This is a genomic window from Bifidobacterium saguini DSM 23967 (assembly GCF_000741715.1).
GTDB classification, from domain to species: domain Bacteria; phylum Actinomycetota; class Actinomycetes; order Actinomycetales; family Bifidobacteriaceae; genus Bifidobacterium; species Bifidobacterium saguini.
Map to the genome: position 1 here is coordinate 1 of NZ_JGZN01000013.1, position 57,671 is coordinate 57,671.

The following is a 57,671-nucleotide window of genomic DNA, read 5'->3' on the forward strand; positions in this document are numbered from 1 at the left end:
TGAAGAGTTCGCCCGCCAGATACGCCGCCACTGGCGGACATCCTCGCCTACTTCGACCACCCCTACACCAACGCGATCCTCGAAGGACTCAACAGCGTCATCCAGAACGTCAAGACCCGAGCCCGCGGATTCAAGAACATGGGCTACTTCAGCACCATGATCTACCTGACCTGCGGCAAACTCGACCTCAGCACCGTCACCACCTGACAGACCCACCCACACCAAACAGCGAAAGGCCGAAAAAGTATATAGCAAACGTTGTCATAATTACACTCGGCATGTCTATAGTTCGGGAGAAAAATCACAATAGCCCCCATCAGTCATACGAATAAATTCATGCAATTGCAGTATTTTGTAGATAATCGCCACATATATGCCCCACTTCATTTCTGCGCATTTGTCTTGCATACGTATGCGGAGCCATTTATTGAAGATCAATAATCACATAAGGAAGAGCACAATGAAAAGAATTGCACATCGCAATTCATCATCACAAAGTTGCAAGCGTTGTCAATCACGTTCTTAGTATCTGCCGCCACGGTTTATACATCATCGTCAGCCTCTCTGCAGCCGTCTGACGCACTTATGAACCATGCATGATATCGTTGTCACAGCAATGATGGCATAGTGCAAACATGACAAACTCGCACAGGCGAGCAAAATGGCGAAGGCGGTTCCAATGACCAAGGCAAGCATTCAGGCGGTGGCTCGCGAAGCTGGCGTCTCCGTATCCACCGTGTCCCGCACTTTTGCCAAACCGGATCTGGTGCTTCCTGAAACCCGCGACAAGGTGATGGCCGCTGCCGAAAAGTTGGATTATTCGGTCTCCCGCTCGGCAGCCGCTCTGAAATCCGGGCAGTCATTCCGCATCGCGCTGCTGGCAAGCGAAACCATCACCACATGGTTCAATGCCAATATTTTCGCCGGCCTTGACTCGGTGCTTCGCCCGGCCGGTTACGACACCGTGCCCTACCCGATGCGCAATGCGGGCGAGCGCCAAGCGTTCTTCGAGGATTTGCCAGTGCGCCGCAATGCCGACGCCGTGGTGGTCAGCTCCTTCAACATCGAGCCTGCCGAGGTCGAACGGCTCAAGCACATGCACGTGCCGATCATCGGCATCAACATTCCTTCCAATGAAGGATTCGATGCCGGCGTCAGCATCGACGACCGCGCAGCCACCCGCTCCGCCATCGAACATCTCATCGCCCTCGGTCATCGTCATATCGCCTTTGCGGGCGGCGAAACCATCGTGACCAGCATGAAATACAGCGCTGAGGCGCGCCTGCAAGGTCTGCTGGATGCCGCTGCAGCGCATCCGGACGTCACGGTGACGCATCTACAGGTACCGCGCAACGAGATGGAAGCCAGCGCTGTATTGAACGCAGTACTTACCGCTCCGGCCGACGTGACCGCATTCTGCTTTGAGGACGATCAGATGGCGCTGCCAGCGCTGTTCCGTTTGCGCCAGTACGGCCGCCGCATACCTCAGGATGTTTCCATCATCGGCTTTGACGATTTGGATATGGCACAGGACGTGGGACTGACCACATTGCATCAGAACCCATTCGCAATGGGTGCCACCGCAGCCCAGATGGCGCTGGATGCGATTGCCGGCAAGTCTATCGAGCCGGCGTTCCAGAAGCCGGATGCTCCGTTGATGCTGCGTGAGACCACTGCTCCGCCGCGCGCGTAATCATATAAACAATCATTGCTTTGACTACGTTGCCATGCAACGCGCTGCAATCATTAATTTCTTTTTTGTACATATTCATGATATCGTTGTCATGGCATAGCAATGAAGCGCACACGCACTCACCCATACATCCGCAGCAATGTGCAAAAGGAGCCCATTATGACCGCCAACAACCTTAATGACGACTGGTGGAAGCAGGCAGTCGTCTACCAGATCTACCCGCGCAGCTTTAAGGACGTCAACGGCGACGGCCTCGGCGACATCGCCGGCGTCACCGAAAAGATGGACTACCTCCAGCACCTCGGCGTAGACGCCATCTGGCTTTCCCCGTTCTACCCATCCGATCTGGCCGACGGCGGCTACGACGTGATCGACTACCGCAACGTCGACCCACGCCTTGGCACTATGGCTGATTTCGACGAAATGGCCAAAACCGCGCACGCAGCCGGCATCAAGGTCATTGTTGACATCGTGCCGAACCACACTTCAGACAAGCACGTCTTCTTCCAGGAAGCATTGGCCAGCAAGCCTGGTTCCCCTGCACGAGACCGCTATATCTTCCGCGAAGGCCGCGGGACGCACGGCGAATTGCCGCCGAACGATTGGCAATCCTTCTTTGGCGGGCCGGCCTGGGCTCGCGTGGCGGACGGCCAGTGGTACCTGCACCTGTTCGACAAGGCCCAGCCTGACGTGAACTGGAAGAATCCGGACATCCACGAGGAATTCAAGAAAACGCTGCGCTTCTGGTCCGACCACGGCACGGATGGTTTCCGCATCGATGTGGCTCACGGCCTGGCCAAGGACCTTGAGTCCAAACCGCTCGAGGAGCTCGGTCGCGAATACAACGTAGTCGGCGTGCTTTGCCACGACTTCTCCCACCCGCTGTTCGACCGCCGCGAAGTGCATGACATCTACCGCGAGTGGCGCCAGGTCTTCAACGAATACAATCCGCCGCGTTTCGCCGTGGCCGAGGCCTGGGTGGTGCCCGAGCATCAGCACCTGTATGCCTCGATGGACGAGCTGGGCCAGTCCTTCAACTTCGATTTCGCCGAGGCCAACTGGTTCGCCGACGAGTTCCGCGAGGCCATCGCCTCCGGCCTCAAGGCCGCCGCCGAAACCAATGGCTCCACCACCACGTGGGTGATGAACAACCACGATGTGCCGCGTAGCCCCTCCCGCTATGGTCTGCCGCAAGTCAAGGGCGCGCCATATCACCAGCTGCCGCACGACTGGCTGCTGCGCAACGGTGCAACGTACCCGGAGAACCGCGAACTGGGTACCCGCCGTGCACGCGCCGCCGCACTAATGGAGCTCGGACTGCCCGGTGCCGCTTACGTGTACCAGGGCGAGGAGCTCGGCCTGTTCGAAGTGGCCGATATTCCGTGGGATCACTTGGAGGACCCAACTGCTTTCCACACCAATCAGGCCACGATGGATAAGGGGCGTGATGGCTGCCGCGTGCCGTTGCCGTGGACCGCATCCGACGAGCCGAAGCTCGCTGATTTCAGTCTGCCTAAGCCGGCCGATGACGGTACCGGAGAGAATCATGTGCCGCTGTGTGCAGCAGGCCAGTTCGGCACAGGGGCATCGTTCGGCTTCTCCCCTGCCGTCTATGCCGATGGTAGAACACCGGCAGCCGATCCACATCTGCCGCAACCGCTGTGGTTTAAGGATTATTGCGCTGACGTAGAGCAAGCCGATCCCGATTCGATGTACACCTTGTACCGCACCGCTCTGGAGATTCGCCAGCAGCAGCTGACCGCCACGCGCGATACGACTGCGACCCAAGTTGACATGGGCGATGACGCAGTGGCTTACACGCGCCGCGCAACCGAAGGCCGCACATTCACCTCGGTGACGAACTTCGGCGCGACTCCGCTGGCTCTGCCCGAGGGTGACGTAGTGCTCACCTCTGCCCCGCTCACCGCCGACGGCAAGCTCCCAACCGACACCTCCGCCTGGATTATTCGCTAGGCAAGTGGCGTGCCACGCCAGCGCAAAAATAGCTGAAATACGTTGACGTGGCACGGCCTCCGATGAGGGTCCAACGCACAACGGCTAAAACCGTTGCCACATCAGCGCAAATAATCGTTTGATGTGCTGATGTGGCAAAGCAGCGTGCCACGTCAGCGTGAGAATAGTCAAAATGCACTGTTGTGGCACGTGGCACACGCCACAACAAACTAAGGCCGCCAACCCGAATCATCGGGCGGCGGCCTTTGTTATTGGCGATGCTCAACCTCCTGCACGAAACGGTCGAAATCAGAGAGCTGCGCATCATTGAACTTATGGAACTCCGCACGAATCCTTTAATGATGTACTCGCGCAGCGTTTTTGTGGCCCATTGGCGGAAACGCGTGGCCTTCATACTGTTGACGCGATAACCGACTGCGATAATGGCGTCGAGGTTATAGAACACTACCTCTCTGCGGACCTTGCGACTGCCTTCCTGACGAACTATTTCCATTTTGGAAATAGTTGCGTCTTCATCTAACTCACCTTCTTCGTAAATATGAGATAGATGTTTTGAGATATTAGGCACATTGACATCAAACAGCTCTGCCATAGCCTTTTGCGTCAACCAGAATGTCTCGTCTTCGTACCGAACTTGAACCGGCACGTTGCGATCACCATCCTGATAGAGAACGACGTTGGCCTCTACTTCGGAGTTCAAACTCTCCGAATCATTCTTCTCGCTCATGATGCACATCCCCTTTCGAAAGAAAATCCGTTTCCTGTTCCAGTTCGCGAAGCACGTCAGCAGGGTCTTTGCCGAAGAATCGGCACAGCGAAGCGAATTCCAGCAATGTTGGGGTGCCATTTCTCTGCCGAAGAATGTCAATGACGCGACTATGCGTCATATTCGTACCGGCACCAATCCGGCGATACGACGGAGCATCGTCCGACTCCTCACGAAGTCGCGCGAAATACTCTGCCGTCAGTCGTTCCAGTTCGCTCCATTGCCTGCCCTTAACTGCCATGCATCTAGACTACAGTAAAGGTTGAATATTCTTCCATAGGCGAAATGAGCGAGGAGCATGCAAAATAAACCAGCATACGTAAAGGCCGCCAACCCGAATCATCGGGCGGCGGCCTTTGTTATGCGTTTTATGCAGACCTAACTCTCTTAGTCATCAGTCGCTTGTGGCGACGGATCGCTTCAATAAAGAGGTCTGAAAGAGCGGGCTCTAACCAGCGAAGCTCACTGAACCTGGGCGCGAGCGATCTTGCCGGTGAAGGAGTTGGCTTCGTCGGCATCCTTGACGCCATCCTTGTTCCAGGAGAACATGGCGCGCAGCTTCGGGCCAACGGTCTCGATGCGCTCGTTGGAGTACTTCTCCTGCAGCTCCTTGAAGTGCGGAGCGCCGGCATCCTGATCGTCGATGAACTCCTTGGCGAAGGAGCCGTCCTGGATGCGCTGCAGGTGGTATTCCATGCGCTTGCGGCAGTCCTCGTTGATCACGGTGTTGGTGTAGTCGCCGTACTGAGCGGTGTCGGAGCAGGACCAACGAGCCTTGTTCAGACCACCCTCGTTCATCAGGTCGACGAGCATCTTCAGCTCGTGGCAGACCTCGAAGTAAGCAATCTCCGGCTGGTAGCCAGCGTCGGTCAGGACCTCGAAGCCCATCTCGACGAGCTTGTTCACGCCACCCATGAGCACGTTCTGCTCGCCGAAGAGATCGGTCTCGGTCTCCTCCTTGAAGGTGGTCTTGATGGCGCCTGCGCGCAGAGCACCCAGAGCCTTGGCGTAAGCCAGGGTGATGTCCCAGCCGTCACCGCGCGGATCCTGCTCGACGGCCACCACGACCGGCACGCCACGGCCAGCAGCGTACTCACGACGCACAATGTGGCCCGGGCCCTTCGGAGCGACCATGAAGACCGGGTGATCCTCAGACGGCTTAATGTAGCCGTAGTGGATGTTGAAGCCGTGAGCGAAAGCGACGGCAGCGCCCGGCTTAATGTTCGGCTCGATGTCGTCCTTCCAGATGTTGCGCTGGTACTGGTCAGGAGCCAGAATCATGATGACGTCAGCCTCAGCAGCGGCCTCCGGCACGGACTTGACCTCGAGGCCCTGCTCCTTGGCAAACTCAACGGACTTGGAAGTCGGGCGCAGGCCGACGACCACGTCAACGCCGGAGTCACGCAGGTTCAGCGCGTGAGCGTGGCCCTGGGAACCGTAGCCGATGATGGCAACCTTCTTGCCTTCGAGCACAGAGAGATCACCGTCGTTTTCATACCAAATTTGTGCAGCCATTAAAGCACTCCTTGTAAAGCTTGCGTACCGGCATTCTTGCCGACACACGGTGTTGTTGGTTGCGCATGATGTGCGCGTTTGGGGCGTTCGGGGGTAACCGAACTATCTCAAGCGTGGCGGGTGTCGCCTTGTGAGCGCGACCCGGAAACTGAGCTCTATCCTATCGAGAAGCCGGCCTGCGCTTGGCTCCCGTCCACAACGTGAGCCAGTTCACTCTTCGACTTTTGCGCGCATTTGGACATTTTCTCAGTATTTGGCAGAAAATACACCGCAGCGAATCATTCTCAATAACCATCGCGCGCGGAAATGCACAAAAAATCCCCGCACACTTGAGCAAACAAGCAAAAGTGTGCGGGGATATAACTAATCAGCTAATCTCACTGAACCTGGGTACGAGCGATCTTGCCGTTGAAGGACTCAGTCTCGTCCTTGTCCTTGGCAGCGTCGTTGTTCCAGGAGAACATAGCGCGCAGCTTCGGACCAACGGTCTCGAGGTGCGGGTGAGAGTACTCTTCCTGCAGCTTCTTGAACTTCGGAGCGCCGGCAGCCTGGTCATCCATGAACTCCTTGGCGAAGGAGCCATCCTGAATGCGCTTGAGCTGGTATTCCATGCGCTTCTTGGTCTCCTCGGTGATAACCGTGGAGGTGTAGTCGCCGTACTGAGCGGTGTCAGAGCAGGACCAACGAGCCTTGTTCAGACCACCCTCGTTAGCGAGGTCGACCAGCATCTTCAGCTCGTGGAACACCTCGAAGTAAGCGATCTCCGGCTGGTAGCCAGCCTCGGTCAGCACGTCGAAGCCCATGTCGCACAGGTGGTTGATGCCGCCCATGAGGACGTCCTGCTCGCCGAACAGATCGGTCTCGGTCTCCTCGGTGAAGGTGGTCTTGATGGCACCTGCACGCAGAGCGCCCAGAGCCTTGGCGTAAGCCAGGCACAGCGGCCAGGTCTTGCCATCCGGATCCTGCTCGACAGCGACGACGACCGGGACGCCACGGCCAGCGGCGTACTCACGACGAACGATGTGGCCCGGGCCCTTCGGAGCGACCATGAAGACCGGGTGATCCTCAGACGGCTTGATGTAGCCGTAATGAATGTTGAAGCCGTGAGCGAAGGCCAGAGCAGCGCCCGGCTTCAGGTTCGGCTCAACGTCTTCCTTGTAAACCTTGGCCTGGTACTGATCAGGCAGAAGGATCATAACAACGTCAGCCTCAGCGACGGCTTCCGGGACGGACTTGACTTCCAGGCCCTGCTCCTTGGCGAACTCAACGGACTTGGAGGTAGGACGCAGGCCGACGACCACGTCGACACCGGAGTCACGCAGGTTCAGTGCATGTGCGTGGCCCTGAGAGCCGTAGCCCAGGATGGCGACCTTCTTGCCATCGAACACGGACAGATCGGCGTCCTTCTCGTACCAGATAGTTGCTGCCATTTTGGCGCTCCTTTATATCTATTGTTTATTTATGGGGTGAGTATTGATTACTGCTTCTGCTTGTGCAGAAAACTTCTGTGGTTTTCCTTGTGGGCTTTTCCGATATGCAGGTTTAGTCCTGTTCGTTCGGGAAAGTCCGCAAGGGGTTCACGTTGTGACCCTTAAATTTTTCACGTTGTGAACCGAAATTTTTAGTTATAAATTTGGGTGGATTTGGGTGGATTTCACTTGGTGAAATCAACGTCTGTGCGGAGCCGTTAAGCAAACAGTCCAGTGGACTGTTTGTAGGCGACGCCTGAGAGAGGCGATAGCCGAACGAAGGTCGATCGGCAGCCGTTGACTTTACTTTGTAAAGTCAACGTCCTTAGTTTCACGGCACGTCAGCACGGCAACCAGGCAGCACACGGCCATCACGCCGAGGTAGAGGCCCACGGAGTGCACGCCCCAGTTGTGGGACAGCCAGGTGGCGATGGTCGGCACGAAGGCGGCGCCAACGATGGCGGCCAGGTTGTAGCCGATGCCAGAGCCGGAGTAGCGCACATTGGCATCGAACAGCTCAGGCAGGAAGGCACCAATCGGACCGAAGGCAATGCCCATCAGCGCGAAGCCGATGCACAGGAAGGCCATGTTGGCGGCGAAGTTCTTCTGGCCCACGAGCTGGCCGTCCAGCAGGAACGGGAAGAGCAGGGCGAAGACCACGAGTGCGCAGGAGGAGAAGGTAAGCACGCGGCGGCGGCCGATCTTATCCGCGTAGAGGCAGGAAAGCACGATGAACAAGGCGAACACGCAGATGGAGATCATGAGCATGAGCAGGTATTCCTGGTTGGTGAAGCCCAGGTTGCCGCCGCCGTTCGCGGTATCCTTGGTGCCCCATGCGAGGGACCAGGTAGCAAGCGTGTAGAACAGCGTGTAGGTCACAGCCACAAGGAAGGTGGCCTGCAGCACCTGACGCCAAGACTTGCGGAAGACCTCGGCCAGCGGGGACTTCACAACCTTCTTCTGCTCCTGAGCCATACGGAAGATTGGGGTCTCCTCCATGTGAACACGAACCACAAGGCCAACGATCACCAGCACTGCGGAGAGCAGGAACGGCACGCGCCATCCCCAAGACAGCATTGCATCCTGGTCATTGAAGGATTCGAGTACGAAGTAGGTGCCGTTGGACAGGAAGAAGCCAATCGGCGCACCGAGCTCCGGGAAGGAACCGTAAAGCGCGCGCTTGTTTTCCGGCGCGTTCTCGGTGGCCACCAGGGCAGCACCGGACCATTCGCCGCCCAGGCCAATGCCCTGCACAAAACGCAGCAGGCACAGCACGGCAACCGCAAAGACGCCAGCCTGTTCATAGGTAGGCAGGCAGCCGATGAGGAAGGTGCCCACACCCATAGTCATCAGGGAGACGACCAGCGTGGTCTTGCGGCCCATGCGATCGCCAAAGTGACCGAAGACCAGCGAGCCGAGCGGGCGGGCGATGAACGCGATGGCGAAGGTCAGCAGACTCATCAGCAGGGCCACGGTCGGGTTGGCCTTGTCGGAGAAGAAGATGTGCGGGAAGTAGTTTGCCGCGGCAGTACCGTAGGCGTAGAAATCATAGAATTCGATGGCGGTGCCGACCATTGATGCCGCGATCACGGTTTTGACCGAATCGCGAACCATAGCGGCGGCTTTACCGGCTGCTGCGCTTGCCGCGCCGGCAGCCTGTTCCAGACCGTTCTCTTCGAGAGCTGCAGTCATTATTACTCCTGTTGGTTCTCGCCCTGCGCTGACCCAACTTGCGAGGGCGACTGTTCCGCAGTGTTTCACGAACTGTTTCACACTGCATTACGTATATGTTGTCTTGCTTGTTACTGCTTGCTATCCACCGCTGTTACCGTCTGCGGGGTTTGCCGTAAGCCTTGTGAGCGCAACAAAAAAGCCCCGCATCATGCAGGGCCTTACCGATTGTGTCAGCTTGATTGGCCCTGCCTTCGTTGACGGGGCTTCAAGCATCATGCCGAATTAGTCCGCCAGCGAAGACGGGCTAATAATTCGTGCGGATACAAACGCAGAAGCATTGAATCCAGTCATCGCGTGGCCTCCTTTCGGTATTGAGCGGGTCCGTTTGACCCGAACTGGAAAGCTAAGATAGGTTCGCTCCGCTCGCCAATCTAGCAAAGGTTCACATTGTGGACAGAGCGGATGGGCCTACCGCGTGGTTTCACCAGCGATGAACGATACCGGCACTATCTGCCCGAGCTGCACAGGGTCATCAGCGCCGCTCTGGCCAGCACTCTCGGATTGCGAGCCACGGCTCGGCTTATTCTCGGCTTCAATCTGCCGGTCCATCTGCTCAGCCAGCGCAGCAGCAATCGCGGGGAAATCCTGACGCACCATAGTCAGTCGCTTGCCTGCCAGTTCGGCAGCCATAGTGCCGTCATACGCGATAATCTGCAAATCAGTAGGCACTTGGATGCCTCGGCGTCCGGCTTCCTGCAAAGCCATTGCTGCAACCACATCTGAGCCGACGATGGCATCCACGTCAGGGTAGCGCTCGAAAATCGCGGTGGCGGTGGCTTCGTGAGCCACTACATCCGTAACAGCTCCGGCTTCCACATAATCGCAAGCAATGCCGGCATCAGCCAGCATATGTTCCACCGTCAGGTGATAGCGAACCGTGGGGAACGTGGTGCCTTCAGTAAACTGCGAGCGCGGGCCGCCGACGAGCACTACGTGGCGTGCGCCTGAGTCAATCAGCTGGCGTGCGATGGCGCGGCCTCCAGCTTCATGATCGGACCGCACGGAAGGTACTCCTTCTCCCAGAATGCGGTCGAATGCCACGATCGGGCGACGGATGGAGGTCCAATAGTCAGGCTGATGCTCAGTGTGAGCGGTCATGATGATGCCGTCCATCATGTGACGCTGCAGCATGTTCACGTATTCGCTCTCACCGGTGGCAGCATCGGCAGTAGAGCACAGCAGGGTTTTGAGTCCGCGGCCGGCAAATTCGCGCTGCAAATGAGCGGTGAGCGCAGCGAAGAATGGATGGAGAATGGTGGGCACGATAACGCCGATAGTGTTCGTGCGATTGCGATACAGGTTACGAGCCAGTTCGTTGGGAATGTAGTTGAGTGACTGCATTGCCGCTTCGACCTTGGCACGCATATCATCCGAAACGTAGCCGGTTTTATTGACCACCAACGAAACAGTGCTAACAGATACACCAGCTTCCTTAGCCACGTCGCGCATGCCAACCATACTTCGCCTCCATCGGTTCGGTCTTCTTCCCCATCACTACCAGCGTCACGCTGCAACCTAGTGTACTCGAACCGGTTTTATTCCGCGGCTAGCACAAAACAAAAAATGCGCCCCACGAAGGAGCGCATTCTGTAGAAAAACGTATTCGCGTTATTCCTTGGTTTCCTCGATTTGTTCGCCTCCAATCAGCGTCACGATGCCAGCAAGCAGCACCATGACGATACCGGCCGGGAACAGCAGGTAATAGCCGAAGGAATGAGCGAACGCGTTCACCAGCACCGCACCAATAATGGCGGCCAGTGCGAGACCTGCGGAGTTGGCGAGCGCATAGACACCAAGATCATGGCCAGCGTTGCGCGGATCGGGCAGTGCATCCATCACCAGTTCGAGGCCAAGTGCATCGTAAATGCCGAACGCGAATCCGGAGATGAGCGCGAATAGAATCATGCCGTTTTCGCGCGCGGCGCCGGTAGACCAAACGCCCAGACCCCAAGCGACGCCAAGCCCCACCGCGTATGTCAGGCAGGAGGCAGCCACCACAACGGACGTGCGGATGCCACGGGATTCAATAGTCTCCGAAATAGGTGCCGCAGACCATGATGCCAATGCGGCACCGATCAGTGTGGCGATGGCCATAGCGGAAATCAGGAATCCAGCCGGAATGGTCAGCGGCGCTGAAGTGAGCTGCACAGCCTTGCCATACACCCAGAAGCGCACAAGATACCACAGGAATACACTGGTCAGGCCAACGCCAGTCATCATGCATGCGCGGGCGGTGAATACGCGGGCGAACGCAGGCGCACCAGTAGGCGGGCGCAACTGATCAAGTACCTGACTGCTATCAAAACGTTGGCGCGGCAGCTCGGTGCTGGATGGCTCGCGAGGCAGGATCAGTGCGGCAGCAATACCGGAGAGCGCAAACATCACAGCGACGTATACGAATGGCGCATAGGAGTCGAACATCACACCGAACGCACCCATCAGCACGCCAAGCGCTTGAGCAAGCATCACACCGATGCCATGCCAACGTTCGACGCGCGGGCGGAACTTGTCTGGCACGCGTTCGCTGATGGCACTGGCCAGCGGCGAAGACAGCATCGCATACGCAAACTGCATCAGTATCCAGAAGAAGCACATGACTACGATGCTGGTATCTTGCCCCAGAATCAGAGTCAGCAAAGCGCACAGGATGCCGCCGCCGATCATCCACGGCGTACGGCGTCCAAACGGGGTGCGCGTGCGGTCAGACAGTGCGGAGACCAACGGAGTTAGCAGAGCGGCAGCCACTACGCCGACGATGACCAGCACAGCCAGCGGCATGGCAAGTTCAGTGGCCACCGGGAACGGGCGGCCGGTCACCGGATTAATGGTGACTTGCAGAGCAGTGGTGTCATAGTGGAAAAGTCGTGCCACAGCGTTGGGCAGGGCCACAGTGTTCAGCGCCACCCAAGGAGCGCCCACCAGAATAGACGCGGCGAAGAAGCCCCAGTTAAGGCGGCTGACCTTACGCGCATCCGGCTTTTCCCCATTGGCGGCCACCATTGGGTCGCGCATATCGAGGTAGGCGGAAGACATGTCTGGAGCGGGGGCGTCCACACTGGCGGCAGCAGCGACTGCAGTGGCAGTGCTGGCTGCGGCCAAGCGCACGGCTTGCGCTTCAGGTTGATCAGCGGAGGCTTCCGGTGGGCGGCGACGGTTTTTGACCGCCAATCGAGCCACGGCGGCTTTATCTTCAGGACTCAGCGCCTTATCCAAATCGGGGCGATCATCGATGCCCGGGCGCACATATGGTTCCAGCATGGTTCGCTCTTTTCTCTTCCCTGTACTCTCACGTTCTCCCGCACAATCATGCGCAGCCATACGCTATACACAGCCACGCAATCCAGCGCAATGCAAAACCGCCCGCACGCACTGGCTTCAGTGCACTGCGGGCGGATTACTTTCCATGTGTTTAGTGTACGCCGGACCTACCCCGCTCATACATCGCCATGATGATGCAGCGGGCTCGGTTGCAACGATGACAAAAAATCGGCCCGCTCACTCACCTTTTGGGTGAACTTGAGCGGGCCGATCGCTTAGGGAATTCTTCGAGAGAAGTTTCGCTTGTTGGGCAGCGGGTTACTTGATGCCCTTGATCTGCATGATGAGGAAGGCTGCGATGAGCACCACCACGATGCAGACCGGGAACACCAGGCCATAGTTGCCACCGGTGGCCATAACCACACCGGAGGTGAGCAGGGAGCCCAGCACGGTGGAGAGGGTGTTGGCCATGTTGAGCACGCCCAGATCCTTACCAGCTTCCTTCGGGTTCGGCAGGATGGAGACGTTCAGAGCCTGGTCGATGGCGTTGTAGACGCCGTAGCCGAAGCCGGCGATGGCGGCGAACAGGTACATGCCCCATGCGTTGTGGAAGATCCACGGCATTGCAGCACCGATGGCGAACAGCACGCTAGCGCCGGCAACCGGAATCTTACGCATGCCGAGCTTGTCGGAGATCGGGCCGGAGACGAGGGCTGCGATCAGGGAGACAACCATCGTGATCACGGACATGGTGGCGATGACGCCAGCCGCTGCGGTCTTGAGCTGGTCAGCGTTGTAGCCGGAGTCGGAGAAGGTGTAGTACTTGACCACGTAGAGCAGGTAGCCGTTGATCATCTGGTAGCCGGCGACCATCATCATGCGGCCGAACAGTGCGTAGTAGAAGTTGCGAGCACCCTTGCCGTGCGGCGGGATGAAGGCCTTGAGCACCATGCCCAGGCTGACCGGCTCGCGCTCTTCGTCCACGTTGGAGGGTTCGCGAGGCCAAATGCCAACCACGATGATGCCGACGAGGGCGAAGCCGAGGGCGCCAACAGTGAAGCCGAGGTCAATATTGCTGATGAGCAGGGAACCGACCAGGGAGCCAGCGGTCTGGCCGAGCACGCCGCCTGCACCCATGAAGGAGGAGACGGAGCCACGGAACTTATCCGGCACACGGTCGGACAGGGTGGCGACGAACGGAGCGTTCATCCAGTTGTAGAACAGCTGCATGCCGCACCACAGCAGGAGGATGAGCGGCAACGACTTGGTGACGAGCAGGCCGGCTACGCAGGCGCCGCACAGGATGCCGCCGCTGATAATCCACAGCGTGCGCTTGCCCCAGCGGGAGCGGGTGAGGTCGGAGAAGGTGCCGAAGATGATGTTGGCGAACAGGGCCACCACGGAGCCAACGGAGTTGATGGTGCCGATGAAGGCTTCACGCTGACCGGGGCGATCTGATCCACGAGCTGCGGCACGAGGATGGAGGACAGTGACACCCACACGATGCCGGTGATGATAAGGCTGATGGTGAAGCCTGCGCCGAGGCGGAACACGTCCAGGACGGACGGGCGACGACCGTAGCTGTCGAGCTCGTTACTGTTGACTGCTGGTGCGGCTTCAGCGTTTGGCGCCGCTGCAGTTTCGATGGTGTTTTCCATGATTCTCTTCCCTGTGCTGTTGGGTTACATGACTCTTCGATGACGTCTGTAGTTATGCGGATCGTGGAAGGCGGCAACCGTGGTGCGAACTGTGGTGTTTCCGACATTGAGACTTGCGATGTCCCTGACTGTCGATGTCTCTTGCGGCAACTCCTGCGTTGACTCGTGTGTCGTCTGCTTCGAACCGGTTCGATAATACCGCGAAGTCAATCGTTTGACCTAATTGATTCGGCGTGTCGAACCGGTTCGAGATATTTTCTTTCATTCTCCTGTGCTTTTTGCGCGAAAAACGCGCAAAACAGCCCATTTCCGCACCCTAAACGCACGTTCTGCGCGACAAGTGCGATTAGGAAAGCACTACTACCGGCGGATTGCCCAGCAGATCGTCAGTGCGATGCTCGCCAGCGGAATCAGTCCAGATCAAAGAGGCGACCGGCTCGGTGTTATCCACGCCGAGGCCGCGGCCGGGCTCGAAGGTGAGCGCAGCAGCAGAGGCACCATCGGCGGCAGTCCAACGGAAGGTAATGGACTTGTCTCCGTCAACCTCATAGCTGAACTCGCCATCGAACGCGGGCAGTTCGTTGCGGAACTTGGCCAATGCGTTGAGCGCCTTGACCACCGGACGGGCGAGGTTTTCGTCAACCTCAGCCTTGGAGTAGTAGTGGCGGTTGATATCGCGACCGTTGTTGGTCTTGCGTAGCAGCTCCATATCGTTCTTGCCTGCGAGCGCGCCCACGTAGTAGACCTGCGGTACGCCCGGCAGGAAGAACTGCACAGCACGAGCGGCAATGTAGTGCTGATCGTTGCAGCCGAGGGCGGAGTAATACGTGCTGTTGACCTGGTAAAGATCAAGGTTCGATGCGGCGGCACCGGTGGCGGCCTGGGATTCGCCGTGGGTGTTGGCGTGGATGGTGTTGACCAGGTTGTCCACATCCTCATCCGGCACGAGGCCCTTCAGGGAGCGGTCGAGCTGGTCGGAGCCGATGTCGATCACGCCGATGCCGTCGTGCGTATCGAGCACAGTGACGGCATTGTTCGGGCGGATCTCGGTCCAGTGCGCCACCGGCTCAACATGGCCTGTGAATAGGGAGTGCAGAAGCAGCGGCGGCAGCGCGAAGTCGTAGACGCGGTCCACCTTGGAGGCGATCTCGACCTGCTTCTTGTAGTAGGAGTGCACCTCGATGAGGATTTCGAGACCGCGCTTCATGCCCTCCTCGCGCAGACGGGAGATGAGCTTGAAGGTCTTCGGGGTCATGAAGCAGCTGGTGCCGGCTTCCTTGGCGCCGTAGCCGACCGCGTCGAGACGGATGTAGCTGACGTGGCTGGCGGCCATCTGATCGAAGATGGACATCAGGTATTCCCAACCCTTATCGGAGTCGGTATCAATATCCACCTGCTGCGGGGTGAAGCTGACCCACACCAGGCGGGTCTTGCCAGCGAACTTATAGTGGGTGAACGGCAGGCCCGGGCGCGGGCGGTAGATGCCGGCCAGGTCTTCCTCGGTGGCGCCGTTCGGGAACACGGAGCTCATGGTGAGGAACATCGGGTAGTACTCGGATTCCTCACCCTTGGCGAGCACGTCCTGGAACTGGGCGGATTCCCAGCTCATATGGTTCACAATGGCATCCACCATGATGTTGTGGGTCTTGGAGAGCTCGGCCACGTCATCCCATGAGCCGAGGCGAGAGTCCACCTTGGTGTGGTCAATCGGGTCGAAGCCGGCGTCCGCGCCATCGAACGGGGTGAAGAATGGCAGGATGTGCACGCCGTCGTAAATGCCATCGAAGCGCGTGCGCAGGATGTCGGTCATGCTGGCGATGGTGCCGTCGCCGAGACGATCTGCATAGGTGATGAGTTGAACTTTGTTCTTCACTGCAACTCCTGTGTTGTATCGGGGTGCGCTGCTTCGCATGAATGCGCACCTTCTGTATCGAACCGGTTCGATATTAGCGGCGCAGTAAATCGTTCACCAACACAGCCGGCGTGTCGAACCGGTTCGACATAAAGTTCAAGTCCCCTCCGATAAATTCCTGCAACACAAGAAAAACCAATGAAAAAGCCCGTCCGCTGTGCGGTTCACATAGCGAACAGGCTTCAGTCAGTCAACGCTTGTCTCAGTGCACAAGGCTGCCAACGAGCCAGCCAAGCGTCACACAGATAATCGGCACCACGATAGTCGCAATCAAATAGAACGTAGCCATGCCGAAGTGCCGGTTGCGGAACAGTGAAACCATCTCATTAATCGCCGTGGAGAACGTGGAAAAACCACCAAGGAAACCGGTCACGAACAGCAGATACGTGGATTCCGGCACCACTTGCTGAGCATAGGCGGCGGCAGCCAAACCAGCGCAGAACGTAGCAATCACATTGATAACAAAGGTTGAAAGCGGAAATAGTCGCTTCCACATTTCCTGAATCGACGTATTCAGCACAAAGCGGGCGGTAGCACCGAGACCACCGCAGAGGCATACCAGCACGAAAGTCATCAGTGAGCCTCCCCCGTGGTCAGATTTCCGGTAAGAGGAATCTCATCGGTAATGGGATCCGGTTCAAACGATGGCTCGGTGGGCGGCGCTACCGAAGTTGCCTGGGCTGCTGCCGGAGCATCCACCTCTCCGGGCACAACATTCACGGAAGCAGCAGTCGTAGATTCATCAGCCGAAGCATCCGAGCCGGTTGCACTAAGCAGTACAGTCTCGCCAACGGTCACATGGCGGCCGGAACCTCCACGCGCCTGCTGCCGCTGCAATGCTTCAGCAGCAATCCGCCCAGCTTTGCGCGTGGTCAGTACCAAACCGAGCTTGGCACCAGCAGCGGCCATGATAAGGCCACCGGCAAAGCTGAACAGCAGATAGAACACCGCGCCAAGCGTATGACTGACCTGCAGTGATGTCAGCTCCTCTATCGCCAAAGCAGACAACGTGGAGAAACCGCCGCACATGCCCATGCCAAAGCCCTTGGATGTGAGCTGACGAGTACGTTTGCGAATCCACGATGCCTGGGAAAGATACGAGCTGAGGCATGCGAAGATGAAGCATGCGAACATGTTCGCAATGAACGTGGGCAGATGGAACGAATGCCAGAAACCAAGCGGCTGCGCTGTGGCTGGCACAATAAAGCTCAGACCATAGCGCATTGCCGTGCCGAGTGTGCCGCCGAGGAACACCACAAGATAGACCATGCCATCTGCCAGTGGATTGAATCGTGCCTGCATTTTCTTCATTGGTGCCAGCGGAATCTGCGGCGGACGTGCGGCCGCGGCGGCACCTTGAGGCTTGGGCATGGATTGCTCGCGAATCTGAGCCGCGGAAATTTCCATTGTGCTGGGCTGTGGCTCAGCAGTGGGGGCTGCAGCGGTTGCAGGGATTACGGAAGCAACTGGGGTTGTGGAAGCAGCAGTAGAAGCCGCTCCCACAACCCCAGTGTTCACACCGTTATTGGTGGTATCAGACATAAGTCACGTATCCAACTGAAGCTAGAACTGGGCAGCCGGAATCAGTCGATCAGCGAGTGCACAGAGATGATGTGATCGCGCTGCGGGCCGGTACCGATGGCGGAAATGCGGCAGTTGCTGAGCTCTTCCAGACGCTTCACATAAGCCTGGCAGGTAGCGGGCAGCTCCTCGAACGTGTGGCAGTTGGAAATGTCCTCATCCCAACCCGGCATGGTCTCGTAAATCGGCTTGGCGGCGGCGAAAGCGGCCTGATCGGTCGGCATATCGTCGTGACGCTCGCCATCCACGTCATAGGCCACGCAAATCGGGATTTCCTTCAAACCGGTGAGCACGTCGAGCTTGGTTAGCACGATGTCGGTCAGGCCGTTGACCTGGGAAGCGTAACGGTTCACGACGGCATCGAACCAGCCGCAGCGACGCGGGCGGCCGGTGGTCACGCCGAATTCGTGGCCCTGCTGACGCAACCATTCGCCGGACTCATCGAACAGCTCAGTGGGGAATGGACCTTCGCCCACACGGGTCACATACGCCTTGGAGACGCCGATCACGCGAGTGATCTTGGTGGGACCAACGCCCGTGCCGGTGCAAGCGCCGCCGGCGGTCGGGTTGGAAGAAGTGACGAACGGGTAGGTGCCGTGGTCCACGTCAAGCATGGTGGCCTGAGCGCCTTCGAACAGCACGGTCTTGCCCTCATCGAGAGCCTTGTTAAGAATCAGGCCGGTGTTGGCAACGTATGGCTTCAGGCGTTCGCCGAGCTTCAACAGTTCTTCTGTGGTCTGGTCCACGTCAATCGGGCGACGGTTGTACAGCTTGACCAACATCTGGTTCTTCTGGTGCAGGCTGGCCTCCACCTTGTCGTGCAGATGGTCGGCATTGAACAGATCGTGCACACGGATGCCAACGCGGTTGATCTTATCCGCGTAGGCCGGGCCGATGCCACGGCCGGTAGTGCCGATCTTGTGCTTGCCAAGGAAGCGCTCGGTCACCTTGTCAAGCGTGCGGTGATACGGAGCAATAATGTGTGCGGCCTCGCTCACCTTGAGGTGAGAGCAGTCGATGCCACGAGCTTCAAGGCCATCAATCTCCTCAAACAGCACTTCCGGATCGACCACAACACCATTGCCAATCACCGGAGTCAGGTGCGGGTTGATGATACCGGAAGGCAGCAGGTGCAGTGCATAAGATTCATTGCCGACCACGACGCTATGGCCTGCATTGTTGCCACCATTGAAGCGAGCAACATAATCGACCTTGGTGCCGATCAAATCGGTTGCCTTGCCTTTACCTTCGTCGCCCCACTGGGCACCAATAAGAACAATTCCAGGCATGTTGGCCTCCCCGATTTGCACACTGTTGTACGTTGCTTGGTACGTGTTCGCACGCGTTTTTACACACGTTCGTACTCGTTCGTACGGCTCCACGTACGTTTCCGCCGGGGACTAGGTTACCTTACGGCCTCTACTCGTGGAAGGGGCAGTCTCACCCAGTAAGTTCCTAGTGATGTAACGCATCCTCCCTCCCCAGCGCAAAGAATTCGGGAAATCAGCCGCAACCACCCAAATTTCTTGTACTGAGTTGTGCTCAGTACAAGAAATTCCGGAATTTAGGCCTATTCTCCCGAATTATGTCCACTCACCACACCTCAGTACAAGAAATTCGGGCGATTAAGGCTATCTGCCCGAATTTCTTGCGCTAAGAAGCTAATGGAACGTTACTTCAGCGCCTTGCCGGCGGAACCGAGCTGTTGGCAGGCCTCGATAACACGCTGCGTCATACCCGCCTCGGCCTTGCGGCCCCAGGAGCGTGGGTCATAGAACTTCTTCTCGCCCACTTCGCCGTCGATCTTCAAAACCTTGTCGTAGTTTTCGAACACATGGTCGGCAATCGGGCGCGTGAACGCATACTGCGTATCAGTGTCGATGTTCATCTTGACCACGCCGTAGCTCACTGCCTCGGCGATCTCTTCCGGGCGAGAGCCGGAGCCGCCGTGGAACACCAGCTCAAACGGCTTGCCATTCGGGAACGTCACCTGGCCTGCGGCACTCGGCAGCTCGCCTTCCGCCACGGCACGAGCCACGCGCGCCTGAATCTCGCCCAACAGTGCCGGGCGCAGCTTCACCACACCAGGCTTGTATGCACCATGCACATTGCCGAACGTGAACGCAGCCATATAACGGCCGCGCTCTCCCAAACCCAGACGACGAGCCACTGCCAGACCATCTTCCGGCGTGGAATACAGCTTTTCATTGATTTCCGCGGAGTGGCCATCTTCCTCGCCACCGACCGCGCCGATTTCAATTTCCAGAATCGTGTGCGCAGCCTGAGACTTCTCCAGCAAATCCTCGGCAATATCCAGGTTCTCACCCAGCGGCACAGTGGAGCCATCCCACATATGCGACTGGAACGTCGGCTCCTTGCCGTGCGCCACTTCATCCGCCTCGTAAGCCAGCAGCGGACGCACCCAGTCGTCCAAGTACTGCTTGGCGCAGTGATCGGTGTGCAGAGCCACGGTGATGTTCGGATATTTAGCCGCCACCACATGCGCGAATGCGGCGAGCGCCAACGAACCAGTGACGCGATCGTTCACACCTTGACCGGACACGTATGCGGAACCGCCTACGGAAATCTGAATGATGCCATCCGATTCGGCATCGGCAAATCCCTTCAATGCGGCGTTCAGCGTCTGCGTGCTGGTCACATTGATGGCTGGGTAAGCGTAACCACCGCGGCGAGCGGCATCCAGCATTTCGGCATAACGTTCCGGTGTTGCAATTGTCATGGTTTCATTATGTCCCCCACCATGCCCGCTCGCCGCACACATGGTTACGTATGGCTGTGCAATTGGTCACATCTCGGTAAAATTTCGGCCTTGGTCGCCACAGCAGCTCAACATTTCGAAATCAATGCATATCTCGTGAAAATACGCCGCTGACTACTACAGCCTTACCGCACTAAGAACACCATAATCAGAATCATTGCGAATCCGGCCAAATCGGTTGGCGTAAACACAGCCCCGGCAAACAGCACACCGGTGATGGTGGCGGTCACCGGCTCGCTGGTGCCGAGCATTGTGGCACGCATCGCCCCACACCGCTGTGTGCCGGCCAAAAACAGCCAATACGCGCCAAACGTGCCGCCAATAATCGTGAATGCAATCAATCCCAGTCCAACAGCGTCCAACGAAGGCGCGGTGGCCCACGGCCGCACAATCGGCAGCAGAATCAGCCCGGAAATCACAAACATGATGCCGTTGACGGTGAAATTACCCCATCGCGCCATCATCGCAATCGGCGCAATCGACATGATGGATGTGCACAGTGCATCCAATAATCCCCAGAACAGACCCGCGAGCGGCAGACTCAGCTGACTCAAATCGCCTCCAGTGGCGATGAGCACCGTGCCGGCAAACGCCAGCGCAATGCCAATGCTTTCCTTGACTCGCGGCAATCGCTGCCCGCGAACGCATACGATGGCCAGCACAAACAGCAAGTTCAGCGTCTGTAGCACGGTTGCAGTGCCGGAATTCGTCCAATCGATAGCCTTGAGATACGCGACTTGCACGAACAGCACGCAAATCAGCGAGCATGCCAGCAGTTTCCAATACGATTTGCGATCTTTCAGCGCACCAATCAGCAACTTTGGCGTGAACGATGCGGAGCATGCGATGAAGATTGCACCAGCAGCCAGTTCGCGTACGCATGCGATCCACAGTGGATCGGCATGGTAGTTTCCCATCAGCAGCTTGGATACGGTGGCATTGACGCCCCACAAGGTACCACCTGCGAGCACCAGCAATGCACCAATCACAATATCGTGCGGAGTGCGTTCGAAGGTGGGTGTTCGCTTGGATTGCCCTATGCGGTGCGACTGCATACGCGACGACTGCGGCTCGGCTGGATTGGTTGCGGGAGATGTCACAGCGGCTCACTGTACGCTCGTCAGGCGAGCGACACGACTGGGGATCGGCTGCGCGTGCAGTCACTTCAGCGTTATTTCAACCGCAGTCGTGACTTTATGGTGTCCACGCAAAAGAATTCTTTAATCCTAAGAGAGTTGGAAACGTTGGAATTTCAACGATTTGCAATGGAGCGGACGACGGGAGTCGAACCCGCCTCTAAAGCTTGGGAAGCTTTCATTCTACCGATGAACTACGTCCGCATGCGACTCGCACAACCGAAAACCACCAGTTGCGATGACGCACAAATAGCTACTGTAGCACAGTTGAAGCGGCATCGGCTGAGCCAATGCTGTTTTTGGGCTTTGCTCCTACTACCCCTCAGTCCCGCTTCGCGGTCCAGCTCCCCTAACAAGGGGAGCCAAAATTCGCGTTAGCGCAAAGCGTGTACGGGATATGGGGCAGCTAGAGGCTGGCCGCCGTTCATTTCCTGAGCCATTTGCATGAGACGGGCGATGCGCTGATCGGTCGGCGGATGGGTGGAGAACAGCTTAGAGAAACCAACTGAAGAGAACGGGTTTGCAATCATCATGGCGCTTACCGATTGCGTGCCCGCGGTTTTGCGCATCGGCGTGGTTTGCGCACCATATGAAATCTTATTGAGAGCGGAAGCCAGCGCCTCTGGATCTCCTGTTAACAGGCTGCCATCTTCATCGGCATCGTATTCGCGTGTACGGGAGATGGCCATCTGAATCAGCGAGGCTGCAATCGGAGCCAAGATTGCGCTGAACAGCACACCAATCAGCCCTAATCCACCGGAATTATTGTCTCGACTGTCGCGCGAGCCACCGCCGAAGTACATCAGCGAATAACCCAAATATGTAATCACAGTAGCCATAGCGGAGGCAATTGCAGACGTCAAAATATCGTGATTATAGACATGCATCAACTCATGTCCCAACACACCGCGCAGCTCACGGGCATTCAGAATCTGCAAAATACCCCGGGTGCAACAGACAGCGGCATGGCGCTCATTGCGGCCGGTAGCGAAAGCGTTGGGGCTCATCGTGGGAGCGATGTAAATGCGCGGCATTGGTTTGCCGGCTCTTGCGCTCAACTCACGCACAATCTGATAGATTTCGGGAGCTTCCTGCTCGCTGACTTCGCGCGCTCCCATAGATGCGATGGCGAGTTTATCTGAGAACCAGTAGGAGAAGAAGGTAGTGGCTAGGCCAATAACAATGTAGATACCAAGTGTGCCGCGACTTCCACCAGTCGCCCACCAAATCAGCATGATGATGGCCCACATCAAGCCAAACAACAGCGTAGTCTTCAGGCCATTGAAATGACCATGCACCCTTACCTTGCCATTCATGAGGCCCAGCCTAAGGAGGCTAGCTGGATGATTGCTGGATACGCGCGGGGAGAAATTCGGGCGAGAATACCAAACTGCCCGTTCCTCTGCATAAGAGAAGCGGACAGTTTCACAGCAATACCAATCAGCCGGCTAATCCGACCAATAGGCTCAGGCCAGGGCGAGTTCGCGCATCTGATCGGGCTCGATGACCTTCTTGTGCTCGCGGCCTTCCTTCGCACCCTCGGCACGCTCGAAGGCATCGACCTTCTTCCAGCCGGCGAAGTCGATCGGCTTGACGCCACGCTCGGCGAGCAGGCGGTCGATGGATTCGGGGTCGCGGTCCTCAGCCACGCGGCCACCTTCGGCGGCCTTGGCCAGATCTTCGAGCATGTTGGTCACGATGGCCAGAGCGTCAGACTTGGTGGAGCCAATCAGGCCCACCGGGCCGCGCTTGGCCCAACCGGTGGCGTACAGGCGATCGCGCACTTCGCCGCCCTCGGCTTCGGTGGTGATGCGGCCGTCACCGTTGGCATTGGCCAGGTGAGCGCCGTGCTCGTCGTAAGCGATGCCCGGAGCCTCAGCCGGCTTGTAGCCGATGGCGTGGTACACGGCCTCAACCGGGTAGTCGGTGAATTCGCCGGTGCGGTGCATCTTGCCGTCTGCGCCGGTTTCGGTGCGCTCCACGCGGATGGCCTTTACCTTGCCATCCTCACCGAGCACCTCAGTGGGAGCGGAGTTGAAGTGGATATAGTACTTGCGGTCGGCCGGGTTGCCCTCGAAGTCCACATCGCCGTCGTCTTCCATGTCTTCGGCCATCTCACGCACGGCGAACAGCTCCTCGACCATCTGGCGGGTGAGCTTGTCCTTGCCGGCCACCTCGATGGTCTCGTCGTCCAGGTCGAAGTCGTCTTCGTTGATGATCAGCTGCACGCCGGGCAGCTTCTCCATCTCGCGCAGCTCCTGCACGCTGAACTTGGCCTGAGCCACGCCACGGCGGATGAACAGGTGCAGTACCTTGGCCTTGTTCTGGCCGATGCCTTCGTACACATTGTCCGGAATGTCGGTCTTGGCCTTGAGATCATCAGCGTTACGCATCAGCTCGCGGGCCACGTCCATAGCCACGTTGCCACCGCCAATCACGGCCACGTTTTCGGCAGTCAGCGGCCATTCACGGGCGCCGGTGGGGTAGCCGTCGTACCATTCCACAAACTTGGCGGCGCCGTACACACCGTCGAGGTCGGCACCGGGCAGGTTCAGCGGCTTGTCCTTCACAGCGCCGGTGGCGAACAGCACGGCGTCGTAGCGGGCGAGCAGGTCTTCGAGGGTTACATCCTTACCGAATTCCACATCGCAGTAGAGGTGGATGTCCGGGTTGTCGAGCGTCTTCTCGAGCGCGGAGGCGATAAATTTGATGGACGGGTGGTCGGGGGCCACGCCGTAACGCACCAGGCCGAACGGCACCGGCAGCTTCTCGAACAGGTCGATGCGAGCCTTGGTGCCGAGGCCGAGCTCCTCGCCCAGCTTCTTGAGCTGGCGCAGGAAGATGTCGGACGAGTAGACGCCGGCCGGACCAGCGCCAATTACAGCAATACGAAGTTCATTATTCACAGATTCAGTCACGCGTTACAGGTTATCGCAAAGCCTGCCGCGGCAACAGGGGTAAGGCAGTGGGAATTCTGTGATGTTATATGTGGCGAAGCTCAGGAGCGTAAGGACACATGGAGCTGCATACGGGGCGCTCAATTAATTGCAGCGGGACAGAACCTCGGACCGACCGAGGGAATACCACACTGGCGGCTCCTCAGCGTGGCGAATCCGCGAGTCAGTCGCTGAATCGCACCACAAGACCAGTTTTCCGAATAAAGCCACCAGTCACGGTGTCCCGGCAGCGAAAATCATCCCCTTTTGTCTTACCGAGACAGCATTTCATGTCCCGGTATGCCAATTTGACCAATTTGGGATTACCGAGACAGGTTTGTCTTACTTTACGCACGTCGGTCAGGAAGAAAATGGCGGAATTCCAACAATTCCGAATTATGATATTTGACGGTCAACCGCATTTGGGCACAACAATCTGTCCCGGTATTACGAAAACCACCGAAATCCGTTACCGAGACAAGAAATCTTGTCTCCGTAGCAAATTTCAACGTTGCAGATAAGAATCGGGACATACAGGAGCTATAGCAGTGAGGCACTGCACGATTATGGTAATCACTAATGTCAGATTATGGGGATTCCTAATGTAAGATTATGGTAATCACTAATGTAGGATTATGGGGAAGGGGAGTGGCGATGATTCCACGCATGCTAGGGAAACAGGCGCAACAGCTGGCACAATGGTTTCCGGTTGTTTCCATCACCGGACCGCGCCAAAGCGGCAAATCGACAATGGCCAAAGCCATATTCCCCGATTATGACTACGTGAATCTGGAGAATCCTCAAACCCGCAAGGCTGCAATCGATGACCCGGTGGGGTTCATTCGCCAGCGCCCATCCAAACTCATTGTGGACGAGGCACAATACGCTCCAGATCTGTTTTCGATGATCCAAGTCGTATCTGACGAACGCGGAGAACAAGGGCAATACGTGCTTTCGGGTTCGCAGAATTTCCTGCTGCTGAAACGCATTCAGCAATCGTTGGCAGGCCGAGTCGGATTGGTTAAATTGCTACCGCTCTCGTATCAGGAAGCATGCGACGCGAATCCTTCACTTACTGCGGATTCGTTTATGCTGCAGGGCGGCTATCCGCGCATTTACGATACAGGGATGCCGCTCAACCTGTTCTTTTCGAATTACATCGACACTTATATCGAACGCGATGTTTCCGAATATCTTGATGTGCGCAATTTGGCTGATTTCCGCCGATTCCTGACACTATGTGCACTGAGTTCCGGCGCATTAGTGAATTACACAAACATTGCCAACGAGCTAGGCGTAAGTCCTCGCACAGTAAAAGCATGGACCTCAATTCTGGAATCCAGCTACCTGGCGTTCCATCTCATGCCGTTCTACACGAACGCACGCAAACAGGTCGTCAAGACGCCGAAATTGTATTTCTACGACACCGGCCTGCTGTGCTATTTGTTAGGAATCCATACGGTTGAGGCGCTCATCGCTCATCCGAAATTTGGGGACATTTTCGAGAACCTTATTATCGCGGAGACCATGAAGTGGCATCTCAATGCCGGTCGGGATCCGCAATTGTTCTTCTACCGTGACGCCAGCAAGGTTGAAGTGGATCTGCTTGATTTCACCGACCCGAACAATCGCTTGATGATTGAGATCAAATCCGGGCAGACCTATCATGACCGATTCGCCCGACACCTGACTTTAATCGGCGATGTGCTTGGCATTCCAAAAGCACAGCAGTACGTAGTGGGCAGAGTCGAGCAAAGTTACACCTCGCAAGGCATCCACGTTACTACTGCAACCGATTGGCTCAATGGCAAGCGGTGATATGCTGAAAACGTTGCTTCGGCGCAAGGCTGAAGCGCTCTACGTCGGTGGGGGTTCTCTTATTACAGAGAGAGCCCCCACTTGTATTCGCCAGTGAGAAAACCTCGAATCAGGCGAAAGCAACGCCCCCGCTTAATCCCGATCCAACACAGCGGTGAGGGCCCAGAGGATGGAGACCACGTCGATGGCCTCCTGCAGGAAGGCGCCGACCACCACCGGAATCAAGTTGAAAGCGGCTGCAATCATGCCGATGACGGCGAGCGCGAGGCCGGCAATCACGGCCTGTAGCATGATGCGCTTGGTGCGGCGGGCGATGACGATAGCGCGCGGCACGGCGGCGATGTCGTCGTTCATGATGACGATTTGCGCGCTTTCCGAGGCGGCGGTGGAAGTGCCGTCGGTAATGGCGACGCCGAGGTCGGCGGCGGCCAGCACTGGGGCGTCGTTCACGCCGTCGCCCACCATCATGATGACAGGCTTCACAGTGGAGGACTCACGATGCAGCGGAGCTCCTGTGCGCGACTTGAACGAAACGTAGCCACCCAGCCGCCCGCCATGTATATGGCCGTCGGATTCACTCCTAGTCGCCGCCGCGACCGCGGCCACCTTATCCTCTGGGAAGAGTTCAGCGTGAACCTCATCGATGCCGACTTCACGGGCGATAATCTCGGCAGCAGCACGCTTGTCCCCAGTGAGCATGGTGAGCTTGTCAACGTCGAGCTCATGCAGGGCAGCGAGCGCGATCTTGGCGTTGGCGCGCGGCACATCACGCAGCACAATGCGGGCAATCAGCTGACCGTCCACGGACACGTAGGACGCCATCTCATCCGGCTGCAGCATCCCGAATCGCGTACGCACGTCTCGGGAGCCCGCTGCCAAGAAGCCGTCTTTCTGCGCGGCAGCGAACGACAGTCGCCCGACACAGACCGTATGTCCGTTCACTTCGCCGGATACGCCCTTGCCAGACTCCTCCTCAATGTGCTTCACCACCGGATAGTCGCGGCCATGCCCGGGCATACTCGCCTCCGGCTCCGGGCAATCGCGCTGACCGGCTGCAAACCGGGCACGCAATCGAGCCATCGCCTCCGCGCCAGCCTTTGCAATGCCTTTGGAGAGAATGTGCACTGAGTAGCCTTCCACCACGCCGGCCATCATCAGCACGTGATCCTCATTCAGCTGCGTCTTGACGCCCGGCAGCATCTCTACGCGCACCACCTGCGGCTGCTTGACCGTGAGCGTACCGGTCTTATCGAAGAAGATCTGGGTAACGCGGCCAAGATTTTCCAGCACATCTTGGGTTTTGATGAGCACGCCGGCCGCAGCCAATCGGCCAGTGCCGGCGATGTAGGCCACTGGCGCCGCAATCAGCAGCGGGCACGGAGTGGCGAGCACCAGCACTTGCGCGAATCGCGTCGGAATGCCGGATACTGCCCAAGCGATACCTGCAATCACCAGCGACAGCACAGTGAACGGTACCGCCAATCGGTCAGCGGTCTTGACTACGGCTGGGCGGGATTCTTGGGCGGACTCGACCAGCTGGAGAATGCGCTGGTACTGCGATTCGGCTGCCGGCTGAGTTGCACGCATAGTGAGCGCTGCTGAACCGTTGACCGCGCCCGACATCACGCGAGCGCCCGCGAACACCGTGCGCGGCACCGGCTCGCCATTGATCGCACTCAAATCCAGCGTCGCCTCACCGGAGAGCAGCTCGCCATCCACCGGCACGATCTCACCGGGCAGCACCATCAGCACATCGCCCGGCTGCACTTGGGCAACCGGAACCGTAGTGAAATGCTGGGCCGCCGCGGCTTGTGCGGTAGCAGTGCGGCGGAAGCCATCATCGGCTGTATCATTTTGGGCTGTATTGCGGCCTACGCCGGGCAACGTCACGACGTGCGCGGTTTGCGGGGCGGCTTTGACCAGTGCAGTCAGGCTGTGCTCGGCCTTGCTTTGCGCGTACTCCTCGATGGCCTCGCCAGACGTAATCATCAATGTGACCGCCCAGCTGGCCCAGTATTCGTGCACCGCCACGGTGGAAAGCATCGCCATCACGGCGAGCAGATCGACGCCGACCTGGCCGTGGCGAATGTCGTCGATCATGCCGCGGACAGTGTCAGTCACAATAATCAGTACCAGAGCAATGACCAGCCACTGGCCGACGCTAGGATTATCGAGAATCGGCAGGGCCACCGCACTCCCCCACGGGCACCAATCGCCAAGTGCAGCCAAGGGAATTGCAGCGATAATGACTACCGGCAGCATCGGTACCAGTTTGCAAACGCGGATGGCTGCGGCAGACAGTCGTGTGAAGAATCGGACGAGATTGTGCATCTCATACTCCTTACGCTCGTATACGGGGCCGATTGCTGCGGTCAGCTGTTGCAGCGAGGAGGCGGGCGGATGCGGGTATGCAGTCGCGTGGCCAGCCACCAATCGGCACATGGTCACGCCTTGTTAACCCACCGGCGTCTATGCCGGGCAGCTTTCAGCGGATGCGGCTCTGATGGCCTTAGTTTCCGCGTGCTTGCTGCGCCTGCGCGACCTTCCGATACACGGCGTATAGAATTATTCAGTTATCGCAATGTGATTGCATCTGCAATGGTGCCGTATGCGTCGGACTTTGATGTCTCGCACATGCGAAATTCCCATGCGAGGACCCACGCAACGCAAAAGGACCGTGGGGGATATCCCTCCACGGTCCTTTGATTGTCGGACATGGCGTTCAGCGGTGGCCGCCCAACGTCATGTGACGTGTGCTGGGCGGTTTACCAGAGGCCGAACGGATCAGTGAAGCCACCGTCGTCGCCGGTGCCGCCGTCGCTGTTGCCATTGCCGTTGGAACCGTTGCCGTTCTGGTTGTTCTGGCTATTGCCATTGCCGTTCTGGCTATTGCCATTGGAATTGTTCGAGTTAGAGCTGGAGGAACCGTTCACGGCGGACTCTTCCTGATCCAGCGTCACATCCACATCCATAGTCTTGCCGTCGCGCACGATGGTCAGCGTTGCCTTGTCGCCCAGGGCGGAGGCGCGCACAAAGCCGAGCAGCGAGTAGTTGTTGTTCACCGCGTTGCCGTTGAAGGCCACGATGGTGTCGCCTTCCTTGAGGCCTGCCTTGTCGGCCGGGCCGCCGGAGACCACTGCAGAACCACCGGCGGTCGGCTTGGTGATGGTGGCGCCGCCGCGGGTCACGCCGTCCGCTTCAACGGTGTCGGACTTGATGGTCACGCCGAGGGCCACATGCGTTGCCGAACCGTCCTTGATGATTTCGTTGGCCACGCGCTTGACCAGGTTGGACGGGATGGCGAAGCCGATGCCGATGGAACCGGCGGAATCAGAGGACGTGGCGGTGGAGGCGATCGAGGAGTTGATGCCGATCACCTGACCGGCCGCGTTGAAGGTCGGGCCACCGGAGTTGCCGGGGTTGATGGCGGCATCAATCTGCACGGCGTTGGTCACGATTTCATTGTTGTTGTCGTCGGTCACGGTCACCGGGCGGTTCAGGGCGGAGACGATGCCGGTAGTGGCGGTGTCGTCGTAGCCGAGCGGGTTGCCGATGGCCATCACGTTCTCGCCGACGGCGAGCTTGTCGGAATCGGCGAATTCCACGGCCTTCAGATCGCTCGGAGCATTGTCAAGCTTGATGACGGCGATATCGGTGGTGGTATCAGTGCCGACGAGCTGGGCGGTGTACATGGTGCCGTTGGCAAGCGTCACCTGAATCTGCTGTGCACCGGAGATGACGTGGTTGTTGGTCACGATGTAGCCTTCGGTGCTGATGATGGCGCCGGAGCCCTTGGCCGTGCCGTTGCTCAGCTGGGTCTGGATGGAGACCACAGAGCCGGAAACGTCACTGGCGACGGTCTGCCAGTCAGGCGCTTCGCCAGTCTTGGCCGTTGCGGAGCCGGAGCCGGACTTATTGGAAGTCACGTTGGCCAAGGAGCTGGAGGTTGGCACGGTCACCCAGCCGTAGGTGATGGCGGCATAGCCGAGGCCGAGGCACAGGGCGGCGGCCACAACGGCTGCAATCACCGCGGAAATAACGCTGGTTGCAACCTTGCTCGGAGCCTTGGTTGCCGCCTGCGGAGAGCCCGCGCCCGGCTGAGGAAAGCCCGGCTGGCCCGGCGCACCCGGAGTCGTACCGTTCGGAGTGCCCGGAGTACCAGCAGCATTGGCGTTGTTCGCATTGTTGCGAGCGCCGAAGCCAAAGAACCCATGAGAGCCATTGTCGTTGCTTTGCCCGTTCTGCGGAGCGCCCTGCGGGGCAAACGGGTTGCCGTTGGACGGCGTGCCCGGCTGCGGGTTGTTGGTGAAGTACGGGTTGCGGTTGCCCGGCTGCGGCTGCTGGGGTGCAGACTGGCCGAATGGCAGCGGCTGGGTAGGCTGTGTGGGCTGCTGGCTGGGCTGGTTAGCGGTTGGCACTGGACCATACGCGCCGAACTCAGGGGCCGGTCGGTACAGCGGGGTTGTGGCGGCTGGGTCAGAAGCCGGGGCGCCTGCATTAGCGTCATCATCGGCAGAAGGCGAAGAGGAAACCACCGTGCTCTCGCCCTTGGCGGAAGCATAATCCGGAATCGGTTCAGTTACCGCTGCCTGCGGAGCGGTGGCAGTGACATCCGGGCTGGCGATGGGCTGGGTAGCGTCCAGTCCGGTACCAGCAGAAGCCGGCTCATTGGCGGCCGGCTGCGGCTGAATGGGTTGCGTGTTGTTTTGCGAATCGTTCTGCGATTCTTGCGGGGTCTGGTCGACGCCCTGCGGGTTGAATTCGTCAGCCATTGCTGCTCCTTTGATGATGTCTATTACGTCTCTTGGTGTCGGTCTCACCGTTCACCAGCTGGCCTGCACCTCTCGTGCTCTACCTCTGTAGTAAAGGCATCCAATCTGGAGGTTTTCTGAATGTTGGTTGAAAGTCTATGCGTAATCTGCGTAGAGTCATATGGATATCCGTGTTCTTTTCCCGCCCTTTTGCCTAAAGTGAAACCATGACAAGCCTTCTTGAACATCCGCGCGGCGCGCAACCCGGCCAGCCCGGCGACCGCAGCGCATTCAGCTTTGAAACCATCACACGACTTTCGTCCACGGCGAACGGCCTTGGACGTGACGGCGCACGCTACGGCCGCACCGGCATCATCCACACCCCTCATGGAGATATCAAAACCCCAGCGTTCGTGCCAGTGGGCACGCAGGCGGCCATGAAAGCCGTGCTGCCCGAGCAGATGAAGGATCTCGGTGCACAATGCTTGCTCGCCAATGCGTTTCACCTGTTCGAGCGCCCCGGCGAGGACGTGCTGGATGCTGCGGGCGGACTGGCGCGCTTCATGAACTGGGATGGCCCGACCTTCACCGATTCCGGCGGCTTCCAGGTGATGTCTTTGGGCGTCGGTTTCAAGAAGACGCTGGCGATGGACGTGACCGGCATGAAGTCGGACGACATCATCGCCAAAGGCAAGGAACGCATGGCCTGGGTGGACGAGGACGGCGTGACGTTCAAGTCCCCGCTCAACGGCGATTCGCACCGCTTCTCCGCTGAGATTTCGATGGGCATCCAGCACAAGCTGGGCGCAGACATCATGTTCGCGTTCGACGAGCTCACCACGTTGATGAACACCCGTTCTTACCAGGAGGATTCGGTGGAACGCACGTTCCGCTGGGCCAAGCGTTGCGTGGCCGAGCACGAGCGACTGACTGCCGAGCGCCTTGGCAAGCCGTATCAGGCACTGTATGGCGTAGTGCAGGGCGCGAATTATGAGGATTTGCGCCGTCACGCGGCCGAGCAGATCGCCTCGCTTGATTTCGACGGTGTGGGCATCGGCGGCGCGATCGAGAAGCGCATTATTGGCGACACTTGCGCCTGGATTTGCGACGCGATGCCGGAAAACCGCCCGCGTCATGTGCTGGGCATCGCTTCCGTGGACGATATTTTCGCCTGCGTGGAGAACGGCGGCGACACATTCGACTGCGTGGCCCCCGCCCGCTGCGCCCGTAATGGCGCGATTTTCACGCGCAATGGCCGCTACAACATCAAGCGCGCGCAGCACAAGTTCGACTTCGGTCCGCTGGAGGAAGGCTGCACCTGCTACACCTGCCAGCATTATTCGCGCGCCTACGTGGATCATCTGCTGCGTGCCCGTGAGTTCAACGGCTTCACGCTGGCCACGATTCACAACGAGCACTTCTTCGTAAAGTTGCTCGACGATATTCGCGCTTCAATCGACGGCGGCTACTTCGAGGAGTTCCGCGACGAAGCGCTGGCCCACTTCTACGGCAACGGCGAGCGCAAGCCGGGTCTGTGAGAGCCGGGACTGCGACGGTAGGCATACACGCCTAGTACTGCTTTCGCGCGCAACAACCTGAATCGGATATCGCTCGCAACGGTAACTGCTCGTAGGGGTTCAACTCCCCCGCGAGCAAATGAATGAGCAGGCCAAGTCTGCCCCAAGCACCACACGACACGCCGAGGATTGTGCAATTGCGCCTTCGGGTGTAAATTAGCCGATTGTCTGCGAGTGTGGCGGAATGGTAGACGCGCTGTCTTCAGGTGGCAGTGAGTGTATGCTCGTGGGGGTTCAACTCCCCCCACTCGCACCAGCAAGTAAAGGGCTGGAACCGAAAGGTTCCGGCCCTTTTGCTTTTCGCCGCACCGTTGTTACCGCGATCCGATGGCGACTTTGCACTGCATCTGACGAGTAGACTGTAAGCAGTGCAACGCACGCAATATGCGCGCAAGGAACAGTGGGGGGGGGGATGGCTCTATGGTCAGCGTAAAGGACATCGAGACTAAGACGTTTCAGACCGTGCGATTCAAGGAAGGGTACGACGTCGATGAGGTCGACGTTTTTCTCGACCAGGTGGTCGCCCGCGCTAAAGCAGGAAATCCTATGACTCCCGCGGAAATCGCCGCGCAGACCTTCCAGACCGTACGGTTCAAGGAGGGATATGATACCGGCGAGGTTGATGAATTCCTCACCGAGCTGGCCAATGGCGTGACCGTTGCTCCGTCCGACAACAAGAGCGATACGAACAATGCGTCTGTAGCTACGGCTGCCGCGCCCTCGGTTGTTTCATCAAAGGACAACGCCAACCGCTTCGACAGTGGCTCGCCCAGCGTCACTGACAGCTCCAGCACCTCTGGCGAGGACCCGTTCTCCGGTGGCAACGCACAGGTTCCGTGGTAATCGGCAGTAACACCGGCGACCGACGCTGCTGCTGTAGGCGAGACTGATCAGTATGGTGGGAAAGCCGGCAAAGCGCGGGAAGAGGAGATGCGATGGGTACTGCAGGCAGCAACAGCGAGCATAAGCAGTACTCTGACGACGCATCGGTCGCATCGACGGCAACTGCGGCAGCTGCACTACCGAGGAAATCCGCAACGCACAGGAAATTGCGAAAGCCCCGCAAATCCACCGCGCCTGAGAAGTACGCGCGCGGTACGCGGTCGTACACAATGTCGCACATCCGCGGCAAGGATACGTCGATTGAAGTGCTGGTGCGCAGTTATCTGTTCCGTCGCGGCCTGCGATTTCGCAAGAATGACAAGCGCTATCCCGGACATCCGGATGTGGTGTTGCCGAAGTATCGCACAATCGTGTTTGTAAACGGCTGCTTCTGGCATATGCATGAAGGCTGCACGAAGCATTCGATGCCGAAGTCGAATGTGGAGTTCTGGACGGCGAAGCTGCTGCGTAATCGAGCGCGCGACGCCGCCCAGCATGCCGAGCTTGAAGCCGCTGGGTGGCGCGTCATCGTGGTGTGGGAGTGCGAGCTAGCAAAGGCTACGCGCGAGGAGCGGCTGGGTAAGTTGTATGAGCAGATTGTTGGAGGCAATAGCACCGAAAGCAATCCCAAACTGTTACTAATGCAGTAGTACAGCTCAGCAATGCAGTGGGACTTTTACTTGCCATACTAGTAAAAGTCCCACGGTTCTTGGCTGTATTTGATTGCACATGATTCTGAGTGGATCTCAACCTTGGCGCGCGAGCTGCACGGCGGTACCGGAGGCGGTGACCATGAGCATGGAGCCGTCCGCGCCGAGCACTTCGTAGTCAATGTCAACGCCGACTACCGCGTGCGCGCCTATCGCCTCGGCACGCTGCTGCATTTCAGCGATGGCTTCGTTGCGCGCCTTCGTCAGCTCCTCCTCATAGCCCTGGCTGCGACCACCGAACACGTTGCGGAAGCTCGCGCCGATATCCTTGAACATGTTCACGCCGGCGACCACTTCGCCGAACACAATGCCCTGGTAATTGGTGATGACATAGCCGTCGACCGACGGCGTGGTGGTGACAAGAATCATGGTGAGTTTCCTTTGGCTCTGGTGTTGCAGCGCGGGTGATATTCGCGCGGTTTTACTGCAATCCTATAAGCAATCGCTCACGAACTGGCATGAGACCAGACGAAAGCCCTGCGATTATGTCCCGATTGGCGGTGTCCGTAAGTCAGCGAGGGTATTTCCGGCGCGCGTTTGCTGATTAGCTATCGATTATCTGTCCCGGTTGTGCAATGCAACGTTTCAGCTCGCTACCGGGACAATGATTTATGCCACGGAACCGCATTTCGAGGCATTTTGCAGTTGCGTGGCACGGATTTCCATCCAAGCACACGTATCGAGCAATATTCAATTGTAGAAATCCCTGAAATTCCGCCATTTTCTCCACGAGGAATTTCTCGGTCGACGCGATTTTCAAAGGCATCTTTGCCACGCAACTGCAAAATGTCTTGACTTGCATTTGCGTGGCACAGAAATCCACCCCGATACTGCCAGAACGAACTTTCGGTCTATCAGGACAAGAAAAAGACCCTTACATACCCTCAGTCAAACCCGCATACTCCTCCGCAGCTGCATCGTCCCCTTGAAGCGCCGCACGAAGCAGTGGAATTAAATCCTCAGGAACGAATGCGATGGACTTTATTCCTTGTGGAGCATTCGCAATTATTGAGCTCCAGCACCGATAAAATATACTTTTATATAGCTCCGAAAGTTACAAAGCAAAGTTGGAGGCCTCAATGTTTAGCTCACAAAAGAAAAAGACAATACAAATCATAAAAGCCATATGTTTGGATAGCAATAGACTCGTAGCCTGCATCCGTCCCGCCAATCCGAATAATCAATGGACGTTGCCCGGTGGAATTACCTACAATGGGGAGGGGCCTGCCGACACACTGGAACGCACGCTGAAAGGCCTTTATGATGGTGAGTTATCAATTGGTTCGGAATTATGTCGCACCAATCTCACCCAAAATGGAACTAGATATCGCGTCACGACATATATTTGCTACCCCACTAACATCATTAATCACTTACCTGATGGAACGGAACTGCTCTGGCTGTCTCAAGCCGATATGGCAAATCATGTTTGGTCTAATATCGACCAAAAAGCAGCCGACCGAGTTATGTCACCATTATTCGGGGAAAGTGAATATCGCACCAAAAAAGCAATACAAGAACATGCTTTAGATGCAATAAATCTAACATTAGGAGAAATCGATTCTGACAACACCAAAAACCCCAATAATAAAGGCTATCCTGGGAACGTAATCGAACAAGTCTGGTTTAATCACCCTGCGGACAATATTTCTGCACCCGATTTTCCGGAAGCTGGAGTTGAATTAAAAGTTACACCAATAGATTTCAAAAAGACAAAAACAGGAGAAATCGAATTCAAGGCAGGAGAAAGACTCGTACTTAATATCATTAATTATAAGAACGAGGAGAAATCCACCTTTACAACAAGCTCTTTTTGGAATAAAAATAAATATATTGAAATTATACAATATCTGCGTAGAGATGTATCCAAAAAGAAGGAAACAGAAGATAAGCTACGCTATAAAGTCAAATATGCAAATCTACTCGCTCTTGAAGATATCAATGAGCCCGATTTTCCTCAAGATAATCTCATACGTTTATCCGATAAACATATGGTCGAAATAGAAGAGGATTGGACCAGAATACATAAACTAATCAAACAGGGGAGGGCCAATGAACTCACCGAATCAATGACCCGCACTCTGGGTACATGCACGAAAGGCAATAGCGACTATCGATTCACAGTCCAGTCAAACGGACAGCAAGCCAAGAGCCGCGCCTATTGTTTCAAGCAAGGTTTCATGACTACCTTACTCCAGGAATACATACTCAAGGACACCACTCTTCAGAGTTTGATACATGACACGAAAGCCCTAACATACAAAACCACCGAAGAAATAATTCTTGATTATTTCAATCCATATAGAGGACAAACACTTAACGACATCGCCAAATCCTTTAATTTAAATTGGCCTTTAAACAAAACTCCGAAGAATATCGTCTATTTATTAGTAAAGCGCATGCTCAATATTAATAGTCCGGACACGACCGCGGACACCGATGCAGGGCTTAACTCGATGAATGTCGAAGAATTCTCCAATGACCAAATACGAATTAAAACCATCACTTTATTCCACGGAGCACCAAAAGAAAACTTCAAGGTACAAGGAATCTCCGATTTCTTCCACTTATCCTCGCAACACTGGGAAGATTCAGATTTATATAAACTGCTAGAAACACAGCGTTTTCTATTACTTGTATTCGACAACAATAACAATAATTCGAAGGACTCAAATCCTTCGGGCATACAATTCCTTGGAGCCAAGTTCTGGAATGTGCCAGAAAAGGATTTGAATGGAATGATTAAATCCGTCTGGGAAGAGGATGTATCCAAGATACGAAACGGTGTTCATCTAATTTACGCTGGCGGCAAGGTACACAACAACTTCGTCAAAGAATCAGATGAACGAATATTGCACCTCCGCCCCGACGCAGCAAAATCTCAATATTGTCCTCCATATCAAATCGAATATGACGACGCCAACGGAAAGCATCACAAAAAGACGATAAATAACGCCCGCCAATTGCCCGCCCCAGCAAGCTGGGAGAACCGTCCCTCCAACCATGATATGTATACCGAGAACTATATGACCAAACAAGCCTGGTGGCTAAATCAGAAATATATGTTCAGCCAAATTGAGGAACTGTTGCCGAAGACCGCGTAGACCAAGTTAATCAAAAATCCATTTTTTCGGCTATACTGAATCCAGAAATATAGAACGATCGTTCGAATCGAAAGGAATGTTGTGGCTGCTGAGATAAGGATTGCGGAGCTGTTTGCCGGAGTCGGCGGGTTCCGCTTGGGACTCGACGGCTACGGCAAACCCGGGGATGATTTCTACATGGAACCCGCTGGCCCATTCCATACTATATGGGCTAATCAATGGGAACCAATGGGCCAAGAATCCAAGCAATTTGCGTGGCGCTGCTACGAACAGCATTTCGGCAAAGGTTCTTGCGTGAATGAGGACATCGCTAAAGTCTTAGACGAAGTCGATGCCGGAGAGAGAGCGATTCCCGACTTTGACATGCTCGTTGGTGGATTCCCTTGTCAAGACTATAGCGTTGCAAAGCCGCTCGCTCTCGCAGCCGGCATTGAGGGACGCAAAGGCGTTCTATGGTGGAGCATCAATCATCTCCTAGAGATGAGGCTGCCGAAAATTGTCTTACTGGAAAATGTTGACCGTCTGCTTAAATCCCCCGCAAGTCAACGCGGCCGTGATTTCGCCATCATTTTGTCTTGCCTGAATCGTTTGGGATACAACGTGGAATGGCATGTCGTCAATGCTGCTGAATACGGCATGCCCCAGCGCAGACGCCGAGTGTATATATACGCAGAGCATAATTCCGAATGGGGAAATCTTGAAGAGCGACTTCTCTCCACCGGCGTTATGGCACGTGCTTTCCCCATTAGGCCTAACGAAAAAGATAAGGGACTCGTTTATTTCAGCATCGGAAACGACCCTTACGAAGTCACGCAGACCTTTGGTAAGGGACACAAGGTAAGCCTATTTCGCAATACCGGTGTCATGATTAACGGACAGGTAGTCACCATGAAGGCAGACGCTGAATATGCAGGCAACCACATGACTTTAGGCGATGTACTAGTGCCTGCATCTGATGTCCCTGAGCAATTCTGGATTGACGAAACCAAAATCCCCTCTTGGACCTATCTCAAGGGAGGGAAGAAGGAAGAGCGCACCACTTCCGCCGGCTATACATACACCTACTCTGAAGGACCGGTGGCATTCCCTGATCCACTCACTTCGCCTAGCCGAACAATCTTGACTGGCGAAGGTGGGGCAGGAGCCAGCCGTACAAAACATGTCGTGGAGCAAGATGGCAGACTTCGCCGTTTGGTGCCGGATGAATTGGATCAATTGCAGATGTTCCCGAAAGGCTGGACGGATACCGGTATGAGCGATGGCCGACGTGCCTTCTGCATGGGCAATGCTCTAGTCACCGAAATTCCCCATCGCATCGGCGAAGTAATTGCCCATGACTATCAAGCTCAATAAAGAAGAATTGGCTAATATCGCCGAACATTACGGCATTGCGGAACTGTATATGTTCGGGTCTCTAGCTCGCGACGAGGCTTTGCCTGATTCCGATGTGGACCTGCTGTACCGGCTTAAACCCGAAGCCGCACTGAGAATGATGGCCAAGCAACAGCTCACCGATGATTTACAGCACTTTTTCGGTCGTAAAGCATCACTGCTTTCTTATGACTCACTGATTCGTCGTGCACAGCGGAGCCGAGCCAGCCGAATGTTCTTGAATCACATCAAGCCTGACTTGATTCAAGTTATCTAGCTGCATTTTCTGCATCATTTTCTGCATCATCAGCTGGTTTTCTGCATCATTTTGCACTGAAATGAGGCAGAAAAACATCAACATATAGCATATATGCTATATTGAGTACATGAAGACGATTGCTGAATTGCGCGAGGAACGCATGCGTTCACATATCAGCCAGAGCGAGGCAGCTAAGACGATGGGCACCACCCAGTCGGCGCTTTCACGCGCGGAACGCGAAGGCAATCCGACGCAGGATTTTCTGCAGCGTTATGAGCGCGCACTAGCGACCCTGGCCGGACATGCTCTCTCACACAAGACAACTGACGCAGATGCGAATGTTGAAGCAGAAGCCGCGAATGCCTCGCAACCCACCGCATCAGCGAACAGCACTCTAGAAATAGCTACGCTTAAACTCATCGTGTCTCGTCTTGTAGAGCGACATCACATTGCTGAAATGTATGTATATGGATCAGTAGCACGCGGAGATGCAAGACCAGACTCGGATGTGGATCTAATCTACCGTCTCAAACCTGGAGCATCTTACTCGATCATGGAGAAACAGCAGCTCATCGATGATCTGGAATCCATGCTTGGACGAACAGTATCCCTCATCTCTTATGACTCGTTACTGCGTCATGCCAAGCGCAGCCGCGCTAGCAAACGCTTTCTCGACCACATCACGCCTGACCTCATTAAGGTGGCATAATGCAAACTACGATTCATCATCACGACCAAGTATTCCGAGATCAAAGTACGCTCATCCGCTTGCTTGATCATCTCATTAACGCCATCAACGACATCGGCGACATACCATCATCTGCAGCGCTAGAGGATAACCGCATACGCTTTAACTCCGTAGCAATGGAAATGGCACAAGTGCAGGAATGTGCCCGCAAACTTTCAGATAGCTTCCGCAGCACAATGCCAAATCTGCCTTGGAATGAATTGCGTGCGCTGCGCAACGTAATCGTCCATGATTATGACGAAATCGATGTTGAATCACTGTACGATACCGTAACCAAGGATGCACCACATCTCGTTGCACAATTGCAGCCATTAGTCGACGCTATCGAAGACTAGTCACCACATATTAGGCCCAAACCATCTCAACCGCTACGACTTCTTAATGCTGTCGTCTGCCTCCGTATCTCCGTCCACGGCGGGAATCCAGTCGCCGTAGCCCTGAGCTTCCATCTGCGAGCGCGGCACGAAGCGCAGGGCGGCGGAGTTCATGCAGTAGCGCAGGCCGCCACGGTCGGCCGGTCCGTCCTCGAACACGTGGCCCAAGTGAATCTGCGTTTCTGCGGTGCGCACCTCAATGCGGTCGCGGCCGGGAATGCGATGATCCTCATGCTCGGTAAGTAGCGAACCCTTCAGCGGGCGGGAGAACGCCGGCCAGCCGCAGCCGGAGTCGAACTTGTCGCGCGACGAGAATAGCGGCTCGCCGCTGATGATGTCCACGTAAATGCCGGGCTCGAATTCCTCGTCGTATTCGTTGACGAACGGGCGCTCGGTTGCGGCCAGCTGCGTCACCGCGAACTGCTCCAGCGTCAGATCCCAAATCCGCTCGACATACTTCTGCCGGCGCTTCACGTTCGCGATCGCGGCAATCGGCACATGGCAGTAGCCGCCGGGGTTGTTGATCAGATAATCCTGATGGTGTGCCTCGGCCGGGTAGAAGTTCTTGAGCGGTTCCACCAGCACGGCCGGACGCTGCGGCTGACGGTCCACCAGCTGCTCCAGCGCCGCCGCGTACACGGTCTTCTGTGCATCATCCGTGTAGAACATGCCGGTGCGATACTGGCGGCCACGGTCCTCGCCCTGCTGGTTCACGGAGAACGGATCGATTACCTCCAGGAACAGCAGCGACAGCGTGCGCAGACTCACCTGAGCCGGGTCGAATACCACCTTCACTGTTTCGGCGGCATCGGTTTCGCCGGCACACACCTGCTCATAGGTGGGTGACTCCACCGTGGACTGCGCGTAACCGACCGTGGTGCCCACCACGCCATCCACGTTCTGGAAGTATCGCTCCAAGCCCCAGAAGCAGCCGCCGGCAAAATAGGCAGTCTGGGTGTTGGACTGCTGCGAAGCGGTCGCGCTTACGTTCGCGTCCGCATTATTCGAAGTGTTCACGTTCTCGCTCATACGCCTCACGTTACTCTGAACAACTACTCTGCACGGAATATGCTTGAGATTATGAGCAACGCGAATAATGAAGCACATCACTCCCCTGCAGAAACCAAGCCGCAGCAGCAGTCAAAAGCAACGTGGACTCAGGCGTCCGGACCGAAGCAAGCACGACTGACTATTGCGGTCACAGTCGTTGCCGTAGTGCTTATTGCGCTGGGGCTTGGTTTCTTTGTGAGTTGGGGGTTGGCTGCGATTGCGGTGATCATTATGGTTCCTGGTGCGATTTCGCTGGCGATTATCGCCAAGCATCCGGAATCGACGGGCGGGCGCAGCATGCTCGGAATCTCCAACCCGGACACACTGCTCGATCCGCTGCGCAGGCCTAGCGAGCGCCGCGGAAAGTAATCGACCGTTTATTTGCGCGCGCTGACCAGATAGTTCAGTACGGAACCAGCAGCCACGAGCAGGGCGCCGAACCAGAACGGCACGGATAGCGCGAGGCCGAGCAGCGCGGCGCTGGCACCAGTGGAGAGCACCGGCGTGGCATAGGACGCAATGGCCAAGCGCTCCATCGAGCCATGCAGAATGCCGTAGCCCCAGCAGGCGTAGCCGCCCGCAATCACCACGGCGGTAATCACCACGAATAACCATGACTTGAAGGTCGGCGCTTGAGCCGGCATTCCCTGGCCGGATGCGAAATGAATAATCCACAACGCCACAGCCACGCACGGGAAGAACACCGACGTACCATCCACGCCCTTGGACCAGGCCGGCGTAAACACCGCATAAATCGACCATGCGAACGCACCCAGGAACGCCAGAATATACGGCAGAGGATTTTGCGCGATATGCGCGGCCGCCGCATGCCAGTCAAGCCCGGAATTGCCGCCGACCGCCAGCACCACGCCGGCCGTGGCCACGACCGCACCCGGCAGCACTTTGAGTACTGCATTCTTGCGATGGGAAACACCGGCCGCGAGCAGCACCATCATCGTGGGCCATAAATAATTGACCAAGCTCACTTCCACAGACGAAGCATCCGTGGAAGCCAAGCCGAGCGAAAGCGAAATCGAGGATTCGTAGAACACGAACAGAAGTCCGCCGCCAATCAGATACTTGCGCGGAAACTCTTTAAGCGGTGCCGGGCGACGGAAAATCAGCAGCAGGATACCGCCGAACGTGTAGATCAGCGCGGAGCCGAGCGTGGCACCGAAGCCCTCGGACACGATGCGCACCGTGCCAGCCATGAAGCTCCACAGCACAATGGCCATCAGACCGACGACGGTCGCGCCTGAGGAGACTACATGACCGCCGGTCAAGTTTGGTTGGTTGCCCGCATTGCCGTTTGCGCTACTTGCGTTGTTCGCGTCGTTATGCGCATTCTGCGTGTTCTCCGCCACCGCGTCCCCCTTGTCCCCGCTGCATATTGTTCCGGGGCCACTCTACCCATCGGACGTGTACAACGCGGGAGCGCCCTTGCATATGCCTGTGCACATCATTCGTATGTCCGCGCAACTTACGGACCCCGCGCGAACATACGAATGATTATGGCGTAAGAATCGTTTGTATGTTCGCGCAGGCATTGTCGATTGCGCGCACATACAAACAAAAATGCCGGGCGAGGTATTGCCTCACTCGGCATTTTCATTGGCTATGTTTCCCGCCGCCCGTTGACTAGTCAGCGTAGAAAACGTAGAACGAGCAGCGCAGGGAACAAGCTTGATTGCTTGATTGCACGGGAACTTCGATTCCTATCAACCCAGTCGATTGCCTCCTCGTTCGGAGGCTGGCCCGGCGAACAGCGTCGTCGGACCATATGCTTCACAGCTGAGCTTCAGAACGAAGTTCGATTGATGGCTAAATCCGCTTAACGCATCAGCCCTCAATCGCGATCTGGTGCTTGGACTCGACTTGCGGCTGAGCCTGCATCTTCGGAACCTGGATGCACAGCGTGCCGTTGTTGTAGCTGGCGTGAATGTCGGATTCCTTCACGTCGTCGCCAACGTAGAAGCTACGAGAGCAAGAGCCCATATAGCGTTCGCGACGCAGCCAACGACCCTCATCGGAAGCGCAAACGCACTTCTGATCGGAAGCCTGAGCGTTCTCGCCACTAGCGGACTCAGGAGCCTTATCCTCATGCTCGCTGCTGCGAGATGCAGACACGGTCAGATAGCCGTTGTTGAGTTCGAGCTTGATATCGTCCTTCTTGAAGCCAGGCATGTCGATGTCAACATCGTAGCCGTTGGCAGTCTCACGCACATCCGTGTTCATCATGTTCGCCGGCATGGCCGCAGCCACCTGGTTGTCCATGTTGCGCCAACCCTCAAAGAACGGATCGTCGAACAGATCAGAGAACATCGTGTCATTCATCAAAGCCGGAAACATTGCCATAATCGGTACTCCTCAACTAGGAGAGAACCTGTTTGGCTACCAACCGCCAGCCCTGTGCAGGACCGACAGCGGTTATCGTGGCAGGCTCCGGAACCCTCCCGGGCTCTCAACCTTTGACCTTCACTTCACTCAATTCCCGAGGGCGGCAATCATTCCGGAGTTTTACCCACAGTGAAATTCCCCGAAATTTCGACTTCGCCGCCCCGCAGCCTCACATCTGCTGGGCGTTCTCAATCAGCGCATTCTTCAGGTCAGACTCGATCTGACGCATCTTGACCTGCGCGGCCTCGCGGTTAGCCTTGCCTTCCTTCTGAATCTGCACGGTTTCCTTCAGGGTGGCGATGAGCTCGGAGTTGATTTTCTCCAGCGTCTCGATTTCCACCACGGAGCGCTGGTTGGCCTTCTCGGCATCCACCGCGCCCTTGTGCAGGGCGGCCGCGTTCTTCTGCAATAGCTTGTTGGTCACATCGTCGGCCTTGTTCTGCAGATCCAGGGCCTTGCGCTGGTTGGACAGGCCCAGCGCGATTACCATCTGGCTCTTCCACACCGGGATCGTGGTGGAGATGGTGGTGTCGATCTTGTCCACGATGGTCTGGTCCGCGTTCTGGATGATCTTGATCTGCGGCGCGGTCTGCAACGTCACTACGGAAATACGGTCGAGATCGTCAAGACGCTTCTCGAAACGATCCAGCTTGGCTTTGAAGTCCTTCAGCAGCTGCGCTTGCATCGGGTCGCCGCTCTTCTGTGCCTCGGCCTCCAAAGCAGGCAACTGAGTGGCACGGAAGTCAGCGAGCGCCTTCTTGCCGGCCAGCACAGTGATCTTTAGCTCGCGATACTGCTGTGCGTTCTGCGTGTACATCGTGTCGTACATGGAAATGTCCGCAACCAAGCGCGACTGTGCGGCCTCAAGCTTGACGATAATCTCGTCGATCTGCGCATCAACCTTCTGGTAACGGCGGCGCAGCTTATCAATGGAGACGGCGACCTGTCCCAAAATCGGAATCTTACGGAAGCCGCCGAGCTCGGCCTCATCGATGGTCACGAGCATGGTGTTGAGCAGCTCGCCCGCCTCGCCTGTGTCTTTGGAACGGGTTTCAGACAGGATTTCGTCCGCGAATGTGGAGGTGGCGCGCTGGGCATCCTTGCCGTAGGAGGATTCGATGCCTTCGCGCGTGAAGTCGATGCTGCTGGCCATCTGCGTGACCTGCTGCTGGTCTGCTTCCGGCAGTTTGGCGATCTGCTGGTCCGGGGTCAACGCTGCGGCGGCCTGTGCCTCGGCGGCAGTAGGCACTAATACTCCATTCGCCGCGCCAGTACCAGCGCTCAGCGCTGGGCTGGTGACAGCGGCGGTGCTGCCCTTGGCGAGGTCTGCGAGGGTGATTTGTGTGGTCATTTGGGTTCCTTTCGTAACGGCTGCGATTGATGATGGAGCAAAAGAGAGCTACTGCTGTAAATCGACACCTTTCAGAGTGGAGATGAGCTGCTGCATGGCGTCGTTGTTGGGCAGTTCGGAAACGGCTGGAACCTGCTCAAGGGTACCGGGTACGCCAAAGCGCTTGATGGAGTCGGTGCCGGCGAAGTTGGCTGCACGGAAACCGTGACGCTCCCATGCGAGCTTCTGCACTTTCTGGCTCTTCAGCACGCTCAACAGCTTGGAGCCTTTGTCGTCCAGCGCCATCAACGTGTGCGTGCTCCACACGGTCGGCGTGGGATAAACGACCACCACGTCATCCTTGATTTGTTTGAATGCGTCCGGCTGGTTTACGGCCAAATCCAGCAGTTGCGATTCGTAGCCCACCATCATCGGCTTCGAACCCACACCGAGCGTCAGGAATTGGTTGAACGCGTCTTCCGAAGAGGTTTCCATCCAGCCCGACTTGGCGAAAATCGCCTTGATTTTCTCGCCGTCGCGGGCCACAGAATCCGTGGTGGCCGGCTGCCCACCGTTCATCACGGTGGCTATCAGCGCCGCGTATTCGTTGCCTGAGTTCGACTGCACCGGGTCGGTGGAGTCGATACGGAACTGTCCGTAACCATTCGCGTAGCCCACGTCCGTCCACGTCTTGTTGTTGACCATCGCGTCCACGGCTTTGGCCATGTCCATGTGGTACGCACCGGAATCATCCTTGGTAATCAGACCGCTGGCCACCAGCCCCTCGGCCACCGCCTTATGCGTGTACAGCACAATCGGCGAGTTGAAGACGATGTCGCTTTGCGCGGCCTTCACGCCCTTGGCTTTGCCGTATTCCACGGCCGCACGCGAGGAGGGGAACAGGTAATCCATGCCCTTGGTGTCGGCGTCCATCATGGCCAGCGATCCGGCCTTGCGGTAGTCGATGTTGAGGCCCTGCTCGGCGGCGAGCGCCTTAAATTTGGCATCATCGAAGAGCCCGATTTTTTCGCCGCCCAGGTAACCGTTCACGCTGACTTGTTCCACAGGGGCCGCGGGCTTCGGCTGGGCTTGTCGCCAAACCAAGGTGCCGCAGATCACTGCCACTACTGCGAGCAGCGCGATAAGTCCGATGATTTTCGATTTCGATAGTTTCATTCCTGCTCCTGCCGCCCTTCTGCCGGTTTCTGGGCCGGCTTGGACCGCACTGGTTCCGGCTGGGGCTGATTCCCGCTCGCCCAGCTCAGTCGATCAAACTGCTCCAATTGATCCGATTGCTCACGCTGATTCGTCAATTGCGACTGTGCATTGCGTTGCGCTGGCCTCTGCTGCGATTGCGGCTGCGTCGCGGCATCGTACCCATCCATGCGCGCCAAGCGCTGGATTGCATCGGAATCAGCTGCGATGCCCAAGGTTTTGGCGCTGACCGCGCGGCTCAGCTCGCCGGCCGCGGTCTGCTCAAGCACCTGCAGTGCCTCGATGGTTTCTGTGCGCGCTTTGGCGATTTGGTCGCGCGCGCCCGAGCTTTCCACATCCACATAGGAGCGCAGCAGCTGCTCGGTTTGCTCACCGTACACAGTGATGTAGTGGCGCAGCGTCTGATAGGCGGAGGTGTCGCGGGTCACGTAGTTCACCAGGTCGCGCGTGGCCACGATGAAATCGTTGGATTCCGCGCGCACGGAGGCATCGCGCACTTGGGAGGTCAGCGTAGCAATCGAGCGCAGCCGAGCATTGGCAGCATCAATGGCATCAGCCGCCTTCTGCCCATTGGGCAACGCAGAGGCCAGGGCTCGGCCGATTCGCCGTTCGGGCTCGGTCAATGTGGACACCGCCACATAGCCGAGACCGGCCAGCACCACGGCCACACCGGCACCGACCACGCCGCCGCCGGCCAGCCAGAAGCCGAAGCCGGCGAGCGCCAACCCAGCTATGAATCCGCAGATTACTTGGAGCATCAGTTGAACCCCTTGACCTGACGGAACACGGAGGCAAGATCGCCAGAGCGGCCATCGAATACCTTGGCGTTGCTGAGTTTTGCGAGCGATTTCAGCTGGCTGGAATCGGCGTCTCCGAACATGATGGAGAAGACCGGCACATCGCGGCCACTGCTCTGGTATGCGGATTCGAATGCTTTCTGATTGTCAGTCATTGAACGGCCATCAGTCATCAGCACAATGGCTGTGGTGTATTTGGAGGCTTCTGATTCGCTGGGCAGCTGCTGCAATGCGGCTTCGAGACCGGCGTAAATATCGGTGCCGCCGCTGGCCTCGGTGACTTGCGCGTCGTTCAGTAGTTTGCCGGTGTTCGTGCCAGTGGCCTTAACCGGATCATGGGCCTCGGATTCAAACGGAATCAGAATGTTCACATCACCATCCGCGGGCTCGATATAAGCGGCCTTGGCTTTGTTCTGGTCCAGTGCGGCGTTAAGGCCCTTGACCACACCATCCTTGCCCTCACCAGACATTGAACCGGAGTAATCAACCACCCAAACAGTCCAGCTTGGCTTCCTCAGCACGGTCTGGTACACGTTCAGCGCGCTGTTAATAACCGAGGCCGCAGGCAATGGAATGGTTTTAAGCGCGGAAGCATCAGTATTGATGCCCCATTCAGCACGGAAGGATTGCTGCACTTGGGAATCCGATGCGTAGGCGAGTGCGCCACCGAGACCGGTACGGCGGCCTGCGCGTTCGAATTCGAGCTTGGAATCCTTGGAGCTGAGCGCCTTGGCGAACGAGTCGAATGCGTCCTTGAGCTTCTGGCCGCGGTCCACGTAGCCCAGCGGTGAATCAGAAACGGCTATGCCATCGGACGGGTAGATGGCGAGCAACGGATCGTGACCTTTTTTGGTCAGTGTCTTATCCGCCTGAATCACCAGGGACTCATAGTTGACCATTGAATCGAAGCGATCAGGCTTGGCGACCACCATGTCTTTAAGCCAGTCTGAAGAACCGGAGGAGCGGTCCACGCCGGAGAGCAGCTTGGTCACGGAATCCTTAAGCTCAGTATTGCTCAAATCCTGTTCGCTTAACGGCTGGTCGCCGCCGCGCAATGCGGTCATAAAGGCCAGGTAAGCGGAGGCACCTGAATTTGATTGGGTGGCGGAAGTCATCGAGAATTTGAGAGCCCCGTTGCTGACCGCGGAGAGAATGTCTGCAGTGGAGACCGGCTTGGTTTTCCCGGAGTCATCTGCCCAGCCGAGGTTGATTGCTTTGGATTTGGCGATGCCGAACACGATAGGCGTGGTGGATGTGCTGGTGGCGTCTTTGACGATATGTTTGGTGTCGCCCATTGAAATCCACATGGAGGAGGCCGGCCAGACGGCGTCGTAGTCCTCGCCGCCATTCTTGAGCGCATTCATGATTTCCAGCGAACCCATGTAGTGCATGGTGATGGCCACATTAGATTCATCGGCGGCCTTCTGGATGGCGGTGGCCACTTCCTTGTTTTCCGAGCCGGAGGCGATGCTCAGAGTAGCGGTCGGCTTGTTGTTCGATGGCGTGAATGTTTGCGTGTTTGCGTTAGCGTCATCCGCGGAATCATTATTAGAATTCAGTCCAGCATTAATCGAGCAGCCGGTCAGTACAAGCGCGCCGGCGCATACTAGTGCCGCAACCGCTGCGGCGCGGCGACGAAGAGAAGAGACAATGCCCATAATTCCATTCTTCTCCCGCCTTATAAAGAGGCTATACCTCAAGGTGACAGAAAAATGAACTCTCAATGAAGAACTACACTCAGCTACGTAGTTATCGATGGGTGCAGGGCATCAACGCCGAAGCCCCGACCATTATCTATCAGCCACCAATCACAACCAACATCCCTCATTAACACAACCGCCACATCATTAAGCACAACCGCCACACTGAGCGCAAGGAATTCGGGCCAGAACCCTTGTCCTCCCGAATTTCTTGCACTCAGCAACCGTCAGTGCAAGAAATTCGGGAAATGACCGCCATTCTCCGGAAATCCTTGCGCTGAGTGAGTGTCAGTGCAAGGATTTCGGGAAGTAGCCAGTTATTTCCGGAATTTCTTGCACTGATATGTGTTCACCGCGACTTCGCTACGCGGCTTCACTGCGATGCATAGGAAACACCATTAGTACGAGGCGCTGGCGATCATTGGATCATCGTAGAAACTCAAGATCTTATCCAAATACGGCTTATAGGTGCTATTGGGCATTGAGAAGATCTCGTGACGCGATTCAGGGAAGCGCACCAGATTGGCTTCGCCGCCACCATCTTTGACCAGTTGGATGAACTTGTTTTGAGGCTTATTCAGCACCCAAATATCGTGGCCGGATTGGAACAATAGAATCGGGGTTTCCACTTCCGCACAGGCCGAAGGTTTCAGCACTGCACGATTCAGCTTCAACGCCTGACGCACCCATTCGAACGCTGCGCAATAAGTCTGGTATTCCGGATTTTCACAGCGCAGTTTGAAGTACCAACGTTCGCGCGCTTCGGATGCGCCTTCATTGCCCTTCATTGAAAATTCCGGCGTGAAGTCGGTTTGCCCGAATACGCGCTTCTTGCTGAAGCCCAGACCACACAAAGTGCCGACCAGCACACGAGCCACATTCAGCGGCATACCGGTAGCGGGGGCAATCATCGGCGCGGAAAGCACGGCCTTATCAAACAGGGTTGGGTATTGTTCCAACACTGCAGCGCCGATACCGCCGCCCATTGAATGACAGAACAGATTCAGCGGCATACCGGCCGCATACTGCTGCCCGATGGTTTCGGCGAATGCGGCCAAATCAGCCACGTAGCGGCGCCAATTGTCAATCCACACCATGCAGGGGTTTTCTACATCGCGCGCGGATTTGCCGTGGCCGCGGTGTTCCAGTATGCACACCGAGTAGCCGGCGAGGAGGAAGTACCAGACGAGCTCATCGTATTTTTCGGCGAACTCGGTGAAGCCGTGGCTAATCACGATGGCACCGCGGAATGTGGCGGTTGCGCCTTCTTCACGGATGGCATCGAATTTGCCAGCGTCATAACACAGGTAGTGCAGCTGACCGGATCGACCGCCGGTATCCATAAGCCCGGAAAGCGGTTCGAGCCCAGCCGCACGCTCGGCGGCGGAAGGATCGAACCAGCCTTCGTCGCGGCACTGTTCAAGTGCCGGCAACACGGTATTCTGCATGGTTTCGGCGTACTTGTTTTCGTCGATCATCGTCAGCTGCATGTCCTTATTGTAAAACCCTCCGTTCAGGCCAGTGATTCCTTGAGGAAGTCGCGCTGGAGAATGAGCAGGTTTTCGGCCACGGTTTCATCGTTGGTCATGTGTGTGATGCCGGTGAGCGGCAAGAAGGTGTGCGGGCGGCCGGCCGCCATCAACGCCTGAGAGAGGCGCAGACTGTGAGCGATGGTGACGTTGTCATCAGCAAAGCCGTGGATGAGCATCAGCGGTCGCTCCAGCTTGGGAGCATCCTGAATGATGCCGTTGCGGCGATACACCTCCGGATCGAGGCCAAGATAGCGTTCGGTGTAATGGGTGTCGTACAGCGTCCAGTCGGTAGGCGGAGCACCGGCGCAAGCGGCCTTGAACACGTTCGGCGCGTCGAGCACGGCGAGCGCGGAAAGGAAGCCGCCGTAGGACCAGCCGATCATGCAGACTTTATCGAGATCGGGAGCGGGGATGACAGCAGCATCGTCGTCCGCATTGAGTTCGGCTATCGCCTCGGGCAAAGCGTTGACGGCCTCAATTTGGTCGGCGAGCGTCACGTCTTTCATGTCCTCGAAAATCGCGCGATCCCAGGCAGGGCCACGTCCGGTGGTTCCACGGCCGTCCGCCGTGACCACGAGGAAGCCCTGATCGGCCCACCATTGGCCTTCCCAATAGAAGGATTGCGCATCCACAACCTGCTGGAATCCAGGGCCACCGTACGGCTTCATTAGCACAGGCAAGTTGGCAGCATTCGCGTATGGGCTATCGGCGCTTGGCGCAATGATTGCGGTGTAAAGGCGGTGCTCACCGAGGCGCGTGAAGCGCACGTTCGGCGTGAAACCTGGCTCATCGGCATAGTTGGCGATGCTGGCGATACCGCCATGTGCCTGCGGCAGTTTGCCGCGCAATACAGCATCGGCAACCGCATCAGTCACAGAATCTGATGCCACCACGTGCGTCATTTCGACCTTGGCATGCTCCATATCGCGGCCGGTAATCACCATGCCGCACTTGCCCGCGGATGCCGTCCAAACACCGGGGCGTGTGGTGACCGGAATCACGGCGCAACCAGAATCATCACCATAAGTATCGTCATAATCGAAGATCACCACGTCGAAGCTGCGCGCGTCATGTTCGCCGCCGCGGTCGGACCAAACAGCTGGCACTTCAGGAGCCAAATCAGGTTCGCGCTGCACCACGGCCATCACGTTGCCATCATCCACATTGAGTACCTCGCGCACATTCCAGCCAGCCGGCGTGAATGGGCGGCCGTCCACGGTCAGACGGTTCGTGTCCGTCTCCATATCGTTCAGCGCGCACACCAAATGGCCGCTCGGCGTGTAGGCGGGAGTGCCCGGCACCAAGTCAATCCACTGATTGTTCGTATGCTCCTCCAGCACACGGGTGGCACCAAGCTGCGGAGCATCGTCGCCGTTTGCCAAGTCTGCAGTAGCAACGGCCACCTCGAGCACCTGATCGGCTGTCTGGCGACGGTTCTGCACGAGCACCAGCGGATCATGGCCTTCCGCCCAGTTCACGGCAGCAACGTACTCGTAGGCCTCGCGATCCCAGTCCACATCGGCATTTGCGGTGATACCGGCGTATCGATTGTTCTCATCAAAAGCCAGGGAGATTACGGTCAGGTACACATCGGCATTTTGGGCCAATGCGCGCGGGTAACGACGACCGGCAGCCGCGTGCTCGGGGTCGGCAGGGTCGCTGATGTACCAGATCGGCTCGTCGGCGGTATCAAAGGATTCAAACAGCACATGGTGGGAATCCGGCGACCACCAAAAACCGTCGTATCGGTTCATTTCCTCGCCGGCTACGAATTCAGCCAAGCCGATCTTCCATGTGTTCTCAGCCGGGTTGCCGTCTTCGTCTTCCACGCTGACGCCGTAAATAGCGGTGATGCGATCGGTAGAGGCGGCATCCCAGTCGCCAATATCCACCAGCATCAGGTAAGCGCCGGTTGTGTACAGCACATGAGAACCATCCGGAGCAATGCGCGGATTCAACACAGGCGCATACGTTTCCGAATCTCCGTCCAGCCATTCGCCGGCCAGCTCGCGGGTGCGAGCCACAGGAACCTTGATGGCCACCTCGGTCTCGCTGGATCCACCAAGTTCCTCTTCCTCAGCAGCTGCATCGCCGGCATCAACCACCGATTCAACTGCGTCCTGCCAATCAATTTCCGTCAGATACAAACGGCCATTAATCGTAAAGACCACACGATCGCCGGCATCATCCACTGAATAATTCACAATGCCGGTGCCGCCTTCACGAGCGCGTTCGCGGCGAGCGCGCTCCTCAGCAGGCACGTTTTCACTATCCGCATCCGCACCCAGCAATTCACGCGGATCGGCGAGCTTAGTTTCGTGATGTTCCCCAGCCGCATCGAACCAGCTCAGCCACAAAGCAGTCACCAAATCTTCCGGACCGTCCGAGCGCAAAAACAGCGCGGTCGAACCGTCTCCTATAACGCGTGCCGAACGTGGAGAGCCGCTGGTGAACCGCAACGTCCGCGCCTTACGGCGAGGAAAATCCTTGATGGCATCATTGATATCAATCGTTTCATTCATGCCTTACAACCTACGCCGTTGTGCGGAGATGGTGCGCCACACCCACGCCAGCCCTAAAATCACCCTTAAATTTTGGAAATTCTGCACTCATAATTGGTGATTTGGCCGGTTTTTTGCACCATATTCCCAAGGCCGCGTAGGATAGGTGACGATTAGAAAGGGAGGACTATGAGCGTTCTCGACCGTTTTGAAAAAAGCGTGGAGGGTGCAGTCAACGGAGTATTCGCCAAGTTTGGCTCCAAAGACCTGCAGCCTGTTGATCTTTCCAGCGCCCTGGAGCGTGAGATCGACGCGGAAGCCATGCCGGTGGGCCGCGACCGCACGGTGGCCCCGAATGAATATCGTTTCAAGCTCAGCACCCCGGACTTTGACCGTATCGAAGCATGGGGCAGCGAGACTTTGGCCAACGAGCTTGCCGACAACCTCACTGAATACGCCAAGAGCCAGCATTACGCATTCGTTGGCCCCGTGGTTGTGATCTTTGAGGAAGATCTGAACCTCACCAAGGGCAATTTCAACCTCACTTCCGAATCCGTGCAGGGCAATGCTGTGCCCGTCACCACGGACGCGCAGACCGAGGATAGCCCGGTGCTTGAGGTGAACGGCAACCAGTATCTGCTCACCAAAGAGAAGACCGTGATCGGCCGCGGCTCCGGCTGCGACATTGTGATTGATGATCCGGGCATCTCCCGTAAGCATCTTGAGATTGACATCACGGCAAACGGTGTTATCGCACGCGACCTGGGTTCCACCAACGGCACGTATGTGGAGGGCCATCAGGTGCCCGCCGCAACACTGCTCGACGGCAATACCATTACCATCGGCCGCACGCGCATCCTGTTCTGGGCCTCGGCACAGGCGCAGGAGTAGCCCCGAGTCCCCGCTCAAAGGTCCTTCATATGACCGAATTGACTTTTGCCCTACTGAAGTATGGTTTTCTGGCCTTACTGTGGGTTTTTATATGGCTTGCGGTCCGTTCGCTGCGCCAAGACATCGAAACGTTCAGCCCGCGCCCTTCGCGTTCTCGCCGTCGCCGCGAGCGCGAAGCCCACAAGGTGAAGGCCGAGGCGCCGCGTGCACCAGCTGCAGCTGCACGAAGTTCCGCAGCGGCGTCGGCGGGCCGTCACAGCCAGCAGCCTACGTTGTTGGTGATTATCGACGGGCCTCTTGCCGGCAGCTCGGTGCCGCTTGGCGAGTCCGAAATTACTTTGGGCCGTGCCGCTTCCAATACCGTGGTGTTGGATGACGAGTTCGTCTCTTCGCATCATGCTCGCGTGTACTTGGATGCCGCTTCCGGCCAGTGGGCCATTGAGGACCTGCATTCCACGAACGGCACTGTTGTGAACCAGCAGCGCATTAATCGCCCCACCATTCTTCCTGCCCGTATTCCTGTGCGCATCGGCGCCACAACCTTCGAACTGAGGTAGCCGCATGCCTAATTCCGCCGCTTCACAACCGTTGTTCCTCTACTCCACCACTGTGTCTGATGTGGGTACAGTGCGCGCGAATAATCAGGATTCCTCCTTCGCCGGCGAGCATTTGATCGCCATTTGCGATGGCATGGGCGGTCATGCGGGCGGCGATACGGCATCTACCATCGCCATCCGCTCATTGGCTCATATTGAGCAGGACGATACCGGCGGTGATGTAAAAGCCATCTCGCATATGATGGAAACCTCCGTGATGGCTGCGCATGATGCCATCGTGGGCAAAGCCAAGCGTGAACGCAAGCTTGCCGGCATGGGCACTACGGTAACCGCCGTGGCTTTGGTGGCCGGCTACTGGGTTATCGCCCATATTGGTGATTCTCGCGCCTACCTGCTGCGCGACGGCCATTTGAGCCGCATTACCAGCGATCACAGCTATGTGCAGCATCTGATCGATACCGGTCGCATTACGCCGGCCGAAGCCAAGAACCATCCGCAGCGCAATGTGGTAATGCGCGTGCTCGGCGATTTTGACATCGACCCGCATCCTGATATTTCCATTCGTCGCGCTCACCCCGCAGACCGTTGGCTGCTTTGCTCAGATGGTTTGTGTGGCGTGCTCGAAGATTCCACTATCGAAGAGACCATGACTGCGCTCTCCGATCAGGGTGAATGCGCGCAGAATCTGGTGCAAATGGCTTTGCGCGCGGGCAGCACGGATAATGTGACTGCAGTCATTGCCGATGCCACGCTCGCTTTGGATGCGGACGCATTCGACCTGCCCCACCAGACGCCATTGGTGGGTGGCGCTGCCGGCAATAGTCTCGAAACCATCGCCGATATCGTCAACGAACCGGTGGCCACCGCTCCCGCATTGCGCGTGGATAATTCTCCGGCCCAGCGTGCTGCCGCACTAATACAGCCTGCCAGCGCACATGACAAGGCTTCAGCTCCGGCCACTGCGGAACCTTCCGGCGCACGCGTGGCGCAACCGTCCTCGGTGCGTGAGGAAACCGGCGAACGAGCAAATCCCGATACCGGTGAGATTCCGGTGGTGCAGCGCCCTGATGGCCGCATCTCGGCTGATCCGAACGATCCTGTGGTGGCACAGGCCATTCGCAAGGAGCAGGCGCAGCAAACCAAGGCCACGCATGTGAAAAAGCGCCGAGTCAGGCTTGCACTGATCTTCACCATCGTGGTGGTTATTGCAGCCCTGTTTGGCGTGGGCGGCGGCACGTATTTGTGGAGCCAGACGCGTTATTACGTGGGTAACAGCAACGGTAAGGTTGCGATTTACCAAGGCGTACCCACCAATATTTTCGGTATGGAACTTTCCCATGAGGTGAGCAGCACCACGATTTCCCTGTCTGAATTGCCGCAGACTTGGCGCGACCAGATTAATCAGGGCATTACCGTTGATTCTTTGGATGAGGCTCAGTCTCACGTATCTATTATTCGCAGTGAAATGAATAAGTTCCTGAAGCAGCAGGAGCAGGAGAAATCCAAGAAGACTGATACTTCAGACAGCTCCTCTGATTCCAACAGCACTGATGATTCCAATAGCTCCAGCGATTCGAATGACTCCAGCTCGTCCTCCGATCAGCCGAGCATTGGTGCGGCGAATGATGCCGCCACAGGGGGCAATCAATGATCGCTACCCGCTTACGTCAGATTGGCCTACTGCTTGTCTCTATGGCCATCAGCGCGCTTGCTTTCATTCAAATGTTTGAGCGCACCACCAATTCAATACCGTCGAACTATCTCGTCATATTGTGTGTGGCTGCGGCATTGTTCCTTGTGCTGTGGGCGCTGACCGTGCGTTTCCAGCCGTACGCTAGTCAGGCGATTATTCCCTGCGTGCTTTTGCTTACCGGCATTGGTGTCACGATGATTGCGCGCATTGATCAGAGCATGAGCACTCGAGTGGCGCAGCGGCAATTGATGTGGCTGTGCATTGCATTGGTGCTTTCTGCGCTGATTATTGTGTTCCTGAAGGATTACCGCGTACTGCGCCGCTTCTCCTATGTGTCTATGGTGGTGGGCCTGGTACTGCTGCTCTCCCCGATGCTGCCGGTGCTTGGCCAGGAGGTCAACGGCGCGCGCATTTGGGTGAAAGTTCCTGGTCTTGGCCAGTTCCAGCCTGGTGAATTCGCCAAGCTGTTCCTCGCATTCTTCTTTGCCGCATACCTGTTCGATCATCGCGATCAGCTGGCTGTGGGCGGTAAGAAAGTGCTCGGCCTGCAGCTGCCGCGTATCAAGGATTTGGGCCCGATCATCGTAGTGTGGGTGGCTTCGATGGGCGTGCTCGTTATGCAGCACGATTTGGGTACGTCGCTGATGTTCTTCGCCATGTTCGTGGCAATGCTGTATGTGGCAACCGGCCGTAAAAGCTGGATTGTGATTGGCTTGCTGGCATTCGCCGTGGGCGCGGTATTGGCGGCCAGCATGTTCAGCCATGTGGGTCAGCGTGTTGATGCTTGGCTGCATCCGTTCAGCAACGAGCAGTACAACAAGGAATACGGCGGCTCCTGGCAGCTGGTGACCGGTATTTTCGGCTTGGCTTCAGGCGGTATGGTAGGCACTGGCTTGGGCCAAGGCCACCCTGCGCTGACTACATTCGCTAATTCCGATTTCATTTACACGGCTTTGGGCGAAGAGCTTGGTTTGGCTGGTGTGCTGGCTATTTTGATGCTGTATTTGATTATCATCGCATCCGGCTTTATTGCAGCGATGAAAATCAAGGATGGTTTTGGCAAGCTGCTCGCTTCTGGCTTGGTGTTCACTATGGCATTCCAGGTGTTCACTGTGGTGGGTGGCGTCACTTTGGTGATTCCGTTGACTGGTTTGACGCTGCCGTACATGGCAGCCGGCGGTTCCAGTCTGATTGCCAATTATGTTCTCGCCGCACTGCTCATCGTTATTTCCGATGCGGCTAACCAGCCGGAGCCGGAGCTCACTTCCGAATCCCTCCAATACGAGGCGCTGGCTGTGTTGCGCGATAAGGAGCTTGAAGAGCGAGCTCGTGCCACGGAGCCGATTGCTCGCCCTCGCACGGCTTCGGCCACGGCTGCCAACGCATATGGTTTGGATGATCCTTCCGGTGAGATTGTGGATACTACTCGCCGCGCTCCAGAGTCGACTGCAGGCGAGGAATACACCGCGCCTACTGGCACGCTGCCGCCTGTTCCTCCGACTGCGCAAACCCAGTCGCCGCAGATGCCTCACGTACCTCAAGTACCGCAAGTTCCACCGATTCCGCCAGCGAATGGCTATCGTTCCACTAGTAATCATCACGGTCCAAGACATGGAGGTGCGCGCGCATGAATAAGTATCTGCGTCAGCTGTTCACCGCTGTAGTCTGCCTGTTTGTGGTGCTCGGGCTGTCCTCATCAATCATCATGGCTGTGCGCGCTAATTCACTGAACAGTGATTCGCGTAACGCCCGTTCGCTGTACCACGAGCTGGGCGCTTACCGTGGTGCTATTTTGGCTTCAGACGGTACGGTTATGGCACAATCCGAGCCGGTCAATGATGCATTCAAATATCAGCGCACATATTCCAACGGTCCGCTGTATGCGCCGATCACCGGCTTCTTCTCCATCAATCAGACTGCCGATCGCGGTCTGGAAGCTTCGCGAAGCATGCTACTCAACGGTGAAGCCGATTCCTTGATTTGGCAGCGCGCCAAGGCCATGC

Annotated in this window: 44 protein-coding genes, 2 tRNA genes and 3 pseudogenes (1 of these 49 running past the window's edge); 20 read left to right on the plus strand and 29 right to left on the minus strand. The window is 57.0% G+C overall.

Going from position 1 to position 57,671, the window contains the following annotated elements; all coding sequences use genetic code 11:
- The 3 genes and pseudogenes from BISA_RS12595 to BISA_RS08380 form a co-directional block, all read left to right on the plus strand.
- Window positions 1–207: pseudogene (locus BISA_RS12595) on the plus strand (transposase); the annotation flags it as partial.
- A 472-nt stretch (window positions 208–679) separates the two neighbouring features.
- Window positions 680–1,693 carry a LacI family DNA-binding transcriptional regulator gene (locus BISA_RS08375; protein WP_033891400.1) on the plus strand — a complete coding sequence of 338 codons (1,014 nt, stop codon included), beginning with the start codon at window positions 680–682 and terminating at the stop codon, window positions 1,691–1,693.
- 159 nt (window positions 1,694–1,852) lie between these two features.
- Complete coding sequence (locus BISA_RS08380) at window positions 1,853–3,667, plus strand: glycoside hydrolase family 13 protein (protein WP_033891401.1); 1,815 nt, start codon at window positions 1,853–1,855, stop codon at window positions 3,665–3,667.
- Here the strand turns inward: BISA_RS08380 and BISA_RS12600 are convergent.
- The 17 genes from BISA_RS12600 to BISA_RS08465 form a co-directional block, all read right to left on the minus strand.
- Window positions 3,657–4,394, minus strand: a complete 738-nt coding sequence (locus BISA_RS12600) for a virulence RhuM family protein (RefSeq protein ID WP_081890078.1) — start codon at window positions 4,392–4,394, stop codon at window positions 3,657–3,659. The genes BISA_RS08380 and BISA_RS12600 overlap by 11 nt on opposite strands.
- Complete coding sequence (locus BISA_RS08390; protein ID WP_033891402.1) at window positions 4,378–4,674, minus strand: hypothetical protein; 297 nt, start codon at window positions 4,672–4,674, stop codon at window positions 4,378–4,380. Before BISA_RS08390 ends, BISA_RS12600 begins: the two co-directional genes overlap by 17 nt.
- 221 nt (window positions 4,675–4,895) lie before the next feature.
- Entirely contained in the window at window positions 4,896–5,948 is a 1,053-nt protein-coding gene (gene ilvC, locus BISA_RS08395; protein ID WP_033891404.1) for a ketol-acid reductoisomerase, read from the minus strand.
- A gap of 377 nt (window positions 5,949–6,325) precedes the next feature.
- On the minus strand, window positions 6,326–7,378 hold the full coding sequence (gene ilvC / locus BISA_RS08400) for a ketol-acid reductoisomerase (protein ID WP_033891405.1): 1,053 nt from the start codon (window positions 7,376–7,378) through the stop codon (window positions 6,326–6,328).
- A gap of 342 nt (window positions 7,379–7,720) precedes the next feature.
- Window positions 7,721–9,109, minus strand: a complete 1,389-nt coding sequence (locus BISA_RS08405; RefSeq protein ID WP_051917438.1) for an MFS transporter — start codon at window positions 9,107–9,109, stop codon at window positions 7,721–7,723.
- A 450-nt stretch (window positions 9,110–9,559) separates the two neighbouring features.
- Window positions 9,560–10,609, minus strand: coding sequence for a LacI family DNA-binding transcriptional regulator (locus tag BISA_RS08410; RefSeq protein ID WP_033891407.1), 1,050 nt, complete (start codon window positions 10,607–10,609; stop codon window positions 9,560–9,562).
- A 150-nt stretch (window positions 10,610–10,759) separates the two neighbouring features.
- A complete protein-coding gene (locus BISA_RS08415; protein WP_051917440.1) occupies window positions 10,760–12,409 on the minus strand; it encodes an MFS transporter in 1,650 nt (549 codons plus the stop codon).
- A gap of 318 nt (window positions 12,410–12,727) precedes the next feature.
- Entirely contained in the window at window positions 12,728–13,909 is a 1,182-nt protein-coding gene (locus BISA_RS12015; RefSeq protein ID WP_202806962.1) for an MFS transporter, read from the minus strand.
- A gap of 504 nt (window positions 13,910–14,413) precedes the next feature.
- The gene (gene gtfA / locus BISA_RS08425; RefSeq protein WP_033891409.1) at window positions 14,414–15,940 is read right to left on the minus strand and encodes a sucrose phosphorylase; all 1,527 of its coding nucleotides are present in this window, start codon (window positions 15,938–15,940) and stop codon (window positions 14,414–14,416) included.
- 241 nt (window positions 15,941–16,181) lie between these two features.
- Entirely contained in the window at window positions 16,182–16,553 is a 372-nt protein-coding gene (locus tag BISA_RS08430) for a fluoride efflux transporter FluC (protein WP_033891412.1), read from the minus strand.
- Window positions 16,553–17,521 (minus strand): fluoride efflux transporter FluC, encoded by a 969-nt coding sequence (locus tag BISA_RS08435; RefSeq protein ID WP_051917442.1) that lies wholly within the window; start codon window positions 17,519–17,521, stop codon window positions 16,553–16,555. Before BISA_RS08435 ends, BISA_RS08430 begins: the two co-directional genes overlap by 1 nt.
- A gap of 41 nt (window positions 17,522–17,562) precedes the next feature.
- The gene (locus BISA_RS08440; protein ID WP_033891413.1) at window positions 17,563–18,849 is read right to left on the minus strand and encodes an adenylosuccinate synthase; all 1,287 of its coding nucleotides are present in this window, start codon (window positions 18,847–18,849) and stop codon (window positions 17,563–17,565) included.
- Between the two features lie 383 nt (window positions 18,850–19,232).
- Window positions 19,233–20,300, minus strand: a complete 1,068-nt coding sequence (fbaA, locus tag BISA_RS08445) for a class II fructose-bisphosphate aldolase (protein ID WP_033891414.1) — start codon at window positions 20,298–20,300, stop codon at window positions 19,233–19,235.
- A 164-nt stretch (window positions 20,301–20,464) separates the two neighbouring features.
- Window positions 20,465–21,394 carry a DMT family transporter gene (locus BISA_RS08450; protein ID WP_051917469.1) on the minus strand — a complete coding sequence of 310 codons (930 nt, stop codon included), beginning with the start codon at window positions 21,392–21,394 and terminating at the stop codon, window positions 20,465–20,467.
- Between the two features lie 211 nt (window positions 21,395–21,605).
- Window positions 21,606–21,679, minus strand: a tRNA-Gly gene (locus tag BISA_RS08455).
- Between the two features lie 170 nt (window positions 21,680–21,849).
- On the minus strand, window positions 21,850–22,791 hold the full coding sequence (gene htpX / locus BISA_RS08460; protein WP_033891416.1) for a zinc metalloprotease HtpX: 942 nt from the start codon (window positions 22,789–22,791) through the stop codon (window positions 21,850–21,852).
- 150 nt (window positions 22,792–22,941) lie between these two features.
- Window positions 22,942–24,393: an FAD-dependent oxidoreductase gene (locus tag BISA_RS08465; RefSeq protein WP_033891417.1), complete on the minus strand. Its 1,452-nt coding sequence runs from the start codon at window positions 24,391–24,393 to the stop codon at window positions 22,942–22,944.
- Between the two features lie 684 nt (window positions 24,394–25,077).
- Between BISA_RS08465 and BISA_RS08470 the strand changes: the two genes are divergently transcribed.
- Window positions 25,078–26,229, plus strand: coding sequence for an ATP-binding protein (locus tag BISA_RS08470; protein ID WP_420308721.1), 1,152 nt, complete (start codon window positions 25,078–25,080; stop codon window positions 26,227–26,229).
- Between the two features lie 132 nt (window positions 26,230–26,361).
- On the opposite strand, the gene BISA_RS08475 is transcribed toward BISA_RS08470, so the two are convergent.
- Window positions 26,362–28,560, minus strand: coding sequence for a heavy metal translocating P-type ATPase (locus tag BISA_RS08475; RefSeq protein ID WP_033891622.1), 2,199 nt, complete (start codon window positions 28,558–28,560; stop codon window positions 26,362–26,364).
- Window positions 28,561–28,994: 434 nt separating this feature from the next.
- Entirely contained in the window at window positions 28,995–31,001 is a 2,007-nt protein-coding gene (locus BISA_RS08480; RefSeq protein WP_033891419.1) for a S1C family serine protease, read from the minus strand.
- 206 nt (window positions 31,002–31,207) lie between these two features.
- Between BISA_RS08480 and tgt the strand changes: the two genes are divergently transcribed.
- From tgt to BISA_RS08500, 5 genes and pseudogenes are all read left to right on the plus strand, one after another.
- On the plus strand, window positions 31,208–32,518 hold the full coding sequence (gene tgt / locus BISA_RS08485) for a tRNA guanosine(34) transglycosylase Tgt (protein ID WP_033891420.1): 1,311 nt from the start codon (window positions 31,208–31,210) through the stop codon (window positions 32,516–32,518).
- A 209-nt stretch (window positions 32,519–32,727) separates the two neighbouring features.
- Window positions 32,728–32,813: transfer RNA gene (locus tag BISA_RS08490), tRNA-Leu, on the plus strand.
- Between the two features lie 164 nt (window positions 32,814–32,977).
- A pseudogene (locus BISA_RS13525) lies at window positions 32,978–33,080 on the plus strand (DivIVA domain-containing protein); the annotation flags it as partial.
- Window positions 33,074–33,400 (plus strand): DivIVA domain-containing protein, encoded by a 327-nt coding sequence (locus BISA_RS13105; RefSeq protein WP_420308722.1) that lies wholly within the window; start codon window positions 33,074–33,076, stop codon window positions 33,398–33,400. The pseudogene BISA_RS13525 and the gene BISA_RS13105, both read left to right, overlap by 7 nt.
- 92 nt (window positions 33,401–33,492) lie before the next feature.
- Complete coding sequence (locus tag BISA_RS08500; RefSeq protein ID WP_081890080.1) at window positions 33,493–34,089, plus strand: very short patch repair endonuclease; 597 nt, start codon at window positions 33,493–33,495, stop codon at window positions 34,087–34,089.
- 96 nt (window positions 34,090–34,185) lie between these two features.
- Here BISA_RS08500 and BISA_RS08505 read toward each other — a convergent pair whose 3' ends face one another.
- Entirely contained in the window at window positions 34,186–34,518 is a 333-nt protein-coding gene (locus BISA_RS08505) for a putative heavy metal-binding protein (RefSeq protein WP_033891422.1), read from the minus strand.
- 710 nt (window positions 34,519–35,228) lie between these two features.
- Between BISA_RS08505 and BISA_RS08510 the strand changes: the two genes are divergently transcribed.
- The 5 genes from BISA_RS08510 to BISA_RS08530 all read left to right on the plus strand — a co-directional run bounded on the left by BISA_RS08510 (window position 35,229) and on the right by BISA_RS08530 (window position 39,966).
- Entirely contained in the window at window positions 35,229–37,253 is a 2,025-nt protein-coding gene (locus BISA_RS08510) for a Sau3AI family type II restriction endonuclease (RefSeq protein WP_051917444.1), read from the plus strand.
- A gap of 81 nt (window positions 37,254–37,334) precedes the next feature.
- Complete coding sequence (dcm, locus tag BISA_RS08515) at window positions 37,335–38,606, plus strand: DNA (cytosine-5-)-methyltransferase (RefSeq protein ID WP_152597246.1); 1,272 nt, start codon at window positions 37,335–37,337, stop codon at window positions 38,604–38,606.
- On the plus strand, window positions 38,587–38,901 hold the full coding sequence (locus BISA_RS08520) for a nucleotidyltransferase family protein (protein WP_033891425.1): 315 nt from the start codon (window positions 38,587–38,589) through the stop codon (window positions 38,899–38,901). The genes dcm and BISA_RS08520 overlap by 20 nt, the downstream gene beginning before the upstream one ends.
- Before the next feature lie 109 nt (window positions 38,902–39,010).
- The gene (locus BISA_RS08525; protein WP_033891426.1) at window positions 39,011–39,592 is read left to right on the plus strand and encodes a nucleotidyltransferase domain-containing protein; all 582 of its coding nucleotides are present in this window, start codon (window positions 39,011–39,013) and stop codon (window positions 39,590–39,592) included.
- Complete coding sequence (locus BISA_RS08530) at window positions 39,592–39,966, plus strand: HepT-like ribonuclease domain-containing protein (RefSeq protein ID WP_033891427.1); 375 nt, start codon at window positions 39,592–39,594, stop codon at window positions 39,964–39,966. Before BISA_RS08525 ends, BISA_RS08530 begins: the two co-directional genes overlap by 1 nt.
- A gap of 33 nt (window positions 39,967–39,999) precedes the next feature.
- Here the strand turns inward: BISA_RS08530 and msrA are convergent, their stop codons facing one another.
- Window positions 40,000–41,034: a peptide-methionine (S)-S-oxide reductase MsrA gene (gene msrA / locus BISA_RS08535; protein ID WP_033891429.1), complete on the minus strand. Its 1,035-nt coding sequence runs from the start codon at window positions 41,032–41,034 to the stop codon at window positions 40,000–40,002.
- A 51-nt stretch (window positions 41,035–41,085) separates the two neighbouring features.
- On the opposite strand from msrA, the gene BISA_RS08540 reads away from it, so the two are divergent.
- Window positions 41,086–41,424 (plus strand): hypothetical protein, encoded by a 339-nt coding sequence (locus tag BISA_RS08540; RefSeq protein ID WP_237746125.1) that lies wholly within the window; start codon window positions 41,086–41,088, stop codon window positions 41,422–41,424.
- Window positions 41,425–41,432: 8 nt separating this feature from the next.
- Here BISA_RS08540 and yddG read toward each other — a convergent pair whose 3' ends face one another.
- The 8 genes and pseudogenes from yddG to BISA_RS08580 form a co-directional block, all read right to left on the minus strand.
- Window positions 41,433–42,419, minus strand: a complete 987-nt coding sequence (gene yddG, locus BISA_RS08545) for an aromatic amino acid DMT transporter YddG (protein ID WP_033891430.1) — start codon at window positions 42,417–42,419, stop codon at window positions 41,433–41,435.
- A 475-nt stretch (window positions 42,420–42,894) separates the two neighbouring features.
- Window positions 42,895–43,410, minus strand: coding sequence for an Hsp20/alpha crystallin family protein (locus BISA_RS08550; RefSeq protein ID WP_033891431.1), 516 nt, complete (start codon window positions 43,408–43,410; stop codon window positions 42,895–42,897).
- A 211-nt stretch (window positions 43,411–43,621) separates the two neighbouring features.
- Window positions 43,622–44,803 (minus strand): toxic anion resistance protein, encoded by a 1,182-nt coding sequence (locus BISA_RS08555; protein ID WP_237746126.1) that lies wholly within the window; start codon window positions 44,801–44,803, stop codon window positions 43,622–43,624.
- 48 nt (window positions 44,804–44,851) lie between these two features.
- Window positions 44,852–45,958 (minus strand): substrate-binding domain-containing protein, encoded by a 1,107-nt coding sequence (locus tag BISA_RS12610; RefSeq protein ID WP_033891432.1) that lies wholly within the window; start codon window positions 45,956–45,958, stop codon window positions 44,852–44,854.
- Window positions 45,955–46,755 carry a 5-bromo-4-chloroindolyl phosphate hydrolysis family protein gene (locus tag BISA_RS08565; protein ID WP_237746127.1) on the minus strand — a complete coding sequence of 267 codons (801 nt, stop codon included), beginning with the start codon at window positions 46,753–46,755 and terminating at the stop codon, window positions 45,955–45,957. Before BISA_RS08565 ends, BISA_RS12610 begins: the two co-directional genes overlap by 4 nt.
- Window positions 46,755–47,354 (minus strand): annotated as a pseudogene (locus BISA_RS13530) (vWA domain-containing protein); the annotation flags it as partial. The gene BISA_RS08565 and the pseudogene BISA_RS13530, both read right to left, overlap by 1 nt.
- A gap of 1,538 nt (window positions 47,355–48,892) precedes the next feature.
- A complete protein-coding gene (locus tag BISA_RS08575; protein ID WP_033891435.1) occupies window positions 48,893–49,984 on the minus strand; it encodes an alpha/beta fold hydrolase in 1,092 nt (363 codons plus the stop codon).
- Window positions 49,985–50,007: 23 nt separating this feature from the next.
- On the minus strand, window positions 50,008–52,548 hold the full coding sequence (locus BISA_RS08580; RefSeq protein ID WP_033891436.1) for a prolyl oligopeptidase family serine peptidase: 2,541 nt from the start codon (window positions 52,546–52,548) through the stop codon (window positions 50,008–50,010).
- Between the two features lie 168 nt (window positions 52,549–52,716).
- Between BISA_RS08580 and BISA_RS08585 the strand changes: the two genes are divergently transcribed.
- The 5 genes in view from BISA_RS08585 to BISA_RS08605 are tightly spaced (at most 29 nt apart) and all read left to right on the plus strand, a layout consistent with a single transcriptional unit that may run on beyond the window.
- Window positions 52,717–53,418, plus strand: a complete 702-nt coding sequence (locus BISA_RS08585; RefSeq protein WP_033891437.1) for an FhaA domain-containing protein — start codon at window positions 52,717–52,719, stop codon at window positions 53,416–53,418.
- A 29-nt stretch (window positions 53,419–53,447) separates the two neighbouring features.
- Window positions 53,448–53,975 carry an FHA domain-containing protein FhaB/FipA gene (locus BISA_RS08590; RefSeq protein WP_033891438.1) on the plus strand — a complete coding sequence of 176 codons (528 nt, stop codon included), beginning with the start codon at window positions 53,448–53,450 and terminating at the stop codon, window positions 53,973–53,975.
- A gap of 4 nt (window positions 53,976–53,979) precedes the next feature.
- Window positions 53,980–55,626, plus strand: coding sequence for a PP2C family protein-serine/threonine phosphatase (locus tag BISA_RS08595; RefSeq protein ID WP_033891440.1), 1,647 nt, complete (start codon window positions 53,980–53,982; stop codon window positions 55,624–55,626).
- Window positions 55,623–57,299 carry an FtsW/RodA/SpoVE family cell cycle protein gene (locus BISA_RS08600; protein WP_051917448.1) on the plus strand — a complete coding sequence of 559 codons (1,677 nt, stop codon included), beginning with the start codon at window positions 55,623–55,625 and terminating at the stop codon, window positions 57,297–57,299. Before BISA_RS08595 ends, BISA_RS08600 begins: the two co-directional genes overlap by 4 nt.
- Window positions 57,296–57,671 carry the start of a peptidoglycan D,D-transpeptidase FtsI family protein gene (locus tag BISA_RS08605; RefSeq protein WP_033891441.1) on the plus strand. The gene runs 1,091 nt beyond the window's last position, so 376 of the gene's 1,467 nt are visible here — the first part of the coding sequence; its start codon is at window positions 57,296–57,298; its stop codon lies off the right edge, out of view. Before BISA_RS08600 ends, BISA_RS08605 begins: the two co-directional genes overlap by 4 nt.

What these genes read in the sequence shown, in the direction of transcription:
- BISA_RS08580 (WP_033891436.1), bottom strand. Translation starts at nt 52,548, where the DNA reads ATGAATGAAACGATTGATATCAATGATGCCATCAAGGATTTTCCTCGC.
- BISA_RS08430 (WP_033891412.1), bottom strand. Translation starts at nt 16,553, where the DNA reads ATGACTTTCGTGCTGGTATGCCTCTGCGGTGGTCTCGGTGCTACCGCC.
- BISA_RS08505 (WP_033891422.1), bottom strand. Translation starts at nt 34,518, where the DNA reads ATGATTCTTGTCACCACCACGCCGTCGGTCGACGGCTATGTCATCACC.
- BISA_RS08510 (WP_051917444.1), top strand. Translation starts at nt 35,229, where the DNA reads ATGTTTAGCTCACAAAAGAAAAAGACAATACAAATCATAAAAGCCATA.
- BISA_RS08470 (WP_420308721.1), top strand. Translation starts at nt 25,078, where the DNA reads ATGCTAGGGAAACAGGCGCAACAGCTGGCACAATGGTTTCCGGTTGTT.
- BISA_RS08530 (WP_033891427.1), top strand. Translation starts at nt 39,592, where the DNA reads ATGCAAACTACGATTCATCATCACGACCAAGTATTCCGAGATCAAAGT.
- BISA_RS08440 (WP_033891413.1), bottom strand. Translation starts at nt 18,849, where the DNA reads ATGCCTGGAATTGTTCTTATTGGTGCCCAGTGGGGCGACGAAGGTAAA.
- BISA_RS08555 (WP_237746126.1), bottom strand. Translation starts at nt 44,803, where the DNA reads ATGACCACACAAATCACCCTCGCAGACCTCGCCAAGGGCAGCACCGCC.
- ilvC (WP_033891404.1), bottom strand. Translation starts at nt 5,948, where the DNA reads ATGGCTGCACAAATTTGGTATGAAAACGACGGTGATCTCTCTGTGCTC.
- BISA_RS08550 (WP_033891431.1), bottom strand. Translation starts at nt 43,410, where the DNA reads ATGGCAATGTTTCCGGCTTTGATGAATGACACGATGTTCTCTGATCTG.
- tgt (WP_033891420.1), top strand. Translation starts at nt 31,208, where the DNA reads ATGACAAGCCTTCTTGAACATCCGCGCGGCGCGCAACCCGGCCAGCCC.
- BISA_RS08480 (WP_033891419.1), bottom strand. Translation starts at nt 31,001, where the DNA reads ATGGCTGACGAATTCAACCCGCAGGGCGTCGACCAGACCCCGCAAGAA.
- BISA_RS08575 (WP_033891435.1), bottom strand. Translation starts at nt 49,984, where the DNA reads ATGCAGCTGACGATGATCGACGAAAACAAGTACGCCGAAACCATGCAG.
- BISA_RS08590 (WP_033891438.1), top strand. Translation starts at nt 53,448, where the DNA reads ATGACCGAATTGACTTTTGCCCTACTGAAGTATGGTTTTCTGGCCTTA.
- BISA_RS08415 (WP_051917440.1), bottom strand. Translation starts at nt 12,409, where the DNA reads ATGCTGGAACCATATGTGCGCCCGGGCATCGATGATCGCCCCGATTTG.
- BISA_RS08525 (WP_033891426.1), top strand. Translation starts at nt 39,011, where the DNA reads ATGAAGACGATTGCTGAATTGCGCGAGGAACGCATGCGTTCACATATC.
- BISA_RS08410 (WP_033891407.1), bottom strand. Translation starts at nt 10,609, where the DNA reads ATGGTTGGCATGCGCGACGTGGCTAAGGAAGCTGGTGTATCTGTTAGC.
- BISA_RS08450 (WP_051917469.1), bottom strand. Translation starts at nt 21,394, where the DNA reads ATGCAGTCGCACCGCATAGGGCAATCCAAGCGAACACCCACCTTCGAA.
- BISA_RS08565 (WP_237746127.1), bottom strand. Translation starts at nt 46,755, where the DNA reads ATGCTCCAAGTAATCTGCGGATTCATAGCTGGGTTGGCGCTCGCCGGC.
- BISA_RS08600 (WP_051917448.1), top strand. Translation starts at nt 55,623, where the DNA reads ATGATCGCTACCCGCTTACGTCAGATTGGCCTACTGCTTGTCTCTATG.
- ilvC (WP_033891405.1), bottom strand. Translation starts at nt 7,378, where the DNA reads ATGGCAGCAACTATCTGGTACGAGAAGGACGCCGATCTGTCCGTGTTC.
- BISA_RS08585 (WP_033891437.1), top strand. Translation starts at nt 52,717, where the DNA reads ATGAGCGTTCTCGACCGTTTTGAAAAAAGCGTGGAGGGTGCAGTCAAC.
- BISA_RS08500 (WP_081890080.1), top strand. Translation starts at nt 33,493, where the DNA reads ATGGGTACTGCAGGCAGCAACAGCGAGCATAAGCAGTACTCTGACGAC.
- msrA (WP_033891429.1), bottom strand. Translation starts at nt 41,034, where the DNA reads ATGAGCGAGAACGTGAACACTTCGAATAATGCGGACGCGAACGTAAGC.
- fbaA (WP_033891414.1), bottom strand. Translation starts at nt 20,300, where the DNA reads ATGACAATTGCAACACCGGAACGTTATGCCGAAATGCTGGATGCCGCT.
- BISA_RS12600 (WP_081890078.1), bottom strand. Translation starts at nt 4,394, where the DNA reads ATGAGCGAGAAGAATGATTCGGAGAGTTTGAACTCCGAAGTAGAGGCC.
- BISA_RS12610 (WP_033891432.1), bottom strand. Translation starts at nt 45,958, where the DNA reads ATGAAACTATCGAAATCGAAAATCATCGGACTTATCGCGCTGCTCGCA.
- BISA_RS08380 (WP_033891401.1), top strand. Translation starts at nt 1,853, where the DNA reads ATGACCGCCAACAACCTTAATGACGACTGGTGGAAGCAGGCAGTCGTC.
- BISA_RS08405 (WP_051917438.1), bottom strand. Translation starts at nt 9,109, where the DNA reads ATGACTGCAGCTCTCGAAGAGAACGGTCTGGAACAGGCTGCCGGCGCG.
- BISA_RS08540 (WP_237746125.1), top strand. Translation starts at nt 41,086, where the DNA reads ATGAGCAACGCGAATAATGAAGCACATCACTCCCCTGCAGAAACCAAG.
- BISA_RS08375 (WP_033891400.1), top strand. Translation starts at nt 680, where the DNA reads ATGACCAAGGCAAGCATTCAGGCGGTGGCTCGCGAAGCTGGCGTCTCC.
- BISA_RS08435 (WP_051917442.1), bottom strand. Translation starts at nt 17,521, where the DNA reads ATGTCTGATACCACCAATAACGGTGTGAACACTGGGGTTGTGGGAGCG.
- BISA_RS08475 (WP_033891622.1), bottom strand. Translation starts at nt 28,560, where the DNA reads ATGCACAATCTCGTCCGATTCTTCACACGACTGTCTGCCGCAGCCATC.
- BISA_RS08595 (WP_033891440.1), top strand. Translation starts at nt 53,980, where the DNA reads ATGCCTAATTCCGCCGCTTCACAACCGTTGTTCCTCTACTCCACCACT.
- BISA_RS08390 (WP_033891402.1), bottom strand. Translation starts at nt 4,674, where the DNA reads ATGGCAGTTAAGGGCAGGCAATGGAGCGAACTGGAACGACTGACGGCA.
- htpX (WP_033891416.1), bottom strand. Translation starts at nt 22,791, where the DNA reads ATGAATGGCAAGGTAAGGGTGCATGGTCATTTCAATGGCCTGAAGACT.
- BISA_RS08520 (WP_033891425.1), top strand. Translation starts at nt 38,587, where the DNA reads ATGACTATCAAGCTCAATAAAGAAGAATTGGCTAATATCGCCGAACAT.